The 48044-nt window shown below is 59.3% G+C and carries 45 protein-coding genes and 1 tRNA gene; 19 read left to right on the forward strand and 27 right to left on the reverse strand.

Annotation, left to right across the window (positions count from 1 at the left end):
• Positions 1-131 precede the first annotated feature (131 nt).
• A complete protein-coding gene (locus tag AC1RO5_RS29185) occupies positions 132-494 on the reverse strand; it encodes a DUF6124 family protein (RefSeq protein WP_493179149.1) in 363 nt (120 codons plus the stop codon).
• A gap of 450 nt (positions 495-944) precedes the next feature.
• Between AC1RO5_RS29185 and AC1RO5_RS29190 the strand changes: the two genes are divergently transcribed.
• From AC1RO5_RS29190 to AC1RO5_RS29250, 13 genes are all read left to right on the forward strand, one after another.
• On the forward strand, positions 945-2276 hold the full coding sequence (locus AC1RO5_RS29190) for a CoA transferase (RefSeq protein WP_493179151.1): 1332 nt from the start codon (positions 945-947) through the stop codon (positions 2274-2276).
• Positions 2277-2785: 509 nt separating this feature from the next.
• Positions 2786-4213 (forward strand): arginine-ornithine antiporter, encoded by a 1428-nt coding sequence (arcD, locus tag AC1RO5_RS29195; RefSeq protein ID WP_493179153.1) that lies wholly within the window; start codon positions 2786-2788, stop codon positions 4211-4213.
• A 50-nt stretch (positions 4214-4263) separates the two neighbouring features.
• Complete coding sequence (arcA, locus tag AC1RO5_RS29200) at positions 4264-5520, forward strand: arginine deiminase (protein ID WP_493179154.1); 1257 nt, start codon at positions 4264-4266, stop codon at positions 5518-5520.
• 69 nt (positions 5521-5589) lie between these two features.
• Positions 5590-6600, forward strand: a complete 1011-nt coding sequence (locus AC1RO5_RS29205; protein ID WP_007934694.1) for an ornithine carbamoyltransferase — start codon at positions 5590-5592, stop codon at positions 6598-6600.
• Positions 6601-6762: 162 nt separating this feature from the next.
• Entirely contained in the window at positions 6763-7692 is a 930-nt protein-coding gene (gene arcC, locus AC1RO5_RS29210; protein ID WP_493179156.1) for a carbamate kinase, read from the forward strand.
• A gap of 79 nt (positions 7693-7771) precedes the next feature.
• Positions 7772-8134: a DUF5064 family protein gene (locus AC1RO5_RS29215; RefSeq protein WP_493179158.1), complete on the forward strand. Its 363-nt coding sequence runs from the start codon at positions 7772-7774 to the stop codon at positions 8132-8134.
• A 180-nt stretch (positions 8135-8314) separates the two neighbouring features.
• A complete protein-coding gene (gcsR, locus tag AC1RO5_RS29220) occupies positions 8315-9826 on the forward strand; it encodes a transcriptional regulator GcsR (RefSeq protein ID WP_493179160.1) in 1512 nt (503 codons plus the stop codon).
• Positions 9827-10266: 440 nt separating this feature from the next.
• A complete protein-coding gene (gcvH, locus tag AC1RO5_RS29225) occupies positions 10267-10641 on the forward strand; it encodes a glycine cleavage system protein GcvH (protein ID WP_493179162.1) in 375 nt (124 codons plus the stop codon).
• An 11-nt stretch (positions 10642-10652) separates the two neighbouring features.
• Positions 10653-13505 (forward strand): aminomethyl-transferring glycine dehydrogenase, encoded by a 2853-nt coding sequence (gene gcvP / locus AC1RO5_RS29230; protein ID WP_493179163.1) that lies wholly within the window; start codon positions 10653-10655, stop codon positions 13503-13505.
• Positions 13506-13685: 180 nt separating this feature from the next.
• Positions 13686-15062 carry an L-serine ammonia-lyase gene (locus tag AC1RO5_RS29235; RefSeq protein ID WP_493179164.1) on the forward strand — a complete coding sequence of 459 codons (1377 nt, stop codon included), beginning with the start codon at positions 13686-13688 and terminating at the stop codon, positions 15060-15062.
• Positions 15063-15100: 38 nt separating this feature from the next.
• On the forward strand, positions 15101-16225 hold the full coding sequence (gcvT, locus tag AC1RO5_RS29240; protein WP_493179166.1) for a glycine cleavage system aminomethyltransferase GcvT: 1125 nt from the start codon (positions 15101-15103) through the stop codon (positions 16223-16225).
• Between the two features lie 393 nt (positions 16226-16618).
• Positions 16619-16831: a cold-shock protein gene (locus AC1RO5_RS29245; RefSeq protein ID WP_007934683.1), complete on the forward strand. Its 213-nt coding sequence runs from the start codon at positions 16619-16621 to the stop codon at positions 16829-16831.
• Between the two features lie 95 nt (positions 16832-16926).
• On the forward strand, positions 16927-17415 hold the full coding sequence (locus tag AC1RO5_RS29250; protein WP_086944499.1) for an RDD family protein: 489 nt from the start codon (positions 16927-16929) through the stop codon (positions 17413-17415).
• Between the two features lie 113 nt (positions 17416-17528).
• On the opposite strand, the gene nadA is transcribed toward AC1RO5_RS29250, so the two are convergent.
• The 18 genes from nadA to AC1RO5_RS29340 all read right to left on the reverse strand — a co-directional run bounded on the left by nadA (position 17529) and on the right by AC1RO5_RS29340 (position 31976).
• Entirely contained in the window at positions 17529-18587 is a 1059-nt protein-coding gene (nadA, locus tag AC1RO5_RS29255; RefSeq protein WP_413695053.1) for a quinolinate synthase NadA, read from the reverse strand.
• A 262-nt stretch (positions 18588-18849) separates the two neighbouring features.
• Positions 18850-18925: transfer RNA gene (locus tag AC1RO5_RS29260), tRNA-Lys, on the reverse strand.
• 63 nt (positions 18926-18988) lie between these two features.
• Positions 18989-19681, reverse strand: a complete 693-nt coding sequence (gene queC, locus AC1RO5_RS29265; protein ID WP_493179168.1) for a 7-cyano-7-deazaguanine synthase QueC — start codon at positions 19679-19681, stop codon at positions 18989-18991.
• Between the two features lies 1 nt (position 19682).
• Positions 19683-20330, reverse strand: a complete 648-nt coding sequence (queE, locus tag AC1RO5_RS29270; protein ID WP_086944498.1) for a 7-carboxy-7-deazaguanine synthase QueE — start codon at positions 20328-20330, stop codon at positions 19683-19685.
• 167 nt (positions 20331-20497) lie between these two features.
• Positions 20498-21343, reverse strand: a complete 846-nt coding sequence (ybgF, locus tag AC1RO5_RS29275) for a tol-pal system protein YbgF (RefSeq protein WP_493179170.1) — start codon at positions 21341-21343, stop codon at positions 20498-20500.
• Between the two features lie 6 nt (positions 21344-21349).
• Entirely contained in the window at positions 21350-21847 is a 498-nt protein-coding gene (gene pal / locus AC1RO5_RS29280) for a peptidoglycan-associated lipoprotein Pal (protein ID WP_003178634.1), read from the reverse strand.
• Between the two features lie 52 nt (positions 21848-21899).
• On the reverse strand, positions 21900-23168 hold the full coding sequence (tolB, locus tag AC1RO5_RS29285; protein WP_493179172.1) for a Tol-Pal system beta propeller repeat protein TolB: 1269 nt from the start codon (positions 23166-23168) through the stop codon (positions 21900-21902).
• A gap of 29 nt (positions 23169-23197) precedes the next feature.
• The gene (gene tolA, locus AC1RO5_RS29290) at positions 23198-24277 is read right to left on the reverse strand and encodes a cell envelope integrity protein TolA (RefSeq protein WP_018926496.1); all 1080 of its coding nucleotides are present in this window, start codon (positions 24275-24277) and stop codon (positions 23198-23200) included.
• A complete protein-coding gene (tolR, locus tag AC1RO5_RS29295) occupies positions 24277-24729 on the reverse strand; it encodes a protein TolR (protein WP_476218174.1) in 453 nt (150 codons plus the stop codon). The genes tolA and tolR overlap by 1 nt, the downstream gene beginning before the upstream one ends.
• 23 nt (positions 24730-24752) lie before the next feature.
• Entirely contained in the window at positions 24753-25448 is a 696-nt protein-coding gene (tolQ, locus tag AC1RO5_RS29300; RefSeq protein WP_007933230.1) for a protein TolQ, read from the reverse strand.
• Positions 25438-25905: a tol-pal system-associated acyl-CoA thioesterase gene (gene ybgC, locus AC1RO5_RS29305; protein WP_007933231.1), complete on the reverse strand. Its 468-nt coding sequence runs from the start codon at positions 25903-25905 to the stop codon at positions 25438-25440. The genes tolQ and ybgC overlap by 11 nt, the downstream gene beginning before the upstream one ends.
• Positions 25906-26033: 128 nt before the next feature.
• Positions 26034-27095: a Holliday junction branch migration DNA helicase RuvB gene (gene ruvB, locus AC1RO5_RS29310; RefSeq protein WP_007933248.1), complete on the reverse strand. Its 1062-nt coding sequence runs from the start codon at positions 27093-27095 to the stop codon at positions 26034-26036.
• On the reverse strand, positions 27096-27707 hold the full coding sequence (gene ruvA, locus AC1RO5_RS29315) for a Holliday junction branch migration protein RuvA (RefSeq protein WP_007933256.1): 612 nt from the start codon (positions 27705-27707) through the stop codon (positions 27096-27098). It abuts the gene before it with no gap.
• Positions 27708-27822: 115 nt separating this feature from the next.
• The gene (ruvC, locus tag AC1RO5_RS29320; RefSeq protein WP_007897036.1) at positions 27823-28347 is read right to left on the reverse strand and encodes a crossover junction endodeoxyribonuclease RuvC; all 525 of its coding nucleotides are present in this window, start codon (positions 28345-28347) and stop codon (positions 27823-27825) included.
• A 166-nt stretch (positions 28348-28513) separates the two neighbouring features.
• A complete protein-coding gene (locus AC1RO5_RS29325; RefSeq protein WP_018926501.1) occupies positions 28514-29260 on the reverse strand; it encodes a YebC/PmpR family DNA-binding transcriptional regulator in 747 nt (248 codons plus the stop codon).
• Positions 29261-29381: 121 nt separating this feature from the next.
• On the reverse strand, positions 29382-31157 hold the full coding sequence (gene aspS / locus AC1RO5_RS29330) for an aspartate--tRNA ligase (protein ID WP_019651436.1): 1776 nt from the start codon (positions 31155-31157) through the stop codon (positions 29382-29384).
• Between the two features lie 122 nt (positions 31158-31279).
• Positions 31280-31501 (reverse strand): FmdB family zinc ribbon protein, encoded by a 222-nt coding sequence (locus AC1RO5_RS29335; protein ID WP_010457489.1) that lies wholly within the window; start codon positions 31499-31501, stop codon positions 31280-31282.
• A 136-nt stretch (positions 31502-31637) separates the two neighbouring features.
• Positions 31638-31976 (reverse strand): ribbon-helix-helix domain-containing protein, encoded by a 339-nt coding sequence (locus tag AC1RO5_RS29340; RefSeq protein WP_493179175.1) that lies wholly within the window; start codon positions 31974-31976, stop codon positions 31638-31640.
• Between the two features lie 463 nt (positions 31977-32439).
• On the opposite strand from AC1RO5_RS29340, the gene AC1RO5_RS29345 reads away from it, so the two are divergent.
• Entirely contained in the window at positions 32440-33042 is a 603-nt protein-coding gene (locus tag AC1RO5_RS29345; RefSeq protein ID WP_007933271.1) for a cold-shock protein, read from the forward strand.
• Positions 33043-33129: 87 nt separating this feature from the next.
• Here AC1RO5_RS29345 and AC1RO5_RS29350 read toward each other — a convergent pair whose 3' ends face one another.
• Together AC1RO5_RS29350 and AC1RO5_RS29355 are read right to left on the reverse strand one after the other, a co-directional pair.
• Positions 33130-33336, reverse strand: a complete 207-nt coding sequence (locus tag AC1RO5_RS29350; protein ID WP_476212326.1) for a SlyX family protein — start codon at positions 33334-33336, stop codon at positions 33130-33132.
• Positions 33337-33339: 3 nt separating this feature from the next.
• Complete coding sequence (locus tag AC1RO5_RS29355; protein ID WP_493179177.1) at positions 33340-33765, reverse strand: HIT family protein; 426 nt, start codon at positions 33763-33765, stop codon at positions 33340-33342.
• 899 nt (positions 33766-34664) lie between these two features.
• On the opposite strand from AC1RO5_RS29355, the gene AC1RO5_RS29360 reads away from it, so the two are divergent.
• Complete coding sequence (locus tag AC1RO5_RS29360) at positions 34665-35993, forward strand: OprD family porin (RefSeq protein ID WP_493179179.1); 1329 nt, start codon at positions 34665-34667, stop codon at positions 35991-35993.
• Between the two features lie 141 nt (positions 35994-36134).
• Here the strand turns inward: AC1RO5_RS29360 and AC1RO5_RS29365 are convergent, their stop codons facing one another.
• Both AC1RO5_RS29365 and AC1RO5_RS29370 read right to left on the reverse strand, forming a co-directional pair.
• Positions 36135-36977 (reverse strand): mechanosensitive ion channel family protein, encoded by an 843-nt coding sequence (locus AC1RO5_RS29365; RefSeq protein ID WP_493179181.1) that lies wholly within the window; start codon positions 36975-36977, stop codon positions 36135-36137.
• A gap of 136 nt (positions 36978-37113) precedes the next feature.
• The gene (locus tag AC1RO5_RS29370; protein WP_018926510.1) at positions 37114-37599 is read right to left on the reverse strand and encodes a YajQ family cyclic di-GMP-binding protein; all 486 of its coding nucleotides are present in this window, start codon (positions 37597-37599) and stop codon (positions 37114-37116) included.
• 140 nt (positions 37600-37739) lie between these two features.
• Here AC1RO5_RS29370 and AC1RO5_RS29375 point away from each other — a divergent pair, with 140 nt between their 5' ends.
• The 3 genes from AC1RO5_RS29375 to AC1RO5_RS29385 are packed head-to-tail and all read left to right on the forward strand — an operon-like array spanning position 37740 to position 41323.
• Positions 37740-38657, forward strand: coding sequence for a putative 2-dehydropantoate 2-reductase (locus AC1RO5_RS29375; RefSeq protein WP_493179183.1), 918 nt, complete (start codon positions 37740-37742; stop codon positions 38655-38657).
• Positions 38658-38702: 45 nt separating this feature from the next.
• A complete protein-coding gene (locus AC1RO5_RS29380) occupies positions 38703-40739 on the forward strand; it encodes a sensor histidine kinase (protein WP_493179185.1) in 2037 nt (678 codons plus the stop codon).
• A gap of 2 nt (positions 40740-40741) precedes the next feature.
• Positions 40742-41323 (forward strand): cob(I)yrinic acid a,c-diamide adenosyltransferase, encoded by a 582-nt coding sequence (locus tag AC1RO5_RS29385; RefSeq protein WP_493179187.1) that lies wholly within the window; start codon positions 40742-40744, stop codon positions 41321-41323.
• Positions 41324-41437: 114 nt separating this feature from the next.
• Here AC1RO5_RS29385 and AC1RO5_RS29390 read toward each other — a convergent pair whose 3' ends face one another.
• From AC1RO5_RS29390 to secA, 4 genes are all read right to left on the reverse strand, one after another.
• Positions 41438-42382: a Nudix family hydrolase gene (locus AC1RO5_RS29390; protein ID WP_493179188.1), complete on the reverse strand. Its 945-nt coding sequence runs from the start codon at positions 42380-42382 to the stop codon at positions 41438-41440.
• Positions 42379-43011 carry a glutathione S-transferase family protein gene (locus tag AC1RO5_RS29395; RefSeq protein ID WP_493179190.1) on the reverse strand — a complete coding sequence of 211 codons (633 nt, stop codon included), beginning with the start codon at positions 43009-43011 and terminating at the stop codon, positions 42379-42381. The genes AC1RO5_RS29390 and AC1RO5_RS29395 overlap by 4 nt, the downstream gene beginning before the upstream one ends.
• Positions 43012-43112: 101 nt before the next feature.
• On the reverse strand, positions 43113-44330 hold the full coding sequence (argJ, locus tag AC1RO5_RS29400) for a bifunctional glutamate N-acetyltransferase/amino-acid acetyltransferase ArgJ (protein ID WP_493179192.1): 1218 nt from the start codon (positions 44328-44330) through the stop codon (positions 43113-43115).
• Between the two features lie 122 nt (positions 44331-44452).
• Complete coding sequence (gene secA, locus AC1RO5_RS29405; RefSeq protein WP_493179193.1) at positions 44453-47188, reverse strand: preprotein translocase subunit SecA; 2736 nt, start codon at positions 47186-47188, stop codon at positions 44453-44455.
• Positions 47189-47495: 307 nt separating this feature from the next.
• Between secA and AC1RO5_RS29410 the strand changes: the two genes are divergently transcribed.
• On the forward strand, positions 47496-47951 hold the full coding sequence (locus AC1RO5_RS29410; RefSeq protein ID WP_493179195.1) for a DUF721 domain-containing protein: 456 nt from the start codon (positions 47496-47498) through the stop codon (positions 47949-47951).
• Positions 47952-48044: the final 93 nt, after the last annotated feature.

Here is a 48044-nt window from a genome sequence, read left to right on the forward strand (position 1 = left end):
CCCCCCCCCCCCCCCCCCCCCCCCCCCCCCCCCCCCCCCCCCCCCCCCCCCCCCCCCCCCCCCCCCGCTCCTACAGGTCAGAGAGACCTGTGGCGAGGGAGCTTGCTCCCGCTTGAGTGATCCTCAGGGGATTACTCAGTCGGCACTACCTTATCCAACACCTGATTGACCGCCAGTTCCGCCAGCATCACCACCTGCGCGATGCCCAACAGGGTTTTGCGGTGGGTGCCTTCGAGCAAGGCCGCGAAGTCGTTGAGCATGACGGTGGCCGAGCCCAGGGTTTCGCTGGCGTTGACCAGCATCGGTTCGGTGGCGGCCGCCGGGTTGGCCATGTACAGGTTGTTGGGTTGGTAGGGTGTGGCCATGACCGTGGCCGCCGGGTTGAGGTAATGGTCGAGGGCGCGCTCGGCGGCTTCGTTGAGTTTTCTGGAATCGGGGGATTCGTAGGGGGAGACCGGGTCGATGACCGGCGGGTTAGGCGTAGGTTTTATCATTTTCAGGTTCCAAAATAATGCTGGAACCTCTTCTCTGCTAAAAGAAGGGGTGACAGCTGAACGCAGGTTAGCAGACCGGGGAACCTAAGGAAGCCGGCGCGCCGAAGCGCCCTGCGTACAGCCGCCATCAAATGCAGGCATGGAGCCTGACTGATAGTGCGCGTACGACCTTAGGTTAACCACGGGCTGCTAAACCCGATCACTGGGAATCAGTGACACGAATCAAGTTACCGACCCGGCCCAAGGCGCACAAGCCGGCGGATTCTGGCGCAGGCGTAGGCAACGGCGCAAGGTTTCGTGGCCTTTAGGACGTAACACAGGGTGTCGTTAAACACTCATTCTGGATCGTGTGTATGGGCTCTCGAAAATCGATGAATACCCCCACAGGATTTCATCTGGCCGCGCCGTTTTTTTGAACTATGCTCGGGCTCTCGTTCCGGAGGGCCTTCGATGACTGATTTACTCTCGTCCATTCAAGCCGCACTCGGCTTGCCTCACACCCCAATCCCGTTCACCTCGAGCGGCGCCCTGCCCTCGGCGTTTGCCGTGACCGATCTGGCTTGCGCCAGCATTGCCGCCGCCGGCCAGGCCGCCAGCGAACTGCTGCATCAACAAACCGGTCGCTTACCCAGCCTTGAAGTCGACCGCCGCCTGGCGTCGTTCTGGTTCGCCACCTCGATCCGCCCCGTGGGCTGGAGCGTCCCGCCGCTGTGGGACCCGGTCGCTGGCGACTACGCGACCAAGGACGGCTGGATCCGCCTGCACACCAATGCACCGCATCACCGCGCTGCTGCCGAAACGGTACTCGGCGCCTGTGCCGACCGTGCAGCGATGGCGAGCAAAGTGGCTCAGTGGGCGAAAAGCGATCTGGAACAAGCGGTGGTCGAGGCCGGAGGTTGTGCCGCCGAGATGCGCAGCTGGGAGCAATGGCTGGCTCATCCGCAAGGTCAGGCCGTGAACGCCGAACCGTTGATTCAATTCAGCGCCGATGGCAGCCGAAACGTGAAACCGTGGCAAGGCTCGGTGGCGCAACCGTTGGCCGGGATCAAGGTGCTGGACCTCACGCGAGTACTCGCCGGCCCGATCGCCAGCCGCTTCCTCGCGGGGCTCGGCGCCGACGTGCTGCGCATCGACCCACCGACGTGGAACGAACCGGGCGTGGTGCCGGAAGTCACCCTGGGCAAACGCTGTGCGCGCCTGGATCTGCACGACAAAACTGATCGTGCGGTGTTCGAAAGCCTGCTCAAGGACGCCGACATTCTGCTCCACGGCTACCGCGCCGATGCCTTGGAACGCCTGGGTTACGGCATCGCCCAACGCCAGGCACTGGCCCCCGGCCTGATCGATGTTTGCCTCAACGCGTACGGCTGGAGCGGCCCCTGGCAAAACCGTCGCGGCTTCGACAGCCTGGTGCAGATGAGCAGCGGGATTGCCGACGCGGGCATGCACTGGAAGAAGGCGGATAAACCGACACCGCTGCCGGTCCAGGCCCTTGATCACGCCACCGGGTATTTGATGGCGGCCAGCGCGATCAAGCTATTGGGGCACGGTGGCTCTGCGCGGTTGTCGCTGGCACGGACGGCGAAGTTGTTGATCGAACATGGTGCCGGAACGGATGAGCCGTTGCGGGCAGAGGATGACCACGATCAAGGGATGTTGATTGAACAAACACCGTGGGGGCCGGCCCATCGGTTGCAGGTGCCACTGAAGATCACCGGGACGCCGCTGCAGTGGGCGCTGCCGGCCGGGGAATTGGGTGCCCATCGCGCGCAGTGGTGGTGACCATCGGATAGCTTTCGCGGGCAAGCCTCGCTTCTACAGGATCACCGCTGTACATCTGTAGGAGCGAGGCTTGCCCGCGAAGAGGCCCGAACAGCCACCACAAACATCGTCACAAAGTTGTTTTAACTAAATAGATAAAACCAAATAACGTTTATCCATTAATCCCGACCAACGCCTTTTATTTATAGCCGAATAATCTATAGGTTCGGCCAGTAAAGAGTTTTGTAACTCGCACCTGATAAATCAAATCTGTAATGCAAACAGTTATCAAAAAATTTGCGAAACCGCAGAAACAAACTAATTTCAAAACCCAAGCAATACCGATGATGCCTGCCTGATCTGGCAAAGCCCTCTGAACAGGGCTTTTCCAGCAATACCGCTATGCCCGGGAAAGATACATAAGTCTTTCATTAACAATGGAATGTGCCCATGCACTGATCTATGTCAGCTGATTGAACAGCCAACAGAATTACTCTGTTGTCTCTCTTCTCCTGCACTGGAGTCATGCCATGTCTGAATCCCCCGGAAAACTGAAACTCGGTGCGCTCGTTGCTTTAGTGGTCGGTTCAATGATTGGTGGCGGAATATTCTCTTTGCCCCAGAACATGGCTGCCAGTGCTGACGTTGGTGCTGTTCTTATTGGTTGGGCGATTACCGCGGTGGGCATGTTGACCCTCGCTTTCGTCTTTCAAACCCTGGCCAATCGCAAGCCTGATCTGGATGGCGGTGTTTATGCCTACGCCAAGGCCGGGTTCGGCGACTACATGGGTTTCTCGTCCGCCTGGGGATACTGGATCAGCGCCTGGCTGGGCAATGTGGGTTACTTCGTTCTGTTGTTCAGCACCCTCGGTTACTTCTTCCCGCTATTTGGAGAGGGGAATACTCCTGCTGCGGTAATCGGCGCCTCGGTGCTGCTCTGGGCGGTGCACTTTCTGGTTTTACGAGGGATCAAGGAAGCGGCGTTCATCAACCTGGTGACCACCGTGGCCAAGGTCGTGCCGCTGCTGCTGTTCGTATTGATCGCCGTGTTCGCCTTCAAACTGGAGATCTTCACCGCTGACATCTGGGGCGTGAAAAACCCGGACCTGGGCAGCGTGATGAACCAGGTGCGCAAGATGATGCTGGTCACCGTGTGGGTGTTCATCGGCATCGAAGGCGCGAGCATTTTCTCGGCCCGAGCGGAAAAACGCAGCGACGTCGGTAAGGCCACGGTTATCGGTTTCATCACCGTGCTGCTGTTCCTGGTGCTGGTGAATGTGCTGTCGCTGGGCATCATGACCCAACCTGCACTGGCGAAACTGCAGAACCCGTCCATGGCCGCGGTGCTGGAACACGTGGTCGGTCATTGGGGCGCGGTGCTGATCAGTGTCGGCCTGATCATTTCCTTGCTCGGTGCGTTGCTGTCGTGGGTGTTGCTGTGCGCGGAGATCATGTTCGCCGCCGCCAAGGACCACACCATGCCGGCCTTCTTGCGCCGCGAAAACGCCAACCATGTACCGGTCAATGCGCTGTGGCTGACCAATGCGATGGTGCAGCTGTTCCTGATCATCACGCTGTTTTCGGCCAGCACTTACCTGTCGCTGATCTACCTCGCCACCTCAATGATTCTGGTGCCATACCTGTGGTCGGCAGCCTATGCCGTGCTGTTGGCAGTGCGCGGCGAGAGCTATGAAAACGCTGCGGCCGAGCGCAGCAAAGACCTGGTCATCGGTGGCATCGCACTGATCTACGCGATCTGGCTGCTGTACGCCGGCGGCGTCAAATACCTGCTGCTCTCCGCCCTGCTGTATGCCCCCGGCGCGATCCTGTTCGCCAAAGCCAAGCTTGAAGTCGACAAACCGGTTTTCACCAACGTCGAGAAGCTGATTTTCGCCGCTGTCGTCGCGGGCGCCCTGGTGGCGGCCTATGGGCTGTATGCCGGCTTTCTGACCCTTTAGCACTGTTGTGAAAAGCAGCACCCGATTGTTTTCATCTGGAGGAACACGTAATGACCACGGAAAAAGTTAAGTACGGCGTCCATTCCGAAGCCGGCAAACTGCGCAAAGTCATGGTTTGCTCCCCCGGCCTGGCCCACCAGCGGCTGACCCCGAACAACTGCGATGAACTGCTGTTCGACGACGTATTGTGGGTCGCCCAAGCCAAGCGTGACCACTTCGACTTCGTCACCAAAATGCGTGAACGCAACATCGACGTGCTGGAAATGCACAACCTGTTGACCGACATCGTCGCGATGCCCGAAGCACTGGACTGGATACTGGAACGCAAGATCACCGCCAACTCGGTCGGCCTCGGCCTGATCCATGAGGTGGGTTCCTGGCTGCGTAGCCTGGAGCCGCGCAAGATCGCCGAATTCCTCATCGGCGGGGTTTCCGCCGATGACCTGCCGGACAGTTTCGGTGGCAAGACCATCCAGATGTTCCGCGACTTCCTCGGTCATTCCAGCTTCATTCTGCCGCCGCTGCCCAACACCCAGTTCACCCGCGACACCACCTGTTGGATCTACGGCGGCGTGACCCTGAACCCGATGTACTGGCCGGCGCGCCGTCAGGAAACCCTGCTGGCCACCGCCATCTACACATTCCACCCGCAGTTCACCAACGCCGACTTCCAGATCTGGTACGGCGACCCGGACCAGGACCACGGCAGCGCCACCCTTGAGGGCGGCGACGTGATGCCGATCGGCAACGGTGTGGTGTTGATCGGCATGGGCGAGCGCTCGTCCCGCCAGGCCATCGGCCAATTGGCGGTCAACCTGTTCAAGAACAAAGCGGTGGAACGAGTCATCGTCGCCGGCCTGCCGAAATCCCGCGCGGCGATGCACCTGGACACCGTGTTCAGCTTCTGCGACCGCGACCTGGTGACGATTTTCCCGGAAGTGGTGAACCAGATCGTCGCCTTCAGCCTGCGCCCTGACGAAAGCAAACCGGGCGGCATCGACGTGCGCCGTGAAGAAACCAGCTTCCTCGACACCGTGGCCAAGGCCCTCAACCTCAAGGCGCTGCGCGTCGTCGAAACCGGCGGCAACAGCTTCGCCGCCGAACGCGAGCAATGGGACGACGGCAACAACGTGGTGGCCTTGGAACCAGGCGTGGTCATCGGCTACGACCGCAATACCTACACCAACACTCTGCTGCGCAAGGCCGGCATCGAGGTCATCACCATCAGCGCCAGTGAACTGGGCCGAGGACGCGGCGGCGGCCATTGCATGACCTGCCCGATCATTCGCGACCCTATCGATTATTAACTTTCGAGCCTTGGCCGATGCTTATCCAGCACGGCCGAGGGGATAACCGAAACCCAAGGAGATCCAATCATGGCTTTCAACATGCGCAACCGCAGCCTGCTCTCGCTGATGCACCACACCACTCGCGAGCTGCACTACCTGCTGGACCTGTCCCGCGACCTCAAACGCGCCAAATACACCGGCACCGAGCGTCCGCACCTGCAAGGCAAGAACATCGCGCTGATCTTCGAAAAAACCTCGACCCGCACCCGGTGCGCCTTCGAAGTCGCTGCCCATGACCAGGGCGCCCACGTCACTTACATCGACCCGGTGTCGTCGCAGATCGGCCACAAGGAAAGCATGAAAGACACCGCCCGCGTGCTGGGGCGGATGTTCGACGCCATCGAATACCGCGGCTTCGAGCAGGAAATCGTCGAAGAGCTGGCCAAGTTCGCTGGCGTACCGGTGTTCAACGGTCTGACCGCTGAATTCCACCCGACGCAAATGATCGCCGACACCCTGACCATGCGCGAACACAGCGACAAACCGCTGCACGACATCAGCTACGCCTACCTCGGCGATGCGCGCTACAACATGGGTAATTCGTTGCTGATGATCGGCGCCAAACTCGGCATGGACGTGCGCATCGCCGCACCGAAAGCATTGTGGCCACATCAGGACTTCATCGATCAGTGCAAAGCCTTCGCCGAAGAGAGCGGCGCGCGCATCACCATCACCGAAGACCCGAAGGCAGCGGTCAAGGGCGTGGACTTCATCCACACCGACATCTGGGTGTCGATGGGTGAGCCGGTGGAAGCATGGGACGAACGCATCGAGCAACTGCTGCCGTACCAGGTCAACGCCAACATGATGAAAGCCTCGGGCAACCCACGCGTGAAATTCATGCACTGTCTGCCGGCGTTCCACAACAGCGAAACCAAGGTCGGCAAGGACATCGCTGCGCGCTATCCGCACCTGGCCAACGGGGTTGAAGTGACTGAAGAAGTCTTCGAATCGCCGGCCAACATCGCCTTCGAGCAAGCGGAAAACCGCATGCACACCATCAAGGCGATCCTGGTATCAGCGCTGGCGGATATCTGAGGCTGAACACTGGTTGCGGTGATCGTTCCCACGCTCTGCGTGGGAATGCATCCACTGACGCTCCGCGTCACATGGGACGCGGAGCGTCCCGGGCGGCATTCCCACGGGGACCGTGGGAACGATCATCGTGTTGTTCGCTCCCTCTCTGAAAGGATCTGCATTATGCGTATCGTCGTTGCTCTGGGCGGTAATGCCCTGCTCCGCCGGGGTGAACCCCTGACTGCGGACAACCAGCGCGCCAACATCCGGATCGCCACCGAACAGATCGCCAAGGTCTACCCCGGCAACCAACTGGTGATCGCCCACGGCAATGGTCCGCAGGTCGGCCTGTTGTCGCTGCAAGCGGCGGCCTACACCCAGGTTTCTCCTTACCCGCTGGACGTGCTCGGTGCCGAAACCGAAGGCATGATCGGCTACATCATCGAACAGGAACTGGGCAACCTGCTGGACTTCGAAGTCCCGTTCGCCACCCTGCTGACCCAGGTCGAAGTCGACGCCAACGACCCGGCCTTCCAGGCTCCCAGCAAACCCATCGGCCCGGTCTACTCCAAGGCCGAGGCAGAGAAACTCGCCGCCGAGAAAGGCTGGGCCATCGCCCCGGACGGCGACAAATTCCGGCGCGTGGTCGCCAGCCCGAAACCCAAACGCATCTTCGAAATCCGCCCGATCAAATGGCTGCTGGAAAAAGGCAGCATCGTGATTTGCGCCGGCGGTGGGGGCATCCCGACGATGTACGGCGCCAGCGGCAAACTGCAAGGCGTGGAAGCGGTGATCGACAAAGACCTGTGCTCGGCGCTGCTGGCCGAACAGCTTGAAAGCGATCTGTTAGTGATCGCCACCGACGTCAGCGCGGCGTTCATCGATTTCGGCCAACCCACGCAGAAAGCCATTGCCCAGGCCCACCCCGATGAAATGGACAAACTCGGCTTCGCCGCCGGCTCAATGGGACCAAAGGTCCAGGCGGCCTGCGAGTTCGCCCGCCATACTGGGAAAGTCGCGGTAATCGGTTCACTCTCGGACATCGAAGCGATCGTCCAGGGCAAGGCCGGCACCCGTATCAGCACAGCGACGCCTGGCATCAGCTATCAATAGAAAGAAACGAATAGAAAGAAACGCAGGGGGCAGGCGTGGGGTCTGCCCTGATTCAAGGCCTTTTGAAGGAGAGACGCCAATGGCCAAGTTTGAGCCCGGTCACCTGCACATCGAGCGTCACGCACTGAACAAGGACGATGTCAGCTACAACGTGAGTATCGACTATGAAGTCACCCAGGATCCCAAGGAGGGCAAAGGGATGCAGTTCACGATGCACGGCAGCATCCAGGGCAAGGAAATGGAGGAGAAATTTTTCCTGGCAAAGGATCAGGCCTATAACTTCGCCAGTAACGTCACCAGAATCGCCGAGAAGTACGGCATCCCCAAGACGCTGAGCAGCATCGGGTCAATTCACCAGTACTACGATGCAATGTTCGAAGACGTGCGGGCACAGCTCAACATGAAGTCCGGCGATCCGGTAAAACCCGAACACCTGGAATAACCCGCACACGATCTTGTAGGAGCGAGCGGTGCGGCGATCCGACTTGCCCGCGAAGCTTTTAGCGGTCTTGATGGCCCCTTCGCGGGCAAGCCTCGCTCCTACGATTAGAACGCGCATTTCACCTGAGCCCCGCCCCAAGGCATACTTGCCACCCTCCGCACTCCAGAACCAAACCGCCCCATGCGCATCCACGTCAGTTTCATCGACCGCGTCGGTATCACCCAGGAAGTCCTGGCCTTGCTCGGTGGGCGCAATCTCAATCTGGATGCGGTGGAAATGGTGCCACCCAACGTCTACATCGACGCCCCGACCTTGAGCCCGACCGTGCTGGAAGAGCTGCGCGATGCGCTGTTCAGCGTGCGCGGCGTGCAAGCGGTGACGGTGGTCGACATCCTTCCCGGCCAGCGCCGTCACTTGCAGCTCGATGCGTTGCTCGCCGCCATGACCGACCCGGTGCTGGCCCTGGACAGTGCCGGTAACGTGCTGCTGGCCAACCCGGCACTGATTGCCCTGTACGGCCGCGAACCGGCGGGTGAAAGCATCAGCGAACTGTTTGCCGACCCGGCGCTGCTCGACACACTGCTGGAAAACGGCTTCCGCCTGCCGCTGCGCGAGATCACCGTCAACGGTCAAACCCTGCTGCTGGACGCCACGCCGATCACCGACGCCGGCGCCCTGCTGACCCTGTATCAACCGAACCGCATCGGTGAACGCCTCTCGGCGCTGCACCACGACCACGCTGAAGGTTTCGATGCCCTGCTCGGCGAATCGCCGGCGATTCGTACACTCAAGGCCCGCGCCCAGCGAGTCGCAGCCCTCGATGCACCGCTGCTGATCCAGGGTGAAACCGGCACCGGCAAAGAACTGGTGGCCCGCGCCTGTCACGCCATCAGCGCCCGCCACAGCTCGCCGTTCCTGGCCTTGAACTGCGCGGCGCTGCCGGAAAACCTCGCCGAAAGCGAACTGTTCGGCTACGCCCCCGGCGCCTTCACCGGCGCGCAACGGGGCGGCAAGCCGGGGCTGATGGAACTGGCCAACCAGGGCACGGTATTTCTCGACGAGATCGGTGAGATGTCGCCGTATTTGCAGGCAAAACTGCTGCGTTTTCTCAACGACGGCAGCTTCCGCCGGGTCGGTGGCGATCGCGAAGTGAAGGTCAACGTGCGGATCCTCAGCGCGACCCACCGCGACCTGGAAAAAATGGTCAGCGAAGGCACTTTCCGCGAAGACCTGTTCTATCGCCTCAACGTCCTCAACGTCGCAGTCCCGCCCCTGCGCGAGCGCGGCCAGGACATTCTGCTGCTGGCGCGTTACTTCATGCAGCAGGCCTGCGCGCAGATCCAGCGCCCGGTCTGTCGCCTGGCCCCCGGCACCTACCCGGCGCTGCTGGGTAACCGTTGGCCAGGTAACGTGCGGCAATTGCAGAACGTGATCTTCCGCGCCGCGGCGATTTGCGAAAGCAGCCTGGTGGACATCGGCGACCTCGACATCGCCGGTACCTCCGTGGCACGCCAGAGCGATACCGAGGTCGACAGCCTCGAACAGGCCATGGAAGAGTTCGAGAAAGATCTGCTGGAAAAGCTCTACGTCAGCTACCCTTCGACCCGCCAACTGGCCAGCCGCCTGCAAACCTCCCACACCGCGATCGCCCATCGGTTGCGCAAGTACGGGATTCCCAATAAGCCCCTGTAGAAGCGCAATGCTTTGATCGTTCCCACGCTCTGCGTGGGAATGCAGCCCGGGACGCTCCGCGTTCCAAGAGCGGACGCAGAGCGTCCATTGAGGTATTCCTTTGCTGCGCGTGGGAACGATCATGTCGCCTTCAAAACCATGCCAAAAAGCGACCTCCATCTGTACTGAAAGCGCTACAGTGGAACGATATCGATACACACCCTCCTGATCGCCGCTTTGCAAGGCTTTGATCCACCTAGGCTTTTTTCTTCGGCTCGTGCTGTAGCGATTTCGCTACAGGCGCAGAAACACAACGGTTTACGCAAACATCTAAGTTATTGTTTTTAAACATAAAAACAACATTGGCCGCCTTTTTGCTTAGTAACCTCCTATAAAGCAGGGTTTTTGCCCCTGCATTCCATCGCGTCCACCAGACGAGTCTGGCCCCCTTAGGAGTTTCCATGAGCGAGTTGCGTTTTACTGAAGATCACGAATGGCTGCGCACCGAAGCTGACGGCAGCGTCACGGTCGGCATCACCGCTTTCGCGCAGAACGCACTGGGCGACGTGGTTTTCGTACAACTGCCTGAGCTGCAGAGCTACGACAAAGGCGCAGAAGCCGCCACCGTGGAATCGGTAAAAGCCGCCAGCGGCGTGTATATGCCACTGGACGGTGAAGTGCTGGAAGTGAACCCGGCGCTGGACAGCAGCCCCGAACTGGTCAACGAAGATCCGCTGGGCGAAGGCTGGTTCTTCCGCTTCAAGCCAACCGACGCCTCGGCTGTCGGCCAACTGCTGGATCAAGACGCTTACGACTGTCTGATTGCCCAAGCCTAAGGAGCGCCGACATGACTCAAGTCAATCTGACGACCGCCAACGAATTCATCACCCGCCACATCGGCCCGCGTGCAGGCGACGAGCAAGCCATGCTCAACAGCCTCGGTTTCGACTCCCTGGAAGCCCTGAGCGCCAGCGTCATTCCCGACAGCATCAAAGGCACCAGCGTCCTCGGCCTCGAAGACGGCCTGAGCGAAGCCGATGCCCTGGCGTTGATCAAATCCATCGCCGGCAAAAACCAACTGTTCAAAACTTACATCGGTCAGGGCTACTACGGCACGCACACACCATCGCCGATCCTGCGCAACCTGCTGGAAAACCCGGCCTGGTACACCGCTTACACCCCATACCAGCCAGAAATTTCCCAAGGTCGTCTTGAAGCGCTGCTGAACTTCCAGACCCTGATCAGCGACCTGACCGGCCTGCCGATCGCCAACGCCTCGCTGCTCGACGAAGCCACCGCCGCTGCCGAAGCGATGACGTTCTGCAAACGCCTGAGCAAGAACAAGGGCAGCCACGCCTTCTTCGCCTCCGTTCATTGCCACCCGCAAACCCTCGACGTTTTGCGTACCCGTGCCGAGCCTTTGGGCATCGACGTGGTCGTTGGCGACGAGCGTGAACTGACCGACGTGTCGCCGTTCTTCGGCGCCTTGTTGCAATACCCGGCCAGCAACGGTGACGTGTTCGACTACCGCGAACTGACCGAGCGCTTCCACGCCGCTAATGCACTGGTCGCGGTCGCTGCTGACCTGCTGGCCCTGACCGTGCTGACCCCGCCGGGCGAATTCGGCGCCGACGTGGCCATCGGCAGCGCACAACGCTTCGGCGTGCCGCTGGGCTTCGGTGGCCCGCACGCGGCGTACTTCTCCACCAAGGATGCATTCAAGCGCGACATGCCGGGCCGTCTGGTCGGCGTTTCCGTGGATCGTTTCGGCAAGCCGGCCCTGCGCCTGGCCATGCAGACCCGCGAGCAACACATCCGTCGCGAGAAAGCCACCAGCAACATCTGCACCGCCCAGGTTCTGTTGGCCAACATCGCCAGCATGTACGCCGTGTACCACGGCCCGAAAGGCCTGACGCAAATCGCCAATCGCATTCATCACCTGACCGCGATCCTCGCCAAAGGCTTGAGCGCATTGGGCCTGAGCGTCGAGCAAGCCAGCTTCTTCGACACGTTGACGATTAAAACCGGCGCACAAACGGCTGCCCTGCACGACAAGGCTCATGCGCAGAAGATCAACCTGCGCGTGGTCGATGCTGAGCGTCTGGGCCTGTCCCTCGACGAAACCAGCAGCCAGGCTGACGTCGAAACCCTGTGGAGCCTGCTGGCCGACGGCAAAGCGCTGCCGGACTTCGCTGTATTGGCTGCGAACGTTGCAAGCACTATCCCGGCCGCGCTGGTTCGCCAATCGCCGATTCTCAGCCACCCGGTGTTCAACCGTTATCACTCCGAAACCGAGCTGATGCGCTACCTGCGCAAACTGGCGGACAAGGACCTGGCCCTGGATCGCACCATGATCCCGCTGGGTTCCTGCACCATGAAACTCAACGCCGCCAGCGAAATGATCCCGGTGACCTGGGCTGAATTCGGTGCCCTGCACCCGTTCGCCCCGGCCGAGCAAAGCGCCGGCTATCAGCAGCTGACCGATGAACTGGAAGCGATGCTCTGCGCCGCCACCGGTTACGATTCGATCTCCCTGCAACCGAACGCCGGTTCCCAGGGTGAATACGCTGGCCTGTTGGCGATCCGTGCCTACCACCAGAGCCGTGGCGAAGACCGTCGCGACATCTGCCTGATCCCGTCGTCCGCCCACGGCACCAACCCGGCCACCGCCAACATGGCCGGCATGCGCGTAGTTGTGACCGCGTGCGATGCCCGCGGCAACGTCGACATCGAAGACCTGCGCGCCAAGGCTATCGAGCACCGCGAACACCTCGCTGCGCTGATGATCACCTACCCGTCGACCCACGGCGTGTTCGAAGAAGGCATCCGCGAAATCTGCGGCATCATTCATGACAACGGCGGCCAGGTTTACATCGATGGCGCGAACATGAACGCCATGGTCGGCCTTTGCGCACCGGGCAAGTTCGGCGGCGACGTATCGCACCTGAACCTGCACAAAACCTTCTGCATCCCACACGGCGGTGGCGGCCCGGGCGTCGGCCCGATTGGCGTCAAGTCGCACCTGACGCCGTTCCTGCCGGGCCACGCCCAGATGGAACGCAAGGAAGGCGCGGTCTGCGCGGCACCGTTCGGCTGTGCGAGCATTCTGCCGATCACTTGGATGTACATTCGAATGATGGGCGGCGCCGGCCTCAAGCGCGCTTCGCAACTGGCGATCCTGAATGCCAACTACATTTCCCGTCGCCTCGAAGAGCACTATCCAGTGCTGTACACCGGCAGCAACGGTCTGGTGGCGCACGAATGCATCCTCGACCTGCGTCCGCTGAAAGACAGCAGTGGCATCAGCGTCGATGACGTGGCCAAGCGTCTGATCGACTTCGGCTTCCACGCCCCGACCATGTCGTTCCCGGTGGCCGGCACGTTGATGATCGAGCCGACCGAAAGCGAATCCAAGGAAGAACTGGACCGCTTCTGCGACGCCATGATCCGCATCCGCGAAGAAATCCGCGCAGTGGAAAACGGTACGCTGGACAAGGATGACAACCCGCTGAAAAACGCCCCGCACACCGCTGCGGAAATCGTCGGCGAGTGGACTCACCCGTACAGCCGCGAGCAAGCCGTTTACCCGGTAGCGTCGCTGATCGAAGGCAAGTACTGGCCACCGGTCGGTCGCGTCGACAACGTATTTGGCGATCGCAACCTGGTCTGCGCCTGCCCGTCGATCGAAAGCTACGCTTGATCTATAGGGGGCGAGTTACTCGCCCCCTTCAACAACACCGCATCCTCTGTAGGAGCGAGGCTTGCCCGCGAAGGCGATTTCATATTCAGCATTGATGGTGGCTGATACAACGCCTTCGCGGGCAAGCCTCGCTCCTACAGTTTCATCTAGCGCCTATAACAAGAAAACCGGAGAACAACCATGTCGTTAAGCGTGTTCGACCTGTTCAAGATTGGCATCGGCCCCTCCAGCTCCCACACCGTCGGCCCGATGCGTGCCGCTGCGCGCTTCGCCGAAGGGTTGCGCCGTGAAGGGCTGCTGGCAGCAACCACCTGCGTCAAAGTCGAGCTCTACGGCTCGCTCGGCGCCACCGGCAAAGGCCACGGCAGCGACAAGGCCGTATTGCTGGGCCTGGAAGGCGAACACCCGGACACCGTGGACACCGAAACCGTCACCGCCCGCCTGCATGATATTCGCAGCAGCGGTCGCTTGAACCTGCTCGGTGAACACAGCATCGCGTTCAACGAGAAAGAACACCTGGCGATGATTCGCAAACCGTTGGCCTATCACCCCAACGGCATGATCTTTCGCGCATTCGACGCCGCGGGCCTGCAAGTCCGCAGCCGCGAGTACTACTCGGTCGGTGGCGGGTTCGTGGTCGATGAAGATGCTGCCGGCGCCGACCGCATCGTTGAAGACGCCACGCCCCTGACCTTTCCGTTCAAAAGCGCCAAGGACCTGCTTGGTCACTGCAGCACCTACGGGTTGTCGATCAGTCAGGTGATGCTGACCAACGAAAGCGCCTGGCGCCCGGAAGCGGAAACCCGCGCCGGGCTGCTGAAGATCTGGCAAGTGATGCAAGACTGCGTCGCCGCCGGTTGCCGTAACGAAGGCATCCTGCCCGGTGGACTGAAGGTCAAACGTAGGGCCGCAGCGCTGCATCGACAACTGTGCAAAAACCCGGAATCGTCTTTGCGCGATCCGCTGTCGGTGCTGGACTGGGTCAACCTGTACGCCCTGGCGGTCAACGAAGAAAACGCCAACGGCGGACGCGTAGTCACTGCGCCCACCAATGGTGCAGCCGGCATCATCCCGGCCGTGTTGCATTACTACATGCGTTTTATTCCCGGAGCGAATGACGACGGCGTGGTGCGCTTTCTGCTGACCGCGGCGGCGATCGGCATTCTGTACAAGGAAAACGCCTCGATCTCCGGCGCCGAAGTCGGCTGTCAGGGCGAGGTTGGCGTTGCCTGTTCCATGGCGGCCGGCGCCTTGTGCGAAGTGCTCGGCGGTACGGTGCAGCAGGTGGAAAACGCGGCTGAAATCGGCATGGAACACAACCTCGGCCTGACCTGCGACCCGATTGGCGGACTGGTGCAAGTGCCTTGCATCGAGCGCAATGCCATGGGTTCGGTCAAGGCCATCAATGCGGTGCGCATGGCCCTGCGTGGCGACGGTCAGCACTTTGTCTCCCTCGACAAAGTCATCCGCACCATGCGCCAGACCGGCGCCGACATGAAAAGCAAATACAAGGAAACCGCCCGTGGCGGTTTGGCGGTCAACATTATCGAGTGCTGATGCTCACGCGCATCTGCACACTTTTTCAGGAGCTGTATATGTCCACCGAACAACTGTTGAAAACCCCGTTGCACGCCCTGCACCTCGATCTCGGCGCCCGCATGGTGCCGTTCGCCGGCTATGACATGCCGGTGCAATACCCGCTGGGCGTGATGAAAGAACACCAGCACACCCGTGATCAAGCCGGTCTGTTCGATGTGTCGCACATGGGCCAGATCCGCCTGACCGGCGCCAACGCCGCCAAAGCCCTGGAAACCCTGGTACCGGTGGACATCCTCGACCTGCCAGTGGGCATGCAGCGCTACGCGATGTTCACCAACGAGACCGGTGGCATCCTCGACGACCTGATGGTCGCCAACCTCGGTAACGACGAGCTGTTCCTGGTCGTCAACGCTGCCTGCAAGGACCAGGACCTGGCGCACCTGCGCAAACACATCGGCGACCAGTGCAGCATCGAACCGCTGTTCGAAGAGCGCGCGCTGCTGGCGTTGCAAGGCCCGGCCGCCGTCACTGTGCTCGCACGCCTGGCGCCGGAAGTTGCGAAGATGACCTTCATGCAGTTCACCCGCGTGAAACTGTTGGGCGTGGACTGCTTTGTCAGCCGTTCGGGCTACACCGGTGAAGACGGTTACGAAATCTCCGTACCAGCGGCCAATGCCGAAGCGCTGGCTCGCGCCCTGCTGGCCGAACCGGAAGTCGCGGCCATCGGCCTCGGTGCCCGCGATTCCCTGCGCCTGGAAGCCGGCCTGTGCCTGTACGGCCACGACATGAACACCGAAACCACGCCGATCGAAGCGAGCCTGCTGTGGGCCGTCTCCAAGCCTCGACGTGCCGATGGCGCGCGTGCCGGCGGCTTCCCTGGCGCCGAAACCGTGTTCGCCCAGCAGCAAGCTGGTGTCAGCCGCAAGCGCGTTGGCCTGCTGCCGCAGGAACGTACGCCGGTGCGTGAAGGTGCAGAGATCGTCAACGAAGCCGGCGAAATCATCGGTAGCGTGTGCAGCGGCGGCTTCGGTCCGACCTTGGGCGGACCTTTGGCCATGGGTTACCTCGACAGCGCTTATACCGTTTTGGAAACACCAGTTTGGGCCATTGTGCGTGGGAAAAAGGTGCCTTTGCTTGTAAGCAAAATGCCATTTGTTCCACAACGCTACTATCGTGGCTGATTGACTGTTTCTATAAGTAACGCGGTTGCGTTAACAGTGCACTAATCTGTAACGCAACCGCCATAAAACAGTGCATACGTTTCGTTTATGAACGTTACTTATAACAATCGAAAACCCATGAACAACTCGATCGAATAAGCCCGTACTAGTGGCCGCTCTAATTGCCATCAACCTGAGGAAATCCGGGCCTTCGCGGGGCTTGTTTTTTCTCCCGTAGTTGGCGTAGAGTTTGTTCACTGTGTTTGCATGGGTCGCTTGGAAATCGTGACCTGGGCAGTAGCCTACAAGTTAGCTACATCCCGTTCGACGTCTTCTTACTCTCCTGCAACCAGCCCCAGTACTCTTTCACGAGAAAGAGACTGTCATTCATTTTTGCGTCAAAGGAAATAAGAAATGTCCCAACGTCAGAGCGGTACCGTCAAGTGGTTTAACGACGAGAAAGGTTTTGGTTTTATCACTCCAGAAAGCGGTCCGGATCTGTTCGTGCATTTCCGCGCTATTCAGGGCAACGGCTTCAAGAGCCTGAAAGAAGGCCAGAAAGTGACGTTCGTTGCTGTGCAAGGCCAGAAAGGCATGCAGGCTGACGAAGTACAAGCAGAAGGCTAATCTTCTGTTACGAAAAAGCCCCTGATGCTGACATCAGGGGCTTTTTTGTGCGCGTAAATCCGTAAAATGGCTTCTTTTTCCGTTCAGAGGCAGCCATGTCGAAACACCTGCTCAACCCCCAAGGCGACTTTCCCGCCGTCGGCCTGGGTCGTCGCCTGGCAGCGATGTTCTACGACTTCCTGCTGTGCACTGCCCTGCTGATCGTCACCAGCGGCATTTACAAGATGATCCAGATGGCGATCATCGGCGAAGACCGGATGCGCACCCTGACCGAAGCCGGCGCCCTGGACGGCGATCCACTGCTGTCGACGGTACTGCTGTTCGTGCTGTTCGGCTTCTTCGCCAAATTCTGGACCTGGTCGGGCCAGACCCTGGGCATGCAGGTGTGGTGCATCCGCGTACAAAACGCCGACGGCTCATCCATCAGCCTGTGGCAGGCGCTACTGCGCTTTGTGGTGTCGATCGCGTCCTGGCTATGCCTCGGGCTGGGGTTCTTCTGGTCGCTGTTCGACAAACAGAAGCGCAGCTGGCACGACATCTACTCCAACACCCAGCTCGTGCGCATCCCAAAGAAGACCAAATAACTGTGGCGAGGGAGCTTGCTCCCGCTGGGGTGCGAAGCGCCCCTAAATGCGGCTGCTGCGCAACCGAACGGGAGCAAGCTCCCTCGCCACAACAGCTCTCGCCACAGTAAGTGTCAGGCGTTACCAGCCAACTTCATCCGCGCCGCCTGCGTGAAATCCAGCATCCGCTTCAACGGCCGAATCGCCTGCGGAATCAACGCCGGGTCAACGAAGATCTCGTTGGTCCCCTCCTTCAAGCTCTTCAGCGTGCGCTCGAGGGTGTTCATCGCCATCCACGGGCAATGCGCGCAACTGCGGCAAGCAGCACCGTTACCGGCCGTTGGCGCTTCGATAAAGACCTTGTCCGGGCATAGCTGCTGCATCTTGTAGAAAATGCCGCGGTCGGTGGCGACGATCAGGGTCTTGTTCGGCAGGCTTTGTGCGGCAGCGATCAGCTGACTGGTGGAGCCCACCGCGTCGGCCAATTCGATCACCGCGGTCGGCGACTCCGGATGCACCAGAATGGCCGCGTCCGGGTACAGCGCTTTCATGTCTTCGAGCTGCTTGGCCTTGAACTCTTCGTGAACGATGCAGGCACCGTCCCACAGCAGCATGTCGGCGCCGGTCTTGCGCTGGATGTAAGTGCCCAGGTGCTTGTCCGGGCCCCAGATAATGGTTTCGCCGTTATCCATCAGGCTTTCGACGATTTCCAGCGCGCAGCTGGAAGTCACCACCCAATCCGCTCGGGCTTTGACTGCCGCCGAGGTGTTGGCATACACCACCACCGTGCGTTCCGGGTGCTGATCGCAGAACGCCGAGAACTCGTCCACCGGGCAACCCAGGTCCAGCGAGCAGGTCGCTTCCAGAGTCGGCATCAGCACACGTTTTTCAGGGTTGAGGATTTTCGCGGTTTCGCCCATGAATTTCACACCAGCGACCACTACGGTCTTGGCCGGATGGGCATTGCCGAAGCGAGCCATCTCCAGAGAGTCGGAGACGCAGCCACCGGTTTCTTCGGCCAGGGCCTGAATGACTGGATCGCAATAGAAGTGGGCAACCAGCACCGCGTCCTGAGCCTTGAGCTCGGCTGCGATGGCTGTGCGGTAATAAGCCTCTTCCTCGGCCGTCAGCGGCTTGGGCTGCTTGGCGTCGAGGTGGGCTTGAACCAGAAGGCGTTCGGAAATCTGCGTCATGTTCGCAAGACCTGCAGGCGCTTTCGCGCGAAAGTCGAGTATACACCCGGCTCCGGACCCTTCGGGGTACCGCCGGGAGAGTGAGTATTCATCAGGCACGGACAGCGTTGAAGCTGCGCAAGGCTACAGAATATCCGGTGGATGCAAAAGATGATTCTGACCTGCGTCACGCAGGGCGATCCCGGAGCGGGACAACCTCAAATCGCGGGCAAAAAAAAACCCGGAAATCCTCACTTACGTGGGCCTTCCAGATTTTTTAAAATGGTGGGTCGTGTGGGATTCGAACCTACGACCAATTGGTTAAAAGCCAACTGCTCTACCAACTGAGCTAACGACCCGCTGTGTGGTGGCGCGTATAATACTGATTTTTAAGGACTATTCAACACCTAATTTGAAATAAATCAAAAATAAGGTGTCGGGTCGCTGATTCCGGCCGCCGCAAAGCCTTCTGCACGCAGACGGCAGCTGTCGCATTTGCCGCAAGCACGGCCGTTATCGTCTGCCTGATAGCAGGAAACGGTCAGCCCGTAGTCGACGCCAAGCTTCACGCCCGCCTGAACGATCTGCGCCTTGCTCAGGTTCTGCAGGGGCGCCTGGATACGGAAGCCATTCCCTTCTACACCGGCCTTGGTCGCCAGATTAGCCATGCGCTCGAAGGCTTCGATGAACTCGGGACGGCAATCCGGGTAACCGGAATAATCCACCGCGTTTACACCGATAAAGATGTCACGCGCACCCAGCACTTCGGCCCAGCCCAACGCCAGGGACAGAAACACCGTGTTGCGCGCCGGCACATAAGTCACCGGAATGCCTTCGCTCGGCGCCTCCGGTACGTCGATGGAACTGTCGGTCAGGGCCGAGCCACCGATGCCGCTCAGGTTCAGGCCGATCACCTTGTGCTCGACCACACCCAGGTCGCGGGCAACACGCTCGGCGGCATGCAGTTCAGCGCGGTGGCGCTGACCGTAATCGAAGCTCATGGTGTAGCAGCTATAGCCTTCGGCACGGGCCATGGCCACAACCGTCGCCGAGTCGAGGCCACCGGACAGCAGGATGACCGCACGTTTTTCAGCAGTGTTCAGTGGTTCAGTCATTTCAGCGCCCCGGCTCGTCATTCCAAAGATATTTATGCAGCTGCAATTGCAGGCGCACAGGCAGATTGTCCGCCACCACCCAGTCCGCCAGATCACGTGCATTCAGGTCATGGTGGCTCGGCGAGAACAGGACTTCGCCGGCACGCTCGTTCAAACCGTACTGAATCAGCTTGGACACGGCCCAGTCATAGTCTTCCCGCGAGCAGATGACAAACTTCACCTGATCGTTGGGCGTAAGCAGTTCGATGTTCTCATAGCGGTTGCGGTGGGCTTCTTTCGAACCCGGGGTTTTCAGGTCGACGACGCGACTGACCCGTGGATCGACCGCCGAGATGTCCAGCGCGCCGCTGGTTTCCAGCGACACTTCGTAACCGGCGTCACACAACTGCTTGAGCAAGGGAATGGCATTGGGTTGCGCCAGTGGCTCACCGCCCGTGACACAAACGTAACGCGGACGAAAACCGGCCACTTGCTCGAGGATGTCGTCGAGCGTGCGGATGGTGCCGCCAGTGAACGCGTAGGCGCTGTCGCAGTATTGGCAACGCAATGGGCAACCGGTCAGGCGCACAAAAACAGTGGGCAGCCCGGCAGTCCGCGTTTCACCCTGCAACGAGTAGAAAACTTCGGTGATTCTCAATGTGTCTTGCATAGTCGCCACGGGCGTAACAGCTAAACAGGCTGTCCGCCTCCGTCAGGCACTTCAAGGAACCCCGCCAACGCGCAGATCCCAAAAAGCGTGTTTCATAAAAAGGGCATGAATTCTAACGAAAAAACCCGCGACAAGCGCGGGTTTCTTCAAAACGGGTGTAAACAGGCTTACATGCGCTGCAAATCGCGTTGCGCCAGCTGAGCAGCGGAAGTGCCCGGATATTGGGACACGACCTGTTGCAGAATGCCTTTGACCCGGTCGGTATGACCGAGGCGGCGCTCTACATCAGCGAGCTTGTACAGCGAATCAGGCACTTTGGGGTGCTTGGGGTACAGTTGCGAAACCTTGGCAAATGCCTGACCTGCACCTTGCAGATCGCCTTTGGCCAGGTTCACTTCACCCAACCAGTACTGGGCGTTGCCCGCGTATTGGCTGTTGGGGTATTTGCGCAGGAATGCGGCGAAAGCCTGGCTGGCCTTGTCGAAATCCTTGGCTTTGATCAGGTCGAAGGCTGCATCGTAATACAGTTTTTCCTTCGCCGGGTCAGCCGGTTCGCCACCCGCGGCTGGCGCTGGGGCTTGAGCGGCTGCCGCTCCCGCACCTGCGCCGGCTGCTGCACCGGGGGCATTCAAATTGCCACCGGTGGAAGAATTATCAGGAGTCGCGGCTGGTGCAACGCCGGTTCCTATGCGCCGATCAAGATCCTGATATCGCTCCAGGTTCTCTTGCTTCATGCGCGCTACATCATTTTGCAGAACTTCGATGATGCCTTGTTGGCGCGAGATCTGCTCCTGCATCGATTGCAGTTGGTTGAACAGCTCGCCCTGTGCCGAGACAGGGGCCGAAACCCCTCCCCCGGCATAGGCGCCGTTCGTACCGTAACCCGCAGGCGGATAACTGCTCCCGCTATTGTTATAGCCGGAGTTGTCCTCGACCACAGGAACCGCAGCCCACACCGCAAGCGGTGCGAGGCTGAGAGCCAAAACAGTTACAGCACGACGGCACGTTCGCATGACGAATTACTTACGCAGTTCGACGCGACGGTTTTGAGCCCAGGACTGCTCGTCGTTGCCGGTAGCAACTGGACGCTCTTCGCCGTAGGAAACCAGTTCCAGCTGAGCTGGGGAAACACCTTGCAGTACCAGGTAGCGCTGAACGGCTTTCGCACGACGCTCGCCCAGTGCCATGTTGTACTCACGAGTACCACGTTCGTCGGTGTTGCCTTCCAGAACAACGCGAGCGCCGTTTGCTTTCAGGTCTTTGGCGTGAACGTCCAGAGCGCGCATGGCTTCTGGCTTCAGGTCCGAGCTGTCGTATTCGAAGTAGAAGGTGGTGATTGCGCGCAGAGCAGCTTCTTCGCTCAGGGAGCCGTCAACTGCACCAGTGTTAGCGCCGTAACCAGCGTTTGGATCTACAGCGCCTTCACCGGCGTTGTCGCCGCCTTTGGACGAGCAACCTACAGCTACAGCCATGGCCAGAGCCAGCGCAGCAAATTTACCAAACTTCAGCATTTCCATCGTGAAACTCCTAATGAACCCCAGTGTGTTAAGTAAAACGTATAGCGCCGCGTCAGTTCAGGTAAGGGGACCAGGACGGTTCTCTGACTTCGCCTTGTGCGGTAGGAAGCGGGAGCCTCACGCGTCCATTAATGGACACGAGCATCAAGACTCCCCGGCCCTGCTGGCGGGTGGCGTAGATTACCATGGTGCCGTTGGGCGCAACAGTAGGAGACTCGTCCAGAGTGCTATCAGTGAGGATCTTTACACTACCGCGCTGCAAATCCTGGGCCGCCACCTTGAAGTTGGTGAAACCGTCCTGGCGGTGAATCATTACCAGGGTCTTTTCATCGGCCGACAGTTTAGGGTTGGCGTTGTAGTTACCGATGAAGGTCACACGCTCTGCACCACCACCGCCTGCGCTGGTTTTGTAGATCTGAGGCTTGCCGCCACGGTCGGAGGTGAAGTAGATGGTCGAACCATCCTTACCCCAGAACGGTTCGGTGTTGATGCCAGGACCATTGGTGACACGAGTGATCTGACGCGAACCCAGGTTCATCACGTAGATGTCCGGGTTACCGTCTTTCGACAATACGAATGCCAGGCGATTGCCATCCGGCGACCAGGCTGGCGCGCCATTCAGGCCTTCGAAGTTGGTGATCTGCTCACGGCGACCGGTGTCGATGTTCTGCATGAAAATGCGCGGACGCTTCTGCTCGAACGACACGTAGGCAATGCGTTTGCCATCCGGTGCGAAACGCGGCGACAGGATCGGCTCGCGCGACTGCAGCAGCGTCACGGCACGGGCGCCGTCATAGTCCGAACGTTGCAGTGTGTAGCGAGTGTTCTTCTCGGAGAAACGCTCGGCCGTCACGTACAGCAGACGCGTCGAGAACGCACCTTTGATACCGGTGAGTTTTTCGAACGACTGGTCGGAGATGTAGTGCGCCATGTCACGCAGCTGATCGACGCCGCCCGACACGCTGCCGGTCAGCACTTGCTGCTCGGTGGCGACGTTGAACAGCCCGTATTGCACCTGCAGGCGACCGCCCGCCGGAACAATGCTGCCGACCATGATGTACTGGGCACCCAGCGCCTTGAAGTCACGGTAGATGATTTCGCTCGGCTGGCTTGGCTGGCTGATCATGTTCTGCTTTGGAATCGGCGCGTAGTAGCCCGAGTTGCGCAGATCGTTACCAATGATTTCAGCCATGTCATCCGGCAGGACGGAACCGCCCTGGAAGCCGAAAGGCACAACGGCAATTGGAGTGGCCTGGGAGCTGCCACTGCTGACCAGGATATTTTTTTCATCTGCCGTGGCCAGTCCTGCAAAGCAGAACATGACTACAAGCAGTCCTCGAAGAAGGTTTCTCACAAGGCTAGATCCTCAGGTGTGAATGTCATCTTGAATGAACGATAGGGTGCGAAATCAGCTGGCTTCAGACCCTGCATTTCGGTCAATCGACCAATATTTTTTACAGCCGCGACTGCAGAACTGTCGAACGGCGCGTCACCGCTGGAATGAGCAACCGAAACACCGGAGATCGTTCCGTCAGGGAGCATGTTGATTTGCAGAATCACCTTCATGCCCTTGCGGGCCGACGGTGGCTGCGCCCAACCTTCAGATGCTCGCGAACGAATCAGATCATCAAAGTTGCCCGCGGTTTCATCGCCTTGCTCATCCGCCAAAGCCTGCTGACGTTCGGTCTTATCGGACAGCAAGTCAGCCAGAGCCTGAGCCTTCTTGTCCTCTACCGACTTGCGAGCCGCATCCTGCGCTTTCTTCTTCGCAGCATCGGCAGTCGCTTTCTTCTTCGCGTCTTCGGCGATTTTCTTCTTCGCCTCTTCAGCTTCAGCTTTCTTCTTGGCGTCTTCGGCGGCTTTCTTCTTCGCGTCTTCGACGATTTTTTTCTTCGCTTCTTCAGCGGCCGCTTTCTTGGCCTCTTCTTCAGCAGCTTTTTTGGCTTCTTCTTCGGCTTTCTTCTTGGCTATATCAGCCAATTGTTTCTCTTCGGCCTTTTTGGCTTCGGCGGTCTTCTTCGCTTCGTCGGCTTTCTTGGCTTCATCAGCCTTTTTCGCCTCTTCCGCTTTCTTCGACTCGTCGGCCTTCTTGGCTTCCTCGGCCTTTTGAGCCGCTTCTTCTTTCTTTTGTTCCGCAGCCTTCACCGCTTCCTGCTCGACCTTCTTCTGTTCCATCTGCTCGACTTCGGTCTGACGCGCAGCAGATTTCTGCGCCTCACCCGCGATCTTCTGATTGGTCTGGGTGGTCGCCCGACTTTTCGATTTCAGCTGGTACAGGGTTGCCTGGACAATCGGCTTGGCCGGCGGCAGTTCCGGTGTGAAGGCGAAACTGACAAACAGCATGCCGAACACCAGCACGTGCAAGACAATCGCCCAGACACTAGGCCAGAAGTAGCTTTCCGAGGCGGACGGCTCTCGCAGTTGCTGCATCAGGGCGCCTCGGTAATCAAGCCAACATTACCGACCCCGGCTTTCTGCAACCCGCCCATGGCACCCATGACGGCGCCGTAATCGACGGTCTTGTCACCGCGAATGAACACCTGGGTACGCTTGCCGCCTTCAGTACCTGCGCGAATGATCTTGGTCACGGCGTCGGTCATTTGCGGCAAGGTCATGGCCTTGTCCTGCTGCTTATCGGTGTCGACTTCGCTGCCAAGGTTCCAGTAGTAGGTCTTGTCAGCCTTGATCGAAATAGTCAGGACCTGAGTGTTGTTGTCCTGCGGCAAGGCTTCGCTGGAAACCTTGGGCAGATCAACTTTCACGCCCTGATTGAGCATCGGTGCGGTCACCATGAAGATGACCAGCAGTACCAGCATCACGTCGATGTAAGGCACCACGTTCATCTCGGCAACCGGCTTGCGCTTTTTGCGAGCTCGAGCGATTAAAGCCATTGGAAATTACCTGCTTATTCTTCGCTGGTGTGCACTTTGCGGTGCAGGATCGCCTGGAATTCATCGGCGAAGGTGTAGTAGCGGCCCAGCAGGGTTTCGCTGCGGGCAGCAAAACGGTTGTAGGCGATAACGGCCGGGATGGCGGCGAACAGACCTATCGCAGTAGCAATCAGTGCTTCGGCGATACCTGGAGCCACAGTGGCCAGGGTCGCTTGTTGGGCAGTCGCCAAACCACGGAAGGAGTTCATGATGCCCCAGACCGTGCCGAACAGACCGATATACGGGCTGACGGAGCCGACGGTGGCGAGGAACGGCAGGCTCTGCTCGAGTTTTTCTTCCTCGCGGGAGATGGCTACGCGCATGGCACGCGCCACACCTTCCATGACCGCTTCCGGATCAACGCCCGACTGCTGACGCAGACGGGAGAATTCCTTGAAGCCGGCACGGAAGATCTGCTCGACGCCGGAATCCGGATCAGGGTTGCTGCCAGCCTGACGGTAGAGTTTGGACAGGTCGATACCGGACCAGAAGCGCTCTTCAAAGCTCTCCAGGGCACGTCGACCGGCGCGCAGCAAGTTGCTGCGCTGAAAGATCATGATCCACGAGGTCACCGATGCGGCTACCAGGATCAGCATTACCAGTTGCACCACGACACTGGCATTGCTGACCAGGCTCCACATGGAGGAATGGTCGACGACGTTAGCTTCCACGCTTTATCTCCTGCTTTGAGTGTGTACCCGCGCCGCTCACGTCGGCAAAGGCCGCACGTAGAGCTTCGGGAATGGCCCGGGGTTTCAAACTGTTAGTGCGCACACAGGCCACCAGAAACTGCCCTTCGCAGAGCAGCACATTATCCGTAGCCCGCCTGACCTGCTGTTTGAAGCGCAGGCTGACCCGGTTCAATTCAATTACTTCAGCGCTTACCAGCAGCTCGTCGTCCAGTCGCGCCGGCGCGTGGTAACGCGCTTCGCTGGAATGCACGACGAACAACAGGTCCTCCCCTGCCAGCGCCGACTGGGCAAAGCCCAGCTCCCGGAGCCGCTCGGTTCGAGCCCGTTCCATAAACTTGAGGTAATTGACGTAATACACGATGCCGCCGGCATCGGTGTCCTCGTAATAAACGCGACAACGATGTGCGAACGGCTCAAGCCCGTTTTGCGCGCGCATACTCTAGTGCTTACTCCTCAGGTTGCCAATCCGGCCAGGCAACTGTTTTTTCATTGATTCGCGGCTTTCTGGCGAAAGTACCGTCCTGGGACAGCACAAACCCCGAATAAATCAGCGCGCAAAGGTGATTAATCGTCCACTGCATCGAGGAACTCGTCTACCACGGGCATCTCGCCCATTCGTGACGGAATGTTTAAGCCGAAGTGCAGATACGCATGCCGGGTCACCACCCGCCCCCGCGGTGTGCGCATGATGTAGCCCTGCTGGATCAGGTACGGCTCCAGCACGTCTTCAATGGTGTGGCGCTCTTCGCTGATTGCAGCGGCCAGACTGTCCACCCCCACCGGCCCACCGTCAAACTTCTCGATCATGGTCAACAGCAGGCGCCGGTCCTGATGGTCGAAGCCACGCTCATCGACATCCAGCAGGTTCAAGGCCAGGTCGGCGATTGGTTTGGTGATGTGGCCCTTGGCACGAACCTCGGCAAAATCCCGGACCCGGCGCAGCAAGCGGTTGGCGATTCGCGGTGTGCCACGGGCACGCCGGGCGATTTCAAAGGAGCCTTCCGGGTCCAGCGGCAAACCGAGAATGTTCGCCGAACGGCTGACAATCGTTGCCAGGTCGGCGGTGCTGTAGAACTCCAGGCGCTGGACGATCCCGAAACGGTCGCGCAACGGGTTGGTCAGCATACCGGCACGGGTGGTTGCGCCAACCAGGGTAAACGGTGGCAGATCGAGCTTGATCGAGCGCGCGGCCGGCCCTTCGCCGATCATGATGTCGAGCTGGAAATCTTCCATGGCCGGGTACAGCACTTCTTCGACGATCGGCGACAACCGATGGATCTCGTCGATGAACAGCACGTCATGGGGCTCAAGGTTGGTCAGCAATGCAGCCAGATCACCAGGACGCTCGAGGACCGGCCCCGAGGTGCTTTTGATCGACACGCCCATTTCCTGGGCAATGATGTTGGCCAGGGTGGTTTTACCCAGGCCCGGCGGGCCGAAAATCAGGGTGTGATCCAGCGATTCATTGCGCCCGCGCGCGGCCTGGATGAACAACTCCATTTGCTCGCGAACGGTCGGCTGGCCAATGTATTCGGCCAGGCTGACGGGACGAATCGCCCGGTCCTGGACTTCTTCGCGCTCACGGGGGCCACCCGTAGCGGCGATCAGACGATCAGCTTCAATCACTTAGATCATTCCCTTCAGGGCACGACGAATCATGTCTTCACTGCTCAAACCCTTCTCCTTGATCGCGGAAATCGCCTTGCTGGCTTCCTGCGGCTTGTAGCCCAGGGAAATCAGCGCGCTGACCGCGTCATTTTCGGCGGCAGCGACTTGTTGCGCTGGCGCATCCGGCTGGTTCGGCACCAACGCAAACATGCTCGGTACGGTTTCCCAGGCTTTGAAGCGATCCTTGAGCTCCACCAGCAAACGCTCGGCAGTCTTCTTGCCAACGCCCGGCACCTTGGTCAGTGCCGACGTGTCCTGGGACTGCACGCAACGGATCAACTCGTCGACTTCCAGGCTCGACATCAGGGCCAACGCCAGTTTCGGCCCTACCCCATTGAGACGGATCAGTTCGCGAAAAAAGTCTCGCTCACGCTTGCCGAAGAAGCCATAGAGTAACTGCGCGTCTTCGCGTACGACCAAATGGGTGTGCAAGGTCAGCGGTTCACCGACCGACGGCAAGCGATAAAGCGTGGTCATGGGCACTTCCAGCTCATACCCCAGACCGTTTACATCCAGAATCAGGTGCGGCGGCTGTTTCTCAGCCAAAGTGCCGCGCAAGCGTCCAATCACGTTTCAGATCCTTGAGCGTTGGCCAGATCAGTGCTGGCGACTGACAGAACAAGGGTTTTGCGCCGACAACACAGGCGCAAAACCCTCATTCCACAAAAAATGATTGCTGATGCTATCAGAGACGCAGGCGCCCGCCACGACTGCGTGCCGTGCCCAGGCCATGGGGCAACAGGCTGGAACGGGTGTGAGCGTGGCAAATCGCGATGGCCAGGGCATCCGAGGCATCGATTTGCGGCTTGCTGGTCAGTTTCAGCATGTGCATGACCATCATTTGCACTTGTTCTTTATTTGCCCCGCCTGTACCGGTCACCGCTTGCTTGACCTGGGTTGCGGTGTATTCGGCGATTTCCAGGCTTTCTTCGGCACCGGCCACGATGGCTGCGCCGCGAGCCTGGCCGAGCTTGAGGGCCGAGTCGGCGTTGCGGGCCATAAAGACCTTTTCGATGCCCATGGTTACCGGGCCGTAGGTCTGGATCACCTCGCGCACACCCCGGTAGACGATTTGCAGGCGCTCGTGCAGCTCGCCGGAGCCCGTGCGAATGCAGCCCGACGCCACGTACACGCAGCCACGTCCGGTATCACGTACTACGCCATAACCGGTGATGCGTGAACCGGGGTCGATTCCAAGAATTAAAGTCATAACGCCTGCAGAAAGAGATCGCGGTTGGCTGAGGATAACTGTGTAGGAGCTGCCGAAGGCTGCGATCTTTTGGTTTTCAGCTTTTAAATTAAAAGATCGCAGCCTTCGGCAGCTCCTGCAGGTACAGCGTAGGGGCCAGGTGAAGACTGCGATCTTTATCGATGCATCAACCGAGTTGCGCGGCCACCGCTTCCGGGATGTCGGCGTTGGAATAGACGTTCTGCACGTCATCCAGGTCTTCGAGCATGTCGATCAGCTTGAGAACCTTCTCGGCGCCTTCCAGATCCAGTTCGGCACTGGTGGTCGGCAACATGACGATTTCCGCATCGCTGCCCTTGAAGCCGGCAGCCTCCAAGGCGTTGCGCACGGAATAGAAGCCGGCGAACGAGGTGAACACGTCGATGGAGCCGTCTTCGTTGGTCACCACGTCATCGGCGTCGGCTTCCATGGCCGCTTCCATCAGCGCGTCTTCATCAACCCCAGGCGCGAAGGAAATCTGCCCCTTGCGTTCGAACAGATAAGCCACCGAACCGTCGGTGCCGAGGTTGCCGCCGCACTTGCTGAACGCATGGCGAACAGCAGCTGCGGTGCGGTTGCGGTTGTCGGTCATGCATTCGACCATCACCGCCACGCCGCCCGGGCCATAGCCTTCGTAGGTCAGCTCGACCATGTCATCGGTATCGGCAGCGCCGGCACCACGGGCCACCGCGCGGTCGATGATGTCACGGCTCATGTTCGCACCCAGCGCTTTATCCAGCGCCAGACGCAGACGCGGGTTGGAGCCCGGATCAGCGCCGCCCTGACGGGCAGCGACCGTCAGTTCACGAATCCACTTGGTGAAAATCTTGCCCTTCTTGGCATCCTGACGTTCTTTGCGGTGCTTGATGTTCGCCCACTTGGAATGACCTGCCATAACTCGCTCCGTATTTCTCTTTGAAACATTGCCCGCCACGCATTCAGTGTCGGCCAGCAATAAAAAAATCTCGACCTAAAGAAAAGGCGCATCCCAAAAGGATGCGCCTTTGCGGTCAGCTTTACTCTGCCTTTGGCGTTTCGCGCAGACGAATGTGCAGTTCGCGCAATGCCTTGGCATCTACCACGCCTGGAGCCTGCGTCATCACGTCCGCAGCACTCTGGGTTTTCGGGAAGGCGATCACTTCACGGATCGACTGGGCGCCGGTCATCAGCATCACCAGACGGTCCAGACCGAAGGCCAGACCACCGTGCGGCGGCGCGCCGTATTTCAGGGCGTCGAGCAGGAAGCCGAATTTCTCTTCCTGTTCCGCTTCGTTGATACCCAGCAGACGGAAGACCGATTGCTGCATTTCCTTGCGGTGGATACGGATCGAACCGCCACCCAGCTCGGTGCCGTTCAGGACCATGTCGTAGGCACGGGACAAAGCGCCAGCCGGGTTGGCTTCCAGCTCTTCAGGAGTGCACTTCGGTGCGGTGAACGGGTGGTGCAAGGCGCTGAAGCTGCCGTCGTCATTCTCTTCGAACATCGGGAAGTCGACGACCCACATTGGCGCCCACTTGCAGGTCAGCAACTCGAGGTCATGGCCCAACTTGATCCGCAGCGCGCCCAGGGCTTCGCTGACGATCTTGGCTTTGTCGGCACCGAAGAACACGATGTCGCCATCGACTGCACCCACGCGATCGAGGATCACGTTCAGGTTGGCTTCCGGGATGTTTTTCACGATCGGCGACTGCAGACCTTCAACACCGGCAGCACGCTCGTTGACCTTGATGTACGCCAGGCCCTTGGCACCGTAGATGCCGACGAACTTGGTGTAATCGTCGATCTGCTTGCGCGGCATGCTCGCCCCGCCTGGAACGCGCAAGGCGGCGATACGGCATTTCGGGTCGTTGGCCGGGCCACTGAACACCTTGAAATCGACTTCCTTGAGCTGATCGGCAACATCCACCAGTTCCAGCGGGTTACGCAGGTCTGGCTTGTCGGAACCGTAGCGGCGCATGGCTTCTTCGAAGGTCATGTGCGGGAATTCGCCGAATTCCAGGTCCAGCACTTCCTTGAACAGGTTGCGGATCATGCCTTCGGTCAGGCCCATGATGTCTTTTTCATCGAGGAAGCTGGTCTCGATGTCGATCTGGGTGAATTCCGGCTGACGGTCGGCACGCAGGTCTTCGTCGCGGAAGCACTTGGCGATCTGGTAGTAGCGATCAAAGCCGGCCACCATCAGCAGCTGCTTGAACAGCTGCGGCGATTGCGGCAAGGCGAAGAAGGAACCTGCGTGAGTACGGCTCGGCACCAGATAGTCACGCGCGCCTTCCGGCGTCGCACGGGTCAGGATCGGCGTCTCGACGTCGAGGAAACCGTTCTCGTCCAGGTAGCGGCGGATGCTGGTGGTCATGCGCGAACGCAGACGCAGCTTCTCGGCCATTTCAGGACGACGCAGATCAAGGAAGCGATAACGCAGGCGGGTTTCTTCGCCAACGTCGGAGAACTCGTTCAGCGGGAACGGCGGGGTTTCCGATTCGTTCAGCACTTCCAGCTCGTAGCCCAGGACCTCGATCATGCCCGACGCCATGTTGGCGTTGGTTGCACCGGCCGGACGCAGGCGAACCTTGCCGGTGATCTTCACGACGTACTCGCTGCGCACGCGATCGGCGGCGGCGAAGCTCTCGGCACGGTCCGGATCGAACACCACCTGGGCCAGACCGTCACGATCACGGATATCGAGGAAAATCACCCCGCCATGGTCACGGCGACGGTGAACCCATCCGCAAAGGGTAATTTCCTGGCCTTCCAGGCTTTCGTTCAGTTGGCCGCAATAATGGCTGCGCATCATGGTAGTGGTTTCACTTCTCGTAATTCGAAATTCGGGTGGAGGTCTTGCCGCACCACCGCACTTGAATAAGGTGCCAGATGATGCAAGAGCTCGCGCGTGTCGTTCAACCCGGGCGCTAGACCCTAGTCAGCTTTGTCGCCACCGGCCAGATTTTTCTTGGAACCGGTCTTGAAGTCGGTTTCGTACCAGCCGGTGCCACTGAGGCGGAAACCGGGCATGGACAGCATCTTTTTAAGCTCTGGCGCCTGGCAGGCAGGGCAGTCGACCAGCGGTGCTGCGCTGATCTTTTGAATGGCTTCCAACTGATGACCACAGGAAGCACATTGGTAATCGTACATCGGCATGGGGGTTGTCTCGGCGATCAGATTGCTACCGCGTATGCAGGGCTTTGCGGCAAAGAGCGGGATTATATCCATTAAATGCAGCCTGTGCAGCCGTAAGACTGCACAGACCGACACTCTACCCATTCAGCTGCTCTCGCTAAGCCATGACGGGGCAACTGCCCTCCTTCAGGCTGTGCACGACGCAGACAACCCGCACCAGCCCGGTGAAGTTTTTCACCCCGCCATGGCGCAAGTGCACCTCGCGATCCACATGGGACAACAGCGCACTGACCGAGCAGCAATTGACCTTGGCCATGTCGCCCAAAATATCCCAATAGACCTGCTCAAGCCGCAAACAGGTCGCAAAGCCATTCAAACGCACTGACCGGGATAAGGGCTGGGCCAGCCCCATATCGAATTCGCTGACAAGTGAATCAATCCTTATATCCTTGAGTGGACCGATCCTCCTCTCGCCTTGTCTGTCTTCATGAACCATACCGTTGACACTCCTTTGTCATCCTTGCTGCTTGTAAGGGCCATATTCTGTTTCCTTATAAAAGCGCAGGCACAACGGTATATCCAGATGACTTTATGACCATCAACGTAGGATAAGCCAACAACGGAGGGGCGATCATGGAGCTCGTCCTAGGCCGGACGATTTCCTACGAAAACTGACGCAACATCACTCAACGAAAAGGCGAAAGATCCGAGAAACACAGCGCGCGAATAACACTCAACGGCGTCATCCGCGCACCATGCCAATAAAAGCGCCGCTGGACCGCCTGATTTGAGTAGCCGCAGGCTTTGCTGTTAAATAGGCAGTGTGTCGCTACCGCCTATTTTCCGGGGGTTGCGCATAGGCTGATATCAGGTACGTGCCCAACGCCTCTTATTGTTCTGAAGCGAACCGTGCTCTATCAGCTCTTCCTTGTGATCCGTCTTAACGTGAGTTAATCAAAATGTTGAAAATCGTCCACCTGCTAATGGGCGCAGCAGCCCTGCTGCTGTCCTTCATCCCTAGCCTGCGATCCGAAGCGGTACCTTACCTGCAACAACCCGATGCACTGTACCTGGCCTTTTTCGGCCTGCTCAACCTCACCCTCGCGCCTGTTATCCCCTACTGGAACAAAGGCCCGCGTCATCAACTGCAAAACCTGGTCAGCGCCTTGCTGGTTCTGGCTGTCGTGCTGCAAACCCTGACGCTGATCGCCCCGATGCCTGTCATCGCCGGTCAACCTGCCGTTCTGTTCAGCCTGGTCGTTGCCCTGATCGCCGTATTTCTGCACCTGGCCATCAGCTTCTACAAATCTTCACCGGCCGCCGCCGCGCCAAGCTATGACATGAGCAACCGCGATACTGGCACCGTCAAATGGTTCAACACCTCCAAAGGCTTCGGCTTTATTTCCCGCGACTCCGGCGATGATATTTTCGTGCATTTCCGGGCGATTCGCGGTGAAGGCCACCGTGTTCTGGTAGAAGGCCAGCGCGTGGAGTTCTCTGTCATGAATCGTGACAAAGGCCTGCAAGCCGAAGATGTGATCGCCGCACTGCCGCGCCGCTGATTCAAGGCTAAAAAAAACCGCGAGCAGCCAGGCTGTTCGCGGTTTTTTTATGACCTGCTTTTCTCTAACGTAGCTCACTAATGTGGCTCAGTAATGCGGCGGTGGAGCCTCTTCTTCGAAGGACTCGAACTGGCCGACCATTTCCTCCTGCCGCTTGAGCAGCGCAGTCATCTGCAGCTGTAGGCGCTCGACCGCATGTTGCTGCGCCGCCAGCACATCGTTCAATGTCTGGATGGTGTCATCCTGAAACGCCAACTGGCTTTCCAGATCGGTAACGCGCTCTTCCAGGCTCATGACTCAACCCTCCAGAAACGTGAATTCATCGGTCAACACCAGACGCAGTCGTTCACGAATCGTCGCGATCTGCGCTGGACTGTATGGCTTGGCCTCCTGTTTGCCCCAGATCGGGGCCGGCCAGGCGGCGTCCTCACGCTTGCGCACAATCACATGCATGTGCAACTGATTGACGACGTTACCCAGGGCTGCGACGTTCAACTTGTCCGCGTCGAACGAGTCCTTGAGGATTTCCGCCAGCTCAGTCGTTTCCCGCCACAGCTGCTGTTGATCTGCGCCATCCAGCTGAAATATTTCACTGATATCCTCGCGGCGTGGCACGAGGATGAACCAGGGGTAATTCGAATCATTGGACAACAGTAACCGGCAGAGCGGGAAATCGCCGATTGGCAACGTGTCTTGTTGAAGTCGTGGATCTAAAGCGAACACAGCGCACACTCCCCTCTGGTCATCTTTTTTCAGCTTAGTGCCCCTACCGAAAGACGGCGCACCAAGCGACAGGACGGCAGCATACCTGCGAACGCCACACGCTTCACGATGAACTGCCGCCGGCACCGCCCTCCGGGCGCCCCGACATGAGCCATTTTGATCCGGGACGCACCATGACGGCCCCGACCACCACAGAAAAAAAAGCCGAAATGCCCCATAGATAACGAGCGGATCGAACCCACGGCAAAGCGACAATGTGTGAATTCAGTACAGGAAATAAAATTTTTTGCACCAAAACCGCACAACGCGTCTACGCTCAGTGCGTCAGCATCCGCCAATTACTCACTGGCGGGGTGAACCGGTAACGTTTTTGGTTGTCACCCCCGCGGCTTCGATGTGGTAACCACGATGCAAAGCATGGCGTCAAGCCTAAGAAAAACGAGCTTGAACCCCCCGGTTTTATGAGGTTTTTACAGCAACAGGCAGGCTTTCAGAAAAAAACGGCAACAAAATTCAGGTTTGTGCACGCTTGTTGCATTAACACCCGTATCGTCTATAAGCGCTCCGCTGGAAGTGGAAGCCTGAAGACCAATAAAAACAGTGGCAGGGTTGCCCGATGGAGATTCAAGTGCAGGACCAGGGACTCTTTTTTACCGATGCTCAAGCCCTGGAAAACAGCGCTGAAGTTGTCAGTCCGATTGCGTCGGGACTGTGAATTTGCGACATCTACCCAGCCAATTGCGACAGGGTCGTAAAGAAGCTGAAAGGTTAGATACGCAAGTATCGCCAATAGGGTCGGCGTGATATAAGTTTGCGCCGACACAAAAAGAAAGAGCCGCCCAGATAATAAAACAGGTGGGACGGCAGTACTCTTCTAAAAACCAAAGGAGCAAATCACGATGCGCGTGATGAAGTGGAGCATGATCGCACTGGCAGTTGCAGCAGCAGCCAGTACTCAGTTGGCAGTAGCCGCACCTTTCGTAAGCGACCAGGCAGAAGCCAAAGGTTTTGTTGAAGACAGCAAGCTCGACTTGCTGGTTCGCAACTACTACTACAACCGTAACAAGAAAGACGGCGCCGTCGATGACAAAGACTGGACCCAGGGCATCCAGGGCATGTACAGCTCGGGCTACACCCAAGGTCTGATCGGTGTTGGCGTTGAAGCTTGGGGCCAACTGGCCATTAAGCTGGACGGTTCCGACAAGTATTCGGGTACCGGCAACATGCCCGTGGGCAATGATGGCGAAGTCGAAAACAACCAGGGCAAAGCCGGCGCTGCCGCCAAGTTCCGCATCTCCAAGACCGAGCTGAAAATCGGCGACATGCAGCCAAGCACCTCTCCGGTGTTCGCTGTAGGCGGTTCCCGCATCCTTCACCAAACTGCCAGCGGTATCCAACTGCAGAGCAGCGAAGTCAAAGACCTTGACCTCGAAGCCGGTCACTTCTACTCGGCGACCAGCCAAGACCGAAATGCTCGTAATGGCGACCTGTGGGCTACCTACGCTGGCGTGCAAGCCAACTCCATCGACTACTTCGGCGGCAAGTACGGCATTACCCCAGACCTGAGCGTGTCGCTGTACGGTGCCAAGCTCGAAGACATCTGGAACCAGTACTACGCCAACGCGAACTACACCCTCGCATTGGGTGGCGATCAGTCGATCAACTTCGACGGTAACATCTACAACACCAGGGACACTGGTAGCGCTAAAGCAGGCGAAATCAATAACACCGCCTACTCCCTCGCTGCTGCTTTCTCGTTCCTGAAGGCGCACACCATCACCCTGGGCTTCCAGAAAGTGAATGGCGATACTCCGTTCGACTATATCGGCGTGGGTAAAAACAACCGCGGTGGCGACTCGATCTTCCTCGCCAACTCCATCCAGTACTCCGACTTCAACGCCCCTGGCGAGAAATCGGTACAGGCCCGTTACGACCTGAAAATGGCCGAATACGGCGTACCTGGTCTGAGCTTCATGACCCGTTACGTGAAAGGTTGGGACATCGACGGCACCAACACTCCAGCAGGCAGCCCTTACGCTGGCCTGTACGGTGCAGACGGCAAACACCACGAAACCAACGTGGAAGTTAAATACGTAATTCAGTCCGGCCCAGCTAAAGATCTGTCGTTCCGCATCCGTCAAGCATGGCACACCGCCAACGCAGACGAAGGCGAAGGCGATATCTCTGAGTTCCGCCTGATCACCGACTACCCGCTCAACATTCTGTAATTGCAGAAAGTTAGTTCGCGGTAATCAAAAAAGGCCCATCTTCGGATGGGCCTTTTTTATTGGCTACAGCATTGTGTTTAAAGGATCGGGGCTTGCAAAATGTTTGACCAAAAGGTCAGACATTAGTTGATCGACTGATCCTTACACCGTTGCCGATTCCTGCACCACGCGAATAACCCGTTGCGGAAATGGAATATCGATGCCGGCAGTCTTCAAGCGATCGCGTGAATGCTCATTAAACATGAACATCACATTCCAATAGTCAGCGGTTTTCACCCACACGCGCAGGGAAACAGTGATCGAACTGTCGCCCAGTGTGGAAATCACCGCTTCCGGTGCCGGCTCAGCCAATACTCGCGGATCCTTGGCCAGTTCCAGCAACACTTCACGGGCCTTCTGCAAGTCCGCTTCGTAGTCCACACCCACATCAAATACTACTTTGCGGGTCGGCTGACGGTTGGTGTTGGTGATGATGCCGTTCGACAGATTACCGTTAGGCACGATGATGGTTTTGTTATCGCCAGTGCGCAGTACGGTGTGGAAGATCTGGATGCTGTCGACAGTACCGGCAACACCTTGGGCTTCGATCCAGTCACCGATACGGAACGGACGGAACAACAGAATCAACACGCCGCCGGCGAAATTCGCCAGGCTGCCCTGCAGGGCCAGACCGATGGCCAGGCCGGCCGCACCGATAGCCGCGACGAAGGACGTGGTTTCCACACCGATCATCGACGCCACACTGACGATCAACAGAACCTTGAGAATGATGTTCGCCAGACTGCTGATAAAGCCTTGCAGTGCCAGGTCGGCGTTGCGCAATGCCAGCAGGCCGCCCAGTTTTTGCGTGACTTTATTGATCAGCCACCAGCCAATGGCCAGGGTGATCACCGCTAGCAACACGCGGCTGCCGTATTCCATGATCATCGGAATCCAGGCTTGAGACGCCTTGACCAGGTTGTCCACTTCAGTATTCAAATCCATCTACTTTCTCCTGATTTCCGGCTACCCGGCACGCAAAAAATGAGCGGCAGAAAGACCGAACCCATAAGGCTCGATCGTTTCTGCCGTTGCTTGGGCCTCGGACGTCGAAATCGTCGAGAGGTTCCCGCTGGAAAGGTCAGTCGCGGAAGTTATTGAACTGCAGCGGCATGTCGAAAGTTTTGGCGCGCAGGGCCGCGATGGCTTCCTGCAAATCGTCGCGCTTCTTGCCGGTGATGCGCACTTGCTCGCCTTGAATGGCAGCCTGGACCTTGAGCTTGGCATCTTTGACGTGGGCGACAATTTTCTTCGCCAGCTCTTTGTCGATGCCTTCCTTGAGGACCGCTTCCTGCTTCATCAGCTTGCCCGACGCGTAGGCATCCTTGACTTCAAGGCATTGCACGTCGATCTTGCGCTTGACCAGGGCCAGCTTGAGGATCTCGATCATCGCTTCAAGCTGGAAATCGGCTTCCGCGGTCAGGTTGACGGTCAGGTCTTTTTCCTTGAACTCGAAGCTGCCCTTGCCTTTCAGGTCATAACGACGATCGAGTTCCTTGACGGCGTTCTCGACCGCGTTGGTGACTTCGTGTTTGTCCAGTTCGGATACCACGTCGAACGACGGCATGTAATCTCTCCAATAAAAAGGCGCGCTCGATAACGATGGAGCGCGCTTGGCTTGCGGTTAAAATCGGGCTCATTATAACGGGTCTTTTCCAACCGATACTGCGAGCCTCACATGCCAGCATCAAACCGAGCAAAAAGCTGATGTCGACCCCTTGGCATGTTCTGGGTGCCGGCAGCCTCGGCACGTTGTGGGCCACCCGTCTGGCACGGGCTTCAGTGCCGGTCAGGCTGATTGTACGGGACGCGGCACGCCTGCAGGCCTATCAGGCGGCGGGCGGGCTGACGCTGGTCGAGCACGGCGAAGCGCAGCTGTACCCGGTGCCCGGCGAAACAGCCGACAGCGACGGGCCGATCAGCCGTCTGCTGGTGGCCTGTAAAGCCTATGACGCCGTAACAGCCGTGGCCCGGCTCGCCCACCGCCTGACCCCGGATGCGGAACTGATCCTGTTGCAAAACGGCCTTGGCAGCCAGGACGCCGTCGCCGCGCAAGTCCCGCATGCCCGCTGCATCTTCGCCTCCAGTACCGAAGGCGCGTTTCGCGATGGCGACTGGCGTGTGGTGTTTGCCGGTCATGGTTACACCTGGCTGGGAGATGCCGGCCATCCGGTGGCACCGTTCTGGCTGGAGGACTTGAGCGACGCCGGCATTCCCCATGAGTGGAGCACCGACATTCTCACAAGGCTGTGGCGCAAGCTGGCGCTCAACTGTGCGATCAACCCGTTGACCGTCCTGCATGAATGCCGCAATGGCGGTTTGCAGCAGCATCAGTGCGAAGTGGCCACCCTGTGCGCCGAACTCACCGAACTGCTGGAGCGCTGCGGCCAGCCGGCAGCGGCCGAAAACCTCCAGGAGGAAGTCGAACGAGTGATCAAGGCCACCGCGACCAATTTCTCCTCGATGTATCAGGATGTCGCCAATCAGCGCCGCACCGAAATCAGCTACCTGTTGGGCCATGCCTGCAAAGTTGCCTCGCGGCATCAGTTGAACCTGCCCCACCTCAATCAATTGCAGCAGCGCTTGATCGCTCATCTGCACAGCCTTGGATTGCCCAGCGACTGAGCAGCGGCTACGCTGGCCACTTGTTCCTTTTCAGCGATGAACCTGATGCCATTGCGCCAGCGCCTTGAAAACCTTCCGGTCGGCCAGAAACTGCTGGCCGCCCTGCTGGTGCTGTTGACCACCGTTCTGCTGGTCGCCAACCTGACCTTTATCAGCGCCGCGTATTACATCTCCCAGGAAAGCATGGCCCCCCAGGCCCTGCAGACCATCGGCCGACTGGTGTCCAACCCGAGCCTGGTGTCCGACGCCCTGAAGTCGCCGCAAAACGCCGAACGCCTGCTCAACGAACTCAACAGCTATTCACCACTGCGTGCGGCAGCCCTTTACGACGGCACGGGTACGCGTCTGGCGGAGCTGCAACACGGCGACACGCTGAACCTGCCAGAGCACTACCGACACCTCGAAGCCTGGCAAGCCACGGAGTTTCGCAGCAATCAAGTGATTACCCTGCCCCGCCCCGGCACCGCTCCGGGGCATTTGCTTCTGGTGGCCAGCAGCGAATTGCCGATGGCGTTCTACACCGGGACTCTGACCGCCAGCCTGGGGATTCTGATTTTCAGCGTGCTGTTGTGGCTGGTGATCGCCCGGCAGATCAAACGCCTGATTACCCGCCCCATCCATCAGCTCGAAGAGCTGTCCCGGCAAGTCACCCGGGAAGAGAACTACGCCCTGCGCGCGTCTCGCGGCAACCACGACGAAATCGGCAGCCTCGCCGAAGCGTTCAACACCATGCTCTCGCGCATCGAGGCCCGGGAGCAGCAGCTCAAGCGTGCCCGCGACGACTCCCAGGCAGCGTACGACCAGGCCCAGGGGCTGGCCGAAGAAACCCGTCACACCAACCGTAAGCTGGAACTGGAAGTTCAGGTGCGGAGCAAGATCGAGAAAAAACTCACCGGTTTCCAGAACTACCTCAACAGCATCATCGACTCCATGCCATCGGCACTGATCGCCCTCGACGAGCAGCTTTACGTGACCCAATGGAATCAGGAGGCCAGCGCCCTGTCCGGCACGCGCCTGGACGAAGCCTTGAACCAGCCGATCTTCCTCGCCTTCAAACCCCTCAAGCCATTCCTGCCGCAGCTCAAGCAAACCGTCGAGCAGCATACGGTGGCCAAGATCGAACGCGTTACCTGGTCCAAGGACGACGACCCCCGGCATTACGCCCTGACGTTCTACCCGTTGATGGGCGGCGCCGGGCGTGGCGTGGTCATCCGGATCGACGACATCACCCAGCGTCTGTCCCTGGAAGAAATGATGGTGCAGTCGGAAAAAATGCTCTCGGTCGGCGGCCTCGCCGCCGGTATGGCCCATGAGATCAACAACCCGCTGGGCGCGATCCTGCACAACGTCCAGAACATTCGTCGACGTCTGTCCCCCGACCTGCCGAAGAACCTCGAACAGGCCGAGCAAATGGGCATCGAACTGGAAACGGTGAATAAGTACCTGAAAGCGCGTGAAGTACCGCAGCTGCTCGACGGCATTCAGCAGGCTGGCGCCCGGGCGGCGAAGATCGTGACCCACATGCTCAGCTTCAGCCGCCGCAGCACTCGGCAAATGGCGCCGTGTGACCTGCCGGCACTGATCGATCAAGCGGTGGAAATCGCCGGCAACGACTTCGACCTGGCCATTGGCTTCGACTTCAAGGGCCAGGCGATCATTCGCCAGTTCGATCCGGCACTGGGCCCGGTACCCGGCACCGCCAACGAACTGGAACAGGTGCTGCTCAACCTGCTGAAAAACGCCGCGCAAGCCATTCACCAGCGCGCAGACGACCGCGAACCGGGGCGGATCATTCTGCGTACAAAACTGAATCCGCCGTGGGCGGAAATCCAGGTCGAGGACAACGGCATCGGCATGAGCGAAAGCGTGCGCAAACGCACGTTCGAACCGTTCTTCACCACCAAGGAAATCGGTCAGGGCACCGGCCTTGGGCTCTCGGTCTCGTATTTCATCATCACCAACAACCATAAAGGCCAGATGGAGGTGCAATCGACGCTGGGCCAAGGCACCTGTTTCACCTTGCGCCTGCCATTGTCGGGCACTGCGGTGAACTCTCAAGAACTCAATCAGCTGTCGAGGTAACCATGGGCTTTCGTTTGTCGAAGATTTACACCCGCACCGGCGACAAAGGCGAAACCGGGCTTGGCGACGGTCGCCGGGTGCCTAAGGACCATCCGCGAATCGAGGCCATTGGCGAAGTCGATACGCTGAACAGCCAGGTGGGCGTGCTGTTGGCCGGATTAGCGGCACAAACTGGCGAGTTTCCTGGGCTTAATGAAGTGATCGAGGTATTGGCGCCCTGCCAGCATCGGTTGTTCGACCTCGGTGGCGAACTGGCGATGCCGGCATATCAGGCACTGAACACGGCAGAAATCGAACGGCTGGAAGCAGCCATTGATGTGTGGAATGAAGAGCTGGGGCCGCTGGAGAATTTCATTCTGCCCGGCGGTTCGGCGCTGATTGCCCAGGCCCACGTGTGTCGCAGCCTGGCGCGCAGTGCCGAACGCCGCTGTCAGCAGTTGAATGCGATCGAACCGTTGGCCGGGGTTGGCCTGGCGTATATCAATCGGTTGTCGGATTTGTTGTTTGTAGCGGCACGGTTGATTGCCAGGCGACAGGGGATTGCCGAGATTTTATGGCAGCCGGCGGCCAAACCCTCTAACTGATCGTTCCCACGCTCTGCGTGGGAATGCCTCAACGGACGCTCCGCGTTCGGCTCTTGATGGGACGCTGAGCGTCCCGGGCTGCATTCCCACGCAGAGCGTGGGAACGATCGGGTACTAAGCCTCAGGCCAAAACGCCCGAATCCCCGCCACACCCTGCGCGCCCGCTTCCCAGGCTTTCTGCCGCTCTGCCGGGCCAACACCACCCAGCAAAAACACCGGTTTGCTGAAGCCTTCGATCAAAGTCAACGCCAGCTCCCAACCCAGCGGCTGAGCATCCGGGTGTGTCTGGGTCGGTTGCACCGGCGACAGGGTCACAAAGTCCACGCCCATCTGCTCGGCCAACGCCAGTTCTTCAGCGTTGTGGCAGGACGCCGCCAACCAGCGCGACGCCGGCAGCGGTCGGCCGGCCGCCGCGTACTTGCGTAACTGCGCGGCAGTGATGTGCCAACCGGCGGACGGGAAGTCCCCCAGCCATTCAAACGGCCCCTTTATCATCAACTGCGCCTTGCCGGCACACAGCCCCGCCGCGTCCACCGCCAGATCGCGGTATTGCGGGTCATAGCCATTGGGTGCACGCAACTGAATCAGCTTGATGCCGCCAGCGATGGCTTTCTGGATACCGCGCAGCAAGGCCGGGGTTTCCAGGCCATCCGGGGTGATCAGGTATTCGCCGGGCAAGCGTGCAGCCGCGACGATCGGCTGGTTGGCCGCCGGAAACTCGTAGTCCAGCAGTTCCCGCGCGGTCACCCAGGCCAAAGGCTGACCTTCGGCGCCATGGGGTTCGCCGGTAAACGCCGAAACTTCCCAGACATCCAGCAACACCTGCTTGTCCGGGTAGTCGTGGCGAACCTTGATCAACGGGCGCGCAGTATTGACCACGATGCCCAACTCTTCGTGAAGCTCGCGGGCTAGGGCGGTTTCGACGGATTCGTCATCCTCGACCTTGCCACCGGGGAACTCCCACAAGCCGCCCTGATGCTGGGTGTCGGCACGCCGGGCGATGAGGATCTTGCCGTTGCTATCGCGGATAACCGCCGCGGCCACGTGTACTCGTTTCACTGACCGACCTCCTCCAGACCCACCTTCTGCCAAGCCTTGAAAGCTGGCCATTGGTAGAGGGTTTCGACATAGGCTGCGTCGACTTCGGGCAGCTTCACTTGATAGGTACGCAGGCGGACGGCGATCGGTGCGAAAAACGCATCGGCCAGGGTCGCGCCACCGAACAGGAACGGGCCGGATTCAGTCGCGGTAGCACGACATTCAGCCCACAACGCCAGCATGCGATCGATCTCGGCCTGCACGTCAGGCGGGGTCGGCGACAGCGGCGCATTGTGGCTCAGGTCGAACGGCATGTTGCCGCGCATGGCGAAGAACCCGCTGTGCATCTGCGCGCACGCCGAACGCGCCTGGGCACGGGCGGCGGTGTCTTTGGGCCAGAGGCCGGCGTCGGGGAATTGCTCGGCCAGGTACTCGGCAATCGCCAGCGAATCGGCGATGGTGCCGTGTTCGCCTTTCAGCAGCGGGACTTTCCCGGTCGGCGAATGCTTGAGCACGCGCGCGCGGGTGTCCGGCTGGTTCAGCTTGATCAGTTCTTCGGTGTAGGACGCACCGGTCAGGTCGAGGGCCAGCGCGGCGCGCAGGGACCAGGAAGAATACAGTTTGTCGCCGATGATCAGGTGGAGGCTCATGTTCGGGCGCCTTTTGGTAAGAGTACAAGCCAGATTTTTTAGCGTCTGGTGGTCCGTCTTCGCGGGCAAGCCTCGCTCCTACAGGAGCGAGGCTTTTTTTCTTACGTACGGTATTCGGCGTTGATCTTCACGTATTCGTGGGACAGGTCGGTGGTCCAGATGGTTTCGCTGCAATCGCCGCGACCCAGCTCGATGCGGATGGTGATTTCTTCCTGCTGCATCACCGCCGCGCCCTGGGCTTCGGTGTAGGTGGCAGAACGCGCGCCACGGCTGGCGATGCACACTTCGCCAAGGAATACGTCGATCTTGCTCACGTCCAGGTTCGGCACACCGGCACGACCCACGGCGGCCAGGATGCGGCCCCAGTTCGGATCGGAGGCGAACAGCGCAGTCTTGATCAGCGGCGAGTGAGCCACGGTGTAACCGACGTCCAGGCACTCCTGGTGATTACCGCCGCCGTTGACTTCAACGGTGACGAACTTGGTCGCGCCTTCGCCGTCACGCACGATGGCCTGGGCCACGTCCATGCACACTTCGAACACGGCCTGCTTCAGCTTGGCGAACAACTCACCACTGGCGGAGGTGATTTCCGGCAGCGCCGCCTGACCGGTGGCGATCAACATGCAGCAGTCGTTGGTCGAGGTGTCGCCGTCGATGGTGATGCGGTTGAACGACTTGTTGGCGCCGTCCAGCAACAGGTTTTGCAGCACCTCGCGGGAGACTTTGGCGTCGGTGGCGATGTAACCGAGCATGGTCGCCATGTTCGGGCGAATCATGCCCGCGCCTTTGCTGATGCCGGTGACGGTGATGGTCACGCCGTCATGCTGGAACTGACGGCTGGCGCCCTTGGGCAGGGTGTCGGTGGTCATGATGCCGGTGGCGGCAGCTTCCCAATTGTTCACCGACAGGTCATCGAGGGCCGCTTGCAACGCGCCTTCGATTTTCTCGACCGGCAGCGGTTCGCCGATCACACCGGTGGAGTACGGCAGCACCAGGCTGGCATCAACACCGGTCAGCTCAGCCAGCTTGGCGCAGGTGCGCTCGGCGGCCGCCAGGCCAGGTTCGCCGGTACCGGCATTGGCATTGCCGGTGTTGGTCAGCAAGTAACGTACCGGGCCTTGCACGCGTTGCTTGGCCAGAATCACGGGAGCGGCGCAAAAGGCGTTCAGGGTGAACACGCCCGCCACTGTGGAACCTTCGGCACAGCGCATGACCACGACATCCTTGCGCCCCGGGCGCTTGATACCGGCCGAGGCGATACCGAGTTCAAAACCGGCAACCGGGTGCAACGTTGGCAAAGGACCAAGACCAACAGCCATGAATGCGCTCCTTAAAAAATGTTGTCTGCACCGTCATTGCGATGGACGGTGGTTTAAATGGCAAAACGCCGCGACGGCATAAGCCGGTCGCGGCGCGGGTATTTCAGCGTTTGAAACGGGTTTTACTGGATCTGCCCGTGGCAATGCTTGAACTTCTTGCCCGAGCCGCAGTAGCACAGCTCATTGCGGCCCAGTTTCTGCTCGTTGCGTACCGGTGCGGTGGCGAGAGCTACATCGATCTCTTCACCCAACACTTCCGGTTGCTCCAGGCCAGGCGCTTCGTCGTGCTGGAACTGCATGCGCGCAGCCAGTGCCTCGGCTTCCTGACGCAGGCGTGCCTCTTCTTCGATCGGGTCTTCGCGGCGCACCTGAACGTGCGACAGCACACGGATCGAGTCGCGCTTGATCGAATCCAGCAGCTCGGAGAACAAGGTGAAGGACTCGCGCTTGTACTCTTGCTTCGGGTTCTTCTGCGCATAACCACGCAAGTGGATGCCGTGACGCAGGTGATCCATGGTCGACAGGTGGTCTTTCCACAGGTCGTCGAGCACGCGCAGTACGATTTGCTTCTCGAAGGAGCGCAGTGCTTCGGCACCGGCCTGGTCTTCTTTCTCGTTGTACGCGGCGATCAGTTCGTTCAGCAGCTTCTCGCGCAGGGTTTCTTCGTACAGGTGGTCGTCTTCGTCGAGCCATTGCTGGATCGGCAGCGCCACACCGAAATCGCTCTGCAACGCCGCTTCCAGACCGGACACGTCCCACTGCTCAGGCAGCGATTGTGGCGGAATATGTGCGCTGACGGTTGCGTTGAGCACGTCCTGACGGAAATCGGCGATGGTTTCGCCAATGTTGTCGGCGGCCAACAAACTGTTACGCATGTGATAGATCACTTTACGTTGTTCGTTGTTGACGTCGTCGAACTCGAGCAGTTGCTTACGGATATCGAAGTTGCGGCCTTCAACCTTGCGCTGAGCCTTCTCGATGGCGTTGGTCACCATGCGGTGCTCGATCGCTTCACCGGACTGCATACCCAGCGCCTTCATGAAGTTCTTCACCCGGTCAGAGGCGAAGATGCGCATCAGGCTGTCTTCCAGCGACAGGTAGAAACGGCTGGAACCGGCGTCGCCCTGACGACCGGCACGACCGCGCAACTGGTTGTCGATACGGCGCGATTCGTGACGCTCGGAAGCGATCACCTGCAAGCCGCCCGACTCCAGCACTTGCTGGTGACGTTTCTGCCAGTCGGCCTTGATCTGGGCAATCTGCTCAGGGGTCGGGTCTTCCAGCGAAGCCACTTCCACTTCCCAGTTACCGCCCAACAGGATGTCGGTACCACGACCGGCCATGTTGGTGGCGATGGTCAGTGCACCCGGACGACCGGCCTGAGCGATGATTTCGGCTTCTTTTTCGTGGAACTTGGCGTTCAGAACCTTGTGTTCGATGCCTTCCTTCTGGAGCAGGCCGGACATGTGCTCGGACGTTTCGATAGTGGCGGTACCCACCAGCACCGGACGGCCCTGAGCCATGCACTCCTTGATGTCGCCGATGATCGCCGCGTATTTCTCTTCGGCGGTCAGGAACACCAGGTCGTTGTAGTCTTTACGCGCCAACGGCTTGTTCGGCGGGATGACCATGACCTGCAGGCCATAGATCTGATGGAATTCGAACGCTTCGGTGTCCGCGGTACCGGTCATGCCGGACAGCTTGTTGTACAGACGGAAGTAGTTCTGGAACGTGGTCGATGCCAGGGTCTGGCTCTCGGCCTGGATGTTCAGGTTTTCCTTGGCTTCGATGGCCTGGTGCAGACCTTCGGACAAACGGCGACCCGGCATGGTACGGCCGGTGTGTTCGTCGACCAGCACAACCTGACCGTCCTGCACGATGTATTCGACGTTGCGATTGAACAGTTTGTGCGCACGCAGGCCGGCATAGACGTGAGTCAGCAGGCCCAGGTTATGCGCCGAGTACAGGCTCTCGCCTTCAGCCAGCAGGCCGACGCGGGTGAGCATGTCTTCGATGAACTGGTGACCGGCTTCGTTGAGTTCGACCTGACGGGTCTTCTCGTCGACGGTGTAGTGGCCGGCCTTGGTGACTTCGCCTTCGACTTCTTCGACGTGCAATTCAAGCTGCGGGATCAGTTTGTTGATCTCGATGTACAGCTTGGAGCTGTCCTCGGCCTGACCGGAGATGATCAGCGGGGTACGGGCTTCGTCGATGAGGATGGAGTCGACTTCGTCGATCACGGCAAAATTGAGTTCGCGCTGGAATTTTTCTTCCATGCTGAACGCCATGTTGTCGCGCAGGTAGTCGAAACCGAATTCGTTGTTGGTGCCGTAGGTGATGTCGGCGGCGTAAGCGGCGCGCTTCTCTTCCGGCGGCTGGAATGGCGTGACCACGCCGACCGTCATACCGAGGAATTCATAGAGCGGACGCATCCAGTTGGCGTCACGACGGGCCAGGTAGTCGTTCACCGTCACAACGTGCACGCCCTTGCCGGACAGCGCGTTGAGGTAAACGCCCAGTGTTGCCACCAGGGTCTTGCCTTCACCGGTACGCATTTCCGCGATCATGCCTTCATGCAAGGTCATGCCGCCGATCAGCTGGACATCGAAGTGGCGCATACCCATGACGCGCTTACCGGCTTCGCGGGCGACCGCAAAGGCTTCTGGCAGCAGCTTGTCGAGGGTTTCCCCTTTGGCGAGGCGGGCCTTGAACTCGTTGGTCTTGGCACGCAATTGATCGTCCGAAAGGGCCACCATTTGCTCTTCGAAGGCATTGACGAGCTGCACCGTCTTGAGCATGCGTTTGACTTCACGCTCGTTCTTGCTTCCAAAAAGTTTCTTTAACAAAGGCGCAAACATATCGGCAGGATCTTCCACACTAAAGGGATGGAGGGCGGCCCCGTGAGTCGCCCGTGCAGCCCTCATGGCCGCATGCGAACGAGCATTCTACCCGGAAACGATGGTGAGGAAAGTGGCGTTATTCCACGATGCATGCACTGCGCTGTGACGGGGCTCACTTAAAATAAGGGCTTTTTGCTGAACTTCAACCCATCGAGGGTACAAGTTACTCGTTGATTTAATGGGTAAAGCGCTCGTAAAGCAATGGGTCGGGACCAGCAGGTGCTTTCTGTTACCATGGCCGTTCTGTTACTTCAGGTGTTCGATCATGGCATTTCGCCCTCTCACGGCCAGAGCACCCGCCGTTCTGCTTCGCGAAGCCAAACCGCTGAAAGCCATCTTTGGCCACGCTCAACGCCTGGGTCATTTACAACGTCTGGTGGAAAGCCAGCTGCAACCGGCTGCCCGGGAGCATTGCCATGTGGCGTCGTGGCGCGAAGGCAGTTTATTGCTGATTGTCACCGACGGTCACTGGGCCACCCGCCTGCGCTACCAGCAAAAGCGTCTGCAACGCCAGTTACAGCTGTTCGATGAGTTCGCCAGCCTGACGCGGATTCTGTTCAAGGTGCAGCCACCGACCGTTCAGCAAGGAGCGGCCGGGCACACAATGGATTTGTCGACGGATGCGGCGGCGACCATTCAGGCGACGGCTGACGGGATCAGCGATCCGAATCTAAGGGCGGCGCTGGAGCGGTTGGCGGCGCACGCCAAGCCCAAATCCTGATTCCACCACAACCCCTTGTAGGGGGGGGGGGGGGGGGGGGGGGGGGGGGGGGGGGGGGGGGGGGGGGGGGGGGGGGGGGGGGGGGGGGGGGGG

It is taken from the genome of Pseudomonas sp. GW822-FHT02G04 (genome assembly GCF_058802085.1).

What these genes read in the sequence shown, in the direction of transcription:
- gcsR (WP_493179160.1), top strand. Translation starts at nt 8,315, where the DNA reads ATGCGCATCCACGTCAGTTTCATCGACCGCGTCGGTATCACCCAGGAA.
- AC1RO5_RS29340 (WP_493179175.1), bottom strand. Translation starts at nt 31,976, where the DNA reads ATGGTTCATGAAGACAGACAAGGCGAGAGGAGGATCGGTCCACTCAAG.
- queC (WP_493179168.1), bottom strand. Translation starts at nt 19,681, where the DNA reads ATGACTGAACCACTGAACACTGCTGAAAAACGTGCGGTCATCCTGCTG.
- AC1RO5_RS29380 (WP_493179185.1), top strand. Translation starts at nt 38,703, where the DNA reads ATGCCATTGCGCCAGCGCCTTGAAAACCTTCCGGTCGGCCAGAAACTG.
- AC1RO5_RS29410 (WP_493179195.1), top strand. Translation starts at nt 47,496, where the DNA reads ATGGCATTTCGCCCTCTCACGGCCAGAGCACCCGCCGTTCTGCTTCGC.
- ybgF (WP_493179170.1), bottom strand. Translation starts at nt 21,343, where the DNA reads ATGCGAACGTGCCGTCGTGCTGTAACTGTTTTGGCTCTCAGCCTCGCA.
- gcvP (WP_493179163.1), top strand. Translation starts at nt 10,653, where the DNA reads ATGACTCAAGTCAATCTGACGACCGCCAACGAATTCATCACCCGCCAC.
- AC1RO5_RS29370 (WP_018926510.1), bottom strand. Translation starts at nt 37,599, where the DNA reads ATGCCGTCGTTCGACGTGGTATCCGAACTGGACAAACACGAAGTCACC.
- aspS (WP_019651436.1), bottom strand. Translation starts at nt 31,157, where the DNA reads ATGATGCGCAGCCATTATTGCGGCCAACTGAACGAAAGCCTGGAAGGC.
- AC1RO5_RS29365 (WP_493179181.1), bottom strand. Translation starts at nt 36,977, where the DNA reads ATGGATTTGAATACTGAAGTGGACAACCTGGTCAAGGCGTCTCAAGCC.
- AC1RO5_RS29185 (WP_493179149.1), bottom strand. Translation starts at nt 494, where the DNA reads ATGATAAAACCTACGCCTAACCCGCCGGTCATCGACCCGGTCTCCCCC.
- AC1RO5_RS29345 (WP_007933271.1), top strand. Translation starts at nt 32,440, where the DNA reads ATGTTGAAAATCGTCCACCTGCTAATGGGCGCAGCAGCCCTGCTGCTG.
- argJ (WP_493179192.1), bottom strand. Translation starts at nt 44,330, where the DNA reads ATGGCTGTTGGTCTTGGTCCTTTGCCAACGTTGCACCCGGTTGCCGGT.
- gcvH (WP_493179162.1), top strand. Translation starts at nt 10,267, where the DNA reads ATGAGCGAGTTGCGTTTTACTGAAGATCACGAATGGCTGCGCACCGAA.
- AC1RO5_RS29245 (WP_007934683.1), top strand. Translation starts at nt 16,619, where the DNA reads ATGTCCCAACGTCAGAGCGGTACCGTCAAGTGGTTTAACGACGAGAAA.
- AC1RO5_RS29250 (WP_086944499.1), top strand. Translation starts at nt 16,927, where the DNA reads ATGTCGAAACACCTGCTCAACCCCCAAGGCGACTTTCCCGCCGTCGGC.
- arcC (WP_493179156.1), top strand. Translation starts at nt 6,763, where the DNA reads ATGCGTATCGTCGTTGCTCTGGGCGGTAATGCCCTGCTCCGCCGGGGT.
- ruvC (WP_007897036.1), bottom strand. Translation starts at nt 28,347, where the DNA reads ATGACTTTAATTCTTGGAATCGACCCCGGTTCACGCATCACCGGTTAT.
- AC1RO5_RS29360 (WP_493179179.1), top strand. Translation starts at nt 34,665, where the DNA reads ATGCGCGTGATGAAGTGGAGCATGATCGCACTGGCAGTTGCAGCAGCA.
- tolB (WP_493179172.1), bottom strand. Translation starts at nt 23,168, where the DNA reads ATGTTCTGCTTTGCAGGACTGGCCACGGCAGATGAAAAAAATATCCTG.
- tolA (WP_018926496.1), bottom strand. Translation starts at nt 24,277, where the DNA reads ATGCAGCAACTGCGAGAGCCGTCCGCCTCGGAAAGCTACTTCTGGCCT.
- AC1RO5_RS29335 (WP_010457489.1), bottom strand. Translation starts at nt 31,501, where the DNA reads ATGCCGATGTACGATTACCAATGTGCTTCCTGTGGTCATCAGTTGGAA.
- pal (WP_003178634.1), bottom strand. Translation starts at nt 21,847, where the DNA reads ATGGAAATGCTGAAGTTTGGTAAATTTGCTGCGCTGGCTCTGGCCATG.
- secA (WP_493179193.1), bottom strand. Translation starts at nt 47,188, where the DNA reads ATGTTTGCGCCTTTGTTAAAGAAACTTTTTGGAAGCAAGAACGAGCGT.
- AC1RO5_RS29375 (WP_493179183.1), top strand. Translation starts at nt 37,740, where the DNA reads ATGTCGACCCCTTGGCATGTTCTGGGTGCCGGCAGCCTCGGCACGTTG.
- AC1RO5_RS29385 (WP_493179187.1), top strand. Translation starts at nt 40,742, where the DNA reads ATGGGCTTTCGTTTGTCGAAGATTTACACCCGCACCGGCGACAAAGGC.
- arcD (WP_493179153.1), top strand. Translation starts at nt 2,786, where the DNA reads ATGTCTGAATCCCCCGGAAAACTGAAACTCGGTGCGCTCGTTGCTTTA.
- AC1RO5_RS29215 (WP_493179158.1), top strand. Translation starts at nt 7,772, where the DNA reads ATGGCCAAGTTTGAGCCCGGTCACCTGCACATCGAGCGTCACGCACTG.
- AC1RO5_RS29235 (WP_493179164.1), top strand. Translation starts at nt 13,686, where the DNA reads ATGTCGTTAAGCGTGTTCGACCTGTTCAAGATTGGCATCGGCCCCTCC.
- AC1RO5_RS29205 (WP_007934694.1), top strand. Translation starts at nt 5,590, where the DNA reads ATGGCTTTCAACATGCGCAACCGCAGCCTGCTCTCGCTGATGCACCAC.
- AC1RO5_RS29190 (WP_493179151.1), top strand. Translation starts at nt 945, where the DNA reads ATGACTGATTTACTCTCGTCCATTCAAGCCGCACTCGGCTTGCCTCAC.
- AC1RO5_RS29350 (WP_476212326.1), bottom strand. Translation starts at nt 33,336, where the DNA reads ATGAGCCTGGAAGAGCGCGTTACCGATCTGGAAAGCCAGTTGGCGTTT.
- gcvT (WP_493179166.1), top strand. Translation starts at nt 15,101, where the DNA reads ATGTCCACCGAACAACTGTTGAAAACCCCGTTGCACGCCCTGCACCTC.
- arcA (WP_493179154.1), top strand. Translation starts at nt 4,264, where the DNA reads ATGACCACGGAAAAAGTTAAGTACGGCGTCCATTCCGAAGCCGGCAAA.
- AC1RO5_RS29395 (WP_493179190.1), bottom strand. Translation starts at nt 43,011, where the DNA reads ATGAGCCTCCACCTGATCATCGGCGACAAACTGTATTCTTCCTGGTCC.
- ybgC (WP_007933231.1), bottom strand. Translation starts at nt 25,905, where the DNA reads ATGCGCGCGCAAAACGGGCTTGAGCCGTTCGCACATCGTTGTCGCGTT.
- AC1RO5_RS29325 (WP_018926501.1), bottom strand. Translation starts at nt 29,260, where the DNA reads ATGGCAGGTCATTCCAAGTGGGCGAACATCAAGCACCGCAAAGAACGT.
- queE (WP_086944498.1), bottom strand. Translation starts at nt 20,330, where the DNA reads ATGCAAGACACATTGAGAATCACCGAAGTTTTCTACTCGTTGCAGGGT.
- nadA (WP_413695053.1), bottom strand. Translation starts at nt 18,587, where the DNA reads ATGACGCAGATTTCCGAACGCCTTCTGGTTCAAGCCCACCTCGACGCC.